This window comes from Rhodococcus sp. LB1 (assembly GCF_001583455.1).
In the GTDB taxonomy this organism is placed as follows: domain Bacteria; phylum Actinomycetota; class Actinomycetes; order Mycobacteriales; family Mycobacteriaceae; genus Rhodococcus_F; species Rhodococcus_F opacus.
The window spans coordinates 57,276-114,946 of sequence record NZ_LTCZ01000004.1; the positions used below are offsets into that span (position 1 = coordinate 57,276).

At 64.4% G+C, this 57,671-nt stretch carries 53 protein-coding genes and 2 pseudogenes (1 of these 55 only partly in view); 41 read left to right on the forward strand and 14 right to left on the reverse strand.

Annotated elements, in window-relative coordinates:
* Positions 1–268 precede the first annotated feature (268 nt).
* Both AZG88_RS00905 and AZG88_RS00910 read left to right on the forward strand, forming a co-directional pair.
* The gene (locus tag AZG88_RS00905; protein WP_061696793.1) at positions 269–1,798 is read left to right on the forward strand and encodes an MFS transporter; all 1,530 of its coding nucleotides are present in this window, start codon (positions 269–271) and stop codon (positions 1,796–1,798) included.
* A 76-nt stretch (positions 1,799–1,874) separates the two neighbouring features.
* Complete coding sequence (locus AZG88_RS00910; RefSeq protein WP_061045577.1) at positions 1,875–2,858, forward strand: NAD(P)/FAD-dependent oxidoreductase; 984 nt, start codon at positions 1,875–1,877, stop codon at positions 2,856–2,858.
* A gap of 87 nt (positions 2,859–2,945) precedes the next feature.
* Here the strand turns inward: AZG88_RS00910 and AZG88_RS00915 are convergent, their stop codons facing one another.
* Entirely contained in the window at positions 2,946–4,535 is a 1,590-nt protein-coding gene (locus AZG88_RS00915; RefSeq protein WP_231913743.1) for an FAD-dependent oxidoreductase, read from the reverse strand.
* A gap of 48 nt (positions 4,536–4,583) precedes the next feature.
* Entirely contained in the window at positions 4,584–5,159 is a 576-nt protein-coding gene (locus AZG88_RS00920; protein ID WP_231913745.1) for a VOC family protein, read from the reverse strand.
* A gap of 391 nt (positions 5,160–5,550) precedes the next feature.
* Between AZG88_RS00920 and AZG88_RS00925 the strand changes: the two genes are divergently transcribed.
* Complete coding sequence (locus AZG88_RS00925) at positions 5,551–5,943, forward strand: HepT-like ribonuclease domain-containing protein (protein ID WP_063819702.1); 393 nt, start codon at positions 5,551–5,553, stop codon at positions 5,941–5,943.
* 80 nt (positions 5,944–6,023) lie between these two features.
* On the opposite strand, the gene AZG88_RS00930 is transcribed toward AZG88_RS00925, so the two are convergent.
* Positions 6,024–6,824, reverse strand: a complete 801-nt coding sequence (locus tag AZG88_RS00930) for a FadR/GntR family transcriptional regulator (RefSeq protein ID WP_061045574.1) — start codon at positions 6,822–6,824, stop codon at positions 6,024–6,026.
* Between the two features lie 282 nt (positions 6,825–7,106).
* Here AZG88_RS00930 and AZG88_RS00935 point away from each other — a divergent pair, with 282 nt between their 5' ends.
* From AZG88_RS00935 to AZG88_RS00945, 3 genes are read left to right on the forward strand one after another with little or no spacing between them, the layout of a single operon-like run.
* On the forward strand, positions 7,107–8,102 hold the full coding sequence (locus tag AZG88_RS00935) for an NAD(P)H-dependent flavin oxidoreductase (protein WP_061045573.1): 996 nt from the start codon (positions 7,107–7,109) through the stop codon (positions 8,100–8,102).
* A 10-nt stretch (positions 8,103–8,112) separates the two neighbouring features.
* Entirely contained in the window at positions 8,113–8,898 is a 786-nt protein-coding gene (locus tag AZG88_RS00940; RefSeq protein WP_061045572.1) for an enoyl-CoA hydratase-related protein, read from the forward strand.
* 24 nt (positions 8,899–8,922) lie between these two features.
* Positions 8,923–11,256 (forward strand): acyl-CoA dehydrogenase family protein, encoded by a 2,334-nt coding sequence (locus tag AZG88_RS00945; protein ID WP_082764905.1) that lies wholly within the window; start codon positions 8,923–8,925, stop codon positions 11,254–11,256.
* Between the two features lie 123 nt (positions 11,257–11,379).
* On the opposite strand, the gene AZG88_RS00950 is transcribed toward AZG88_RS00945, so the two are convergent.
* Positions 11,380–12,222, reverse strand: coding sequence for an acyl-CoA thioesterase (locus AZG88_RS00950; RefSeq protein WP_179443211.1), 843 nt, complete (start codon positions 12,220–12,222; stop codon positions 11,380–11,382).
* Positions 12,223–12,405: 183 nt separating this feature from the next.
* A complete protein-coding gene (locus AZG88_RS00955; RefSeq protein ID WP_061045569.1) occupies positions 12,406–13,164 on the reverse strand; it encodes an SDR family NAD(P)-dependent oxidoreductase in 759 nt (252 codons plus the stop codon).
* 172 nt (positions 13,165–13,336) lie between these two features.
* Between AZG88_RS00955 and AZG88_RS00960 the strand changes: the two genes are divergently transcribed.
* From AZG88_RS00960 to AZG88_RS00995, 8 genes are all read left to right on the forward strand, one after another.
* Entirely contained in the window at positions 13,337–13,648 is a 312-nt protein-coding gene (locus AZG88_RS00960) for a hypothetical protein (protein WP_373560045.1), read from the forward strand.
* A 35-nt stretch (positions 13,649–13,683) separates the two neighbouring features.
* Positions 13,684–15,189 (forward strand): class I adenylate-forming enzyme family protein, encoded by a 1,506-nt coding sequence (locus tag AZG88_RS00965; RefSeq protein ID WP_061045568.1) that lies wholly within the window; start codon positions 13,684–13,686, stop codon positions 15,187–15,189.
* Between the two features lie 131 nt (positions 15,190–15,320).
* A complete protein-coding gene (locus tag AZG88_RS00970) occupies positions 15,321–16,595 on the forward strand; it encodes an FAS1-like dehydratase domain-containing protein (protein WP_082764904.1) in 1,275 nt (424 codons plus the stop codon).
* A gap of 178 nt (positions 16,596–16,773) precedes the next feature.
* The gene (locus AZG88_RS00975) at positions 16,774–17,556 is read left to right on the forward strand and encodes an enoyl-CoA hydratase/isomerase family protein (protein WP_095867825.1); all 783 of its coding nucleotides are present in this window, start codon (positions 16,774–16,776) and stop codon (positions 17,554–17,556) included.
* A gap of 54 nt (positions 17,557–17,610) precedes the next feature.
* A complete protein-coding gene (locus tag AZG88_RS00980) occupies positions 17,611–18,801 on the forward strand; it encodes an acyl-CoA dehydrogenase family protein (RefSeq protein WP_061045566.1) in 1,191 nt (396 codons plus the stop codon).
* Positions 18,802–19,017: 216 nt separating this feature from the next.
* On the forward strand, positions 19,018–20,532 hold the full coding sequence (locus AZG88_RS00985) for a class I adenylate-forming enzyme family protein (RefSeq protein WP_197436371.1): 1,515 nt from the start codon (positions 19,018–19,020) through the stop codon (positions 20,530–20,532).
* 87 nt (positions 20,533–20,619) lie between these two features.
* Positions 20,620–21,774 carry a thiolase family protein gene (locus AZG88_RS00990; RefSeq protein ID WP_061045565.1) on the forward strand — a complete coding sequence of 385 codons (1,155 nt, stop codon included), beginning with the start codon at positions 20,620–20,622 and terminating at the stop codon, positions 21,772–21,774.
* A gap of 23 nt (positions 21,775–21,797) precedes the next feature.
* Positions 21,798–22,598, forward strand: coding sequence for a crotonase/enoyl-CoA hydratase family protein (locus tag AZG88_RS00995; protein WP_061696795.1), 801 nt, complete (start codon positions 21,798–21,800; stop codon positions 22,596–22,598).
* A 175-nt stretch (positions 22,599–22,773) separates the two neighbouring features.
* Here AZG88_RS00995 and AZG88_RS01000 read toward each other — a convergent pair whose 3' ends face one another.
* On the reverse strand, positions 22,774–23,829 hold the full coding sequence (locus tag AZG88_RS01000) for an acyl-CoA dehydrogenase family protein (protein WP_061045563.1): 1,056 nt from the start codon (positions 23,827–23,829) through the stop codon (positions 22,774–22,776).
* 62 nt (positions 23,830–23,891) lie between these two features.
* Between AZG88_RS01000 and AZG88_RS01005 the strand changes: the two genes are divergently transcribed.
* The gene (locus AZG88_RS01005; protein WP_231913747.1) at positions 23,892–24,743 is read left to right on the forward strand and encodes an enoyl-CoA hydratase/isomerase family protein; all 852 of its coding nucleotides are present in this window, start codon (positions 23,892–23,894) and stop codon (positions 24,741–24,743) included.
* A gap of 131 nt (positions 24,744–24,874) precedes the next feature.
* On the opposite strand, the gene AZG88_RS01010 is transcribed toward AZG88_RS01005, so the two are convergent.
* Positions 24,875–25,639, reverse strand: a complete 765-nt coding sequence (locus AZG88_RS01010) for an SDR family NAD(P)-dependent oxidoreductase (protein ID WP_061045562.1) — start codon at positions 25,637–25,639, stop codon at positions 24,875–24,877.
* A 147-nt stretch (positions 25,640–25,786) separates the two neighbouring features.
* Between AZG88_RS01010 and AZG88_RS01015 the strand changes: the two genes are divergently transcribed.
* From AZG88_RS01015 to AZG88_RS01075, 13 genes are all read left to right on the forward strand, one after another.
* Positions 25,787–26,308, forward strand: a complete 522-nt coding sequence (locus AZG88_RS01015) for a DoxX family protein (protein ID WP_061045612.1) — start codon at positions 25,787–25,789, stop codon at positions 26,306–26,308.
* Positions 26,305–27,084: a tyrosine-protein phosphatase gene (locus AZG88_RS01020; RefSeq protein WP_061045561.1), complete on the forward strand. Its 780-nt coding sequence runs from the start codon at positions 26,305–26,307 to the stop codon at positions 27,082–27,084. Before AZG88_RS01015 ends, AZG88_RS01020 begins: the two co-directional genes overlap by 4 nt.
* The gene (locus tag AZG88_RS01025) at positions 27,081–28,700 is read left to right on the forward strand and encodes an AMP-binding protein (protein ID WP_231913749.1); all 1,620 of its coding nucleotides are present in this window, start codon (positions 27,081–27,083) and stop codon (positions 28,698–28,700) included. The genes AZG88_RS01020 and AZG88_RS01025 overlap by 4 nt, the downstream gene beginning before the upstream one ends.
* 148 nt (positions 28,701–28,848) lie before the next feature.
* Complete coding sequence (locus AZG88_RS01030; RefSeq protein ID WP_061045559.1) at positions 28,849–29,871, forward strand: phosphotransferase family protein; 1,023 nt, start codon at positions 28,849–28,851, stop codon at positions 29,869–29,871.
* 41 nt (positions 29,872–29,912) lie between these two features.
* Positions 29,913–30,569 carry a TetR/AcrR family transcriptional regulator gene (locus AZG88_RS01035; protein ID WP_061045558.1) on the forward strand — a complete coding sequence of 219 codons (657 nt, stop codon included), beginning with the start codon at positions 29,913–29,915 and terminating at the stop codon, positions 30,567–30,569.
* Positions 30,570–30,625: 56 nt separating this feature from the next.
* Positions 30,626–31,930, forward strand: a complete 1,305-nt coding sequence (locus AZG88_RS01040) for an acyl-CoA dehydrogenase family protein (protein ID WP_061045557.1) — start codon at positions 30,626–30,628, stop codon at positions 31,928–31,930.
* Positions 31,927–32,670: an SDR family NAD(P)-dependent oxidoreductase gene (locus AZG88_RS01045; protein WP_061045556.1), complete on the forward strand. Its 744-nt coding sequence runs from the start codon at positions 31,927–31,929 to the stop codon at positions 32,668–32,670. The genes AZG88_RS01040 and AZG88_RS01045 overlap by 4 nt, the downstream gene beginning before the upstream one ends.
* Positions 32,671–32,755: 85 nt before the next feature.
* Entirely contained in the window at positions 32,756–33,736 is a 981-nt protein-coding gene (locus AZG88_RS01050) for an NADPH:quinone oxidoreductase family protein (RefSeq protein ID WP_061045555.1), read from the forward strand.
* A gap of 156 nt (positions 33,737–33,892) precedes the next feature.
* Positions 33,893–34,828, forward strand: a complete 936-nt coding sequence (locus AZG88_RS01055; RefSeq protein ID WP_197436370.1) for an ABC transporter permease — start codon at positions 33,893–33,895, stop codon at positions 34,826–34,828.
* Entirely contained in the window at positions 34,825–35,712 is an 888-nt protein-coding gene (locus tag AZG88_RS01060; protein WP_061696796.1) for an ABC transporter permease, read from the forward strand. The genes AZG88_RS01055 and AZG88_RS01060 overlap by 4 nt, the downstream gene beginning before the upstream one ends.
* Entirely contained in the window at positions 35,709–36,731 is a 1,023-nt protein-coding gene (locus AZG88_RS01065; protein WP_231913750.1) for an ABC transporter ATP-binding protein, read from the forward strand. Before AZG88_RS01060 ends, AZG88_RS01065 begins: the two co-directional genes overlap by 4 nt.
* A complete protein-coding gene (locus AZG88_RS01070) occupies positions 36,724–37,608 on the forward strand; it encodes an ATP-binding cassette domain-containing protein (protein WP_061045552.1) in 885 nt (294 codons plus the stop codon). Before AZG88_RS01065 ends, AZG88_RS01070 begins: the two co-directional genes overlap by 8 nt.
* A gap of 213 nt (positions 37,609–37,821) precedes the next feature.
* Positions 37,822–39,207 carry an ABC transporter substrate-binding protein gene (locus tag AZG88_RS01075; RefSeq protein WP_061045551.1) on the forward strand — a complete coding sequence of 462 codons (1,386 nt, stop codon included), beginning with the start codon at positions 37,822–37,824 and terminating at the stop codon, positions 39,205–39,207.
* A gap of 86 nt (positions 39,208–39,293) precedes the next feature.
* Here AZG88_RS01075 and AZG88_RS01080 read toward each other — a convergent pair whose 3' ends face one another.
* Complete coding sequence (locus AZG88_RS01080) at positions 39,294–39,755, reverse strand: cupin domain-containing protein (protein ID WP_061045550.1); 462 nt, start codon at positions 39,753–39,755, stop codon at positions 39,294–39,296.
* A gap of 146 nt (positions 39,756–39,901) precedes the next feature.
* Between AZG88_RS01080 and AZG88_RS01085 the strand changes: the two genes are divergently transcribed.
* The 6 genes from AZG88_RS01085 to AZG88_RS01110 all read left to right on the forward strand — a co-directional run bounded on the left by AZG88_RS01085 (position 39,902) and on the right by AZG88_RS01110 (position 46,370).
* Positions 39,902–40,324: a carboxymuconolactone decarboxylase family protein gene (locus AZG88_RS01085; RefSeq protein ID WP_061045549.1), complete on the forward strand. Its 423-nt coding sequence runs from the start codon at positions 39,902–39,904 to the stop codon at positions 40,322–40,324.
* 67 nt (positions 40,325–40,391) lie between these two features.
* Positions 40,392–41,885, forward strand: coding sequence for an aldehyde dehydrogenase family protein (locus tag AZG88_RS01090; protein WP_061045548.1), 1,494 nt, complete (start codon positions 40,392–40,394; stop codon positions 41,883–41,885).
* 234 nt (positions 41,886–42,119) lie between these two features.
* Positions 42,120–42,557 (forward strand): FAS1-like dehydratase domain-containing protein, encoded by a 438-nt coding sequence (locus tag AZG88_RS01095; RefSeq protein WP_061045547.1) that lies wholly within the window; start codon positions 42,120–42,122, stop codon positions 42,555–42,557.
* The gene (locus AZG88_RS01100) at positions 42,554–42,955 is read left to right on the forward strand and encodes a MaoC/PaaZ C-terminal domain-containing protein (protein WP_061045546.1); all 402 of its coding nucleotides are present in this window, start codon (positions 42,554–42,556) and stop codon (positions 42,953–42,955) included. The genes AZG88_RS01095 and AZG88_RS01100 overlap by 4 nt, the downstream gene beginning before the upstream one ends.
* 59 nt (positions 42,956–43,014) lie before the next feature.
* Positions 43,015–43,851: an SDR family oxidoreductase gene (locus tag AZG88_RS01105; protein WP_061045545.1), complete on the forward strand. Its 837-nt coding sequence runs from the start codon at positions 43,015–43,017 to the stop codon at positions 43,849–43,851.
* 56 nt (positions 43,852–43,907) lie between these two features.
* On the forward strand, positions 43,908–46,370 hold the full coding sequence (locus tag AZG88_RS01110) for a CaiB/BaiF CoA transferase family protein (protein ID WP_061045544.1): 2,463 nt from the start codon (positions 43,908–43,910) through the stop codon (positions 46,368–46,370).
* Here the strand turns inward: AZG88_RS01110 and AZG88_RS01115 are convergent.
* Positions 46,356–47,000, reverse strand: coding sequence for a TetR/AcrR family transcriptional regulator (locus AZG88_RS01115; protein ID WP_231913751.1), 645 nt, complete (start codon positions 46,998–47,000; stop codon positions 46,356–46,358). The two genes, AZG88_RS01110 and AZG88_RS01115, sit on opposite strands and share 15 nt — an antisense overlap.
* A gap of 241 nt (positions 47,001–47,241) precedes the next feature.
* Here AZG88_RS01115 and AZG88_RS01120 point away from each other — a divergent pair, with 241 nt between their 5' ends.
* From AZG88_RS01120 to AZG88_RS49370, 7 genes and pseudogenes are all read left to right on the forward strand, one after another.
* Positions 47,242–48,366: an amidohydrolase family protein gene (locus tag AZG88_RS01120; RefSeq protein WP_061045542.1), complete on the forward strand. Its 1,125-nt coding sequence runs from the start codon at positions 47,242–47,244 to the stop codon at positions 48,364–48,366.
* Positions 48,367–48,370: 4 nt separating this feature from the next.
* Complete coding sequence (locus AZG88_RS01125; RefSeq protein ID WP_061045541.1) at positions 48,371–49,582, forward strand: thiolase C-terminal domain-containing protein; 1,212 nt, start codon at positions 48,371–48,373, stop codon at positions 49,580–49,582.
* Positions 49,579–50,022, forward strand: coding sequence for a Zn-ribbon domain-containing OB-fold protein (locus AZG88_RS01130; protein ID WP_061045540.1), 444 nt, complete (start codon positions 49,579–49,581; stop codon positions 50,020–50,022). The genes AZG88_RS01125 and AZG88_RS01130 overlap by 4 nt, the downstream gene beginning before the upstream one ends.
* 3 nt (positions 50,023–50,025) lie before the next feature.
* Positions 50,026–50,241, forward strand: coding sequence for a hypothetical protein (locus AZG88_RS01135; protein ID WP_061045539.1), 216 nt, complete (start codon positions 50,026–50,028; stop codon positions 50,239–50,241).
* A gap of 179 nt (positions 50,242–50,420) precedes the next feature.
* Positions 50,421–51,089, forward strand: coding sequence for a PaaI family thioesterase (locus tag AZG88_RS01140; RefSeq protein WP_231913752.1), 669 nt, complete (start codon positions 50,421–50,423; stop codon positions 51,087–51,089).
* A gap of 149 nt (positions 51,090–51,238) precedes the next feature.
* A complete protein-coding gene (locus AZG88_RS01145) occupies positions 51,239–52,474 on the forward strand; it encodes an NAD(P)/FAD-dependent oxidoreductase (RefSeq protein ID WP_231913753.1) in 1,236 nt (411 codons plus the stop codon).
* Between the two features lie 111 nt (positions 52,475–52,585).
* Positions 52,586–52,776, forward strand: a pseudogene (locus AZG88_RS49370) (IS701 family transposase); the annotation flags it as partial.
* A 571-nt stretch (positions 52,777–53,347) separates the two neighbouring features.
* Here the strand turns inward: AZG88_RS49370 and AZG88_RS01150 are convergent.
* From AZG88_RS01150 to AZG88_RS01175, 5 genes and pseudogenes are all read right to left on the reverse strand, one after another.
* Positions 53,348–53,678 (reverse strand): annotated as a pseudogene (locus AZG88_RS01150) (transposase); the annotation flags it as partial.
* A 585-nt stretch (positions 53,679–54,263) separates the two neighbouring features.
* Positions 54,264–54,941 carry an MspA family porin gene (locus AZG88_RS01160; protein WP_061045536.1) on the reverse strand — a complete coding sequence of 226 codons (678 nt, stop codon included), beginning with the start codon at positions 54,939–54,941 and terminating at the stop codon, positions 54,264–54,266.
* Positions 54,942–55,011: 70 nt separating this feature from the next.
* Positions 55,012–55,695, reverse strand: a complete 684-nt coding sequence (locus AZG88_RS01165; protein ID WP_061045535.1) for an MspA family porin — start codon at positions 55,693–55,695, stop codon at positions 55,012–55,014.
* A 281-nt stretch (positions 55,696–55,976) separates the two neighbouring features.
* Complete coding sequence (locus AZG88_RS01170; RefSeq protein WP_061045534.1) at positions 55,977–56,957, reverse strand: ABC transporter ATP-binding protein; 981 nt, start codon at positions 56,955–56,957, stop codon at positions 55,977–55,979.
* On the reverse strand, positions 56,947–57,671 hold the 3' portion of the coding sequence (locus tag AZG88_RS01175; RefSeq protein WP_231913754.1) for an ABC transporter ATP-binding protein. 331 nt of this gene lie beyond the right edge of the window; the window shows 725 of its 1,056 coding nt (coding positions 332–1,056); the start codon falls outside the window, past its right edge; it ends in the stop codon at positions 56,947–56,949. The genes AZG88_RS01170 and AZG88_RS01175 overlap by 11 nt, the downstream gene beginning before the upstream one ends.

Consider the following 57,671-nt stretch of genomic DNA (forward strand, 5'->3'; position numbering starts at 1 on the left):
ATCAAATGGAATAGGCGCTGCGGGTACTTCGTGACGGCGTCTTAAGCTGTGTCGGGCACCGAGCGATTCGCATGTCGGTGTCGGGTTGCCGAACCGAGTCTCGGTAGTGGACTGCCACTGGATCGTTCCCACACCGAGGCTGTCGGGCGCATCCCACGCCGATAGACCTCCCCGCGCACTACCGCTCGACGTCCCCCGTCAGAAAGCGATCTACCGGTGATCCGGCTGACACGCACGTTCACCCCCTACCTCCCACGGAGGAACACCGATGTCACTACCCACACCGACGACTGGCAGAGATCCCGATTCCGCACAGGGCTGGACCGCCACGATGATCGTCGGAATCGTTCTCATGTCGGCAGTGCTCGAAGCGCTCTCGCTGGGCAACAGCATGGTCTCGATCGGTCTGCCCAGCATCCTGAAGGAGTTTCCGACATCGCAAGGCGGTTGGCTGATGACCGTCTACTTCCTCGTCGGTGCAGTTTGCGCGCCACTCCTCGGTAAGGCCGCAGACCTCTACGGCAAGCGGCGGGTGCTGCTGATCACCATGACGGTGGCCGGAGTGGGAGCCCTGATCTGCGCCGTGGCTCCGAGCTTCACGGTCCTGCTGATCGGGCGAATCCTCCAGGGCCCCATTCTCGCAACGCTGTCGTTGATCCCGTCCTTCATCCGCGATATCTACCCGCCCAAGCAGGCCGCGTTCGCAGCGAGTATCACCGTCACCGGAATGGGAGCATTCACGATCGCAGCACCCACGGTCATCGGATGGCTGTTGGAGAACCACGGCTTCCGCGGAATGTTCCTGTTCGACGCGGTATGGACCCTCGGCCTGTGCATCGGGATCTGGGCGATCCTGCCCGAATCGACGAATCGTCGTGAGGCAAAGCCGGACTTCTTCGGTGGCCTCATCCTGACCGGTGCCGTTGTTCCCGTGCTGCTCTACGTCAGCATGGGCCGAACCTGGGGTTGGCTAGAAGCCTCGCCGCTGCTGCTCATCGGCATCGTTCTCGGTGGGTTGTTCGTGTGGCGCACGCGCAACGTCGACGAGCCCATCATCAATCTCGCGCTCTTCCGGCGTAAGCCCCTGGTGTTCGTAGCGTTCGCCGGCGCGGTTGCCTACTCGGTGTCGGCCGCGACCTACCAGTTGGTCCCGCTACTCGCGATGACCTCGCGGGACAACGGCGTCACGTACGGTCTCGGATTGAACCCCCTGGAATTCTCCAGCATCGCCACTCCCAAACAACTGGCGACTGTCTTCGGTGGCGCTGTGATCGGCATACTCCTTGCGCGTGGACGAAACCCTCGCGCATTCCTGACCCTGGGCATCGCTGTCTTCGCGGCATCATTGGTGTCGTTCGCGCTGGCGCACGATACTTTCGCCACCGTGATGATCGGCAGCCTCCTCCTCGGACTTGCCGGTGGTGTATCCACCGCTGCGGTTCCGAACCTGGTGATGCGTGCGACGCCCGCCGGCGACCAGGGGTCGACGGCCGGCACAGTGCAGTTGTGCACCACGGGTGCATCGTCGATTCTCCCCGTCGTCATGTTCGCCGTCCTGGCTCCGTATATGGTGTCTGCACCGGAAGGTGGTGTGTTTTACCAAGATCGGGGCATCACCACGTGGCTGTGGATCTCGGCCGCGATCTGCATCGTTGCGCTTCTCGTCGGTTTCACGGTACTTCGCGAGCGGAGTGGAGAGGCCATCGAGGAGTTCTCGGTCAACACCGCGGAACCTGCCTCGGGCACTGCTGACGGAGTGTCGCCGCGTACTGGCGATCTGGAGCGCAACAAGCTCTGACTTTCCATATCCGGGCCTGCCGGCCGGTCAGGCCGGCAGACCCGGTCATCATTGCCATACCTCAGGAGGACGGCCCATGGCCGAGACCGTTACCACAGACATCCTCATCGTCGGCGCAGGTCCTGTCGGACTGTTCGGCGCGTACACGGCGGGCTTCCGCGGACTGTCCACAGTGCTCGTCGATGCCCTTCCCCAGTGCGGTGGACAGATCACCGCGCTGTACCCAGAGAAGGAGATCCGCGACATCGCTGCCGTCCCGGGGGCACTCGGGCGGGAGGTCGTCGCTGCGCTCAAGGCGCAGGCAGACGCGTTCGAACCGGTCTATCTCCTGGGTCGTGAAGCGGTCGCTCTCACCTACTCCCCGGACGGCCGACCGGTTGTCACGCTGTCCGACGGTACCGTCATCGATGCCGGAGCGGTGATCGTCACCGCGGGTATCGGGACCTTCACTCCGCGGACGCTCCCGGCCGGCGAGGAGTTTCTCGAGCGTGGCCTGAGCTACTTCGTGCCGGACCCGCAGGAACACGCCGGCCGTGACGTACTCGTCGTCGGAGGCGGGGACAGTGCAGTGGACTGGGCACTTGCACTGCGGAAGATCGCCCGCTCGGTGACGCTGGTCCATCGCCGCAGCGCGTTCCGGGCCCATGCGGCGAGCGTCCGGGAACTGAACGACAGTGGTGTCGAGATCATCACCGATGCGCAGGTGGAGTCGCTCCACGGGAACGGCACCGTGCAGCGGGCCCACGTTCGCATCGACGGTCAGAACGACCCTCGGGTTCTGCCCGTCGATGCGGTGGTCGCCGCGCTCGGCTTCATCAGCAATCTCGGACCGCTGACGGAATGGGGCATGGATCTGGATCGTCGCACAATCGTCGTCGACAGTCGTATGCAGACGACGGCGGCACGTGTCTATGCCGCCGGCGACATCACCTCCTACACCGGGAAGGTCCGGCTCATGTCGGTCGGGTTCGGTGAGGTGGCCACCGCAGTCAACAATGCGGCCGTTGCCTTGGATCCCGCACTCTCGCTCTTCCCCGGGCACTCGACAGACGCAGCCTGAGCCCGACTCGGGCGGGAACGATCGGAAACCGGAGGGCCCCCGAGGATTACAACCTCGGGGGCCCTCAGTTCTCGGGTAGGTCGGCGATCAGCCGTTCGAGTCAGCCATGTCCAGTGCGGCCAGGTAGGAGAAGACCATGGACGATCCGACAGGACCGCCCGCGCCGGGGTAGATCCGCCCGGTCATCGGAGCCATGGTGTTACCCGACGCGTAGAGGCCGGTGATGACGGAGCCGTCCTCCCGCAGAACCCGGGAATTCTCGTCGGTCTTCAGCCCACCCTTCGTCCCGAGGTCCGACAACACGATCTGCGCGGCGTAGAACGGCGGCTTGCCGATCAAACCCAGGCACGGATTCGGTCCGTCGTCATGGCTGCCGCACGTATTGACGATGTTTCGGTCCCACGGTGCGTCGCCTCGACCGAATGCTTCGTCCTTCCCGCTCAGTGCGTACTCATTGAACTGCGCGACGCTCTTCGTCAACGTTTCGGCTGGGACACCGATCAGTTCCGCAAGTTCCTCGAGGGTGTCGGCCTTCTGGAGGACTCCGGCCGCCAAGAACTTGTCGATGTCGAACCAGTCCGTGGACTGCGGCGCCACCGGCGGTGAGGAGAATGCGCGCTCGTTGTCGAACTGGCGTTGATCGAACACCCAGTGGACCGGGATGTGCGACACATCCGAATTTCGCTGTGCACGAAGAATTTCGTGGCCGGCCCTGTCGTACGGGAGTCGTTCGTTCATGAAGCGCTCACCGGCGTCGTTGACCCAGATTCCACTCCACACAGAGGTGTAGAACACCGGACGTTCGTTGGGAACCACGAGCCCGGGAGCGAACCATGCTTCTTCGAGGAGATCTGTTGCGGCACCGATCTCCATTCCGGCGACGAGGGCATCGCCGGTGTTACCGGGCGCTCCCTGGGACCATTCGCCCGTCACCTCCGGTTGGTACTTCTGGCGGAACTCGCCGTTGCGCTCGTAGCCGCCGGCCGCGAGGATGACACCGCGCCGGGCGCGCAGCGTGATCGATTCTCCGTCGGAGGTTGCCTCGACGCCGACGACCCGACCATCTTCGACGACGAGCCGCTTCAACGGCGTGTTCGTCCGGATCGCCCCGTTTCCGGTTTCCGTGAACGCGAGAAGCAGGCGAGCGATCAGTGCCTGCCCACCGGTCATCACGTCCCCGGGGTGGGCGCCGGAGCGTTCGGCCCACTGCGGCCGACGCACCAACGGCTCGAGATCTCCCAGGGCCGAACGGTCGAGGGGTTCCGGGAAGATCGTGCGGCCCCCGGCCAGGCTTCCCGGCGCCTTCTCGAAATAGTCGGGTACGCCCAGCCAGTAGAACTGTCCCAGCCACGAATTGCTCTCGAGTTCGTCGATCATGGGTGCACCGGCCCGCAGGAAAGCTTCCCGCAGAGCTGACGGTGCGTCCTCACCGACGATGGCATCGAGATAGGGGCGCGCCTGGTCCGGTCCTGAATCCAGCCCGGCGCGACGCTCGGCAGCGTTGCCCGGCAGCCACAATCCCGATCCCGAGTAGGCGGTGGTGCCACCGATGAACTCGGTCTTCTCGATGACGAGTGTCCGGAGCCCACGTGAAGCTGCGGCAAGCGCACCAACCAATCCAGCACCCGAACCGACGACGATGACGTCGTAGACGTCGTCAGCCTCATTCTTCTGCAATTTCATTCCTTTCCTGCGTCGCGGGAAGCCCCGAGACCGACCTGACGATCAGTTGACAGAGTTGGAAGCCATTTCCAGTTTCGCGAACATGTTCGCGCTCGCCTCGTCGAGTTCCATTACCTCGATGAAGTGTCCGAGTTCCGCAGTCAGGTCGAGGTATCCGAACCGGATACCACCACTGACTCCGTACTGCGCCCACGTTCGACCACTTCTCGCCACCATTGCGGATGCCTCGTCGAAGTCGTCGACACGAAACCCTGCATGGTGGAAGGTCGCCGGAGTGTCGGCGCGGAGCTTGCCTCGGTAGAGGTCCACCGCACCGCCCACCGGCCGGATGATCTCGATGTTGGTCGCGCCGGCATTGACCAGAGCAACATCGATCACCCATTCTTCGGCGACTGCACCGTCGACGACGACGAACGATCCCTCGAGTGCGCGCGGATCCGTGGCCGGAGGACTACCATGTGCCGCCCCGTCGAGTGTCCGCCCCAATGACGATCGATAGCTCTTGACGCACTCGACGGTCCCCAGGCTTGTCTCCAGGAACGCTGCCGCAACATCGATATCCTCGGTCACGTATCCCAGCTGCATGCAGTTGCGCATCAGATCGCTCAACGACTTCACAATGAATCCTCGCCCTCGGCATTAATGTTCGCGATGGACTCGTCCGAGAGCGCGCTCGGAACGCCAAGTCCACACCGTGTCCACTGTCGTCCTGTCGGGTCACCCCGGTCCACCGCTCATGCCATCTGGCGGAATAGGATTCGAATCATCGATATTTTCGGATGGAGATCGGCATGCGTGGCGAGGTATCCGAGCTCCGAATGTTGACTGGTGTGCGTGATGGCTCCACCATGGGGGGGTGAACACCTTGAATGTCGCATCGAGCAGGACTCCGGATGCGGGAGTGGCTACTGTCCCCTCCGGCGTTGCGCTCTCCGACGCTGCCGAGCGGTCGTCGCGAGATGCGTACTCTCGATCGGATTCCGAGCGTATCGATCACATCTTGATCACCATGCGGCGAGCCCTCCGGCAGGTGGAAGCCATCGGCTCCGTCGATGTGGAGCTCCTGGAGCGGAACTCGACCGCCGGCCTGGTGATCGAACGCGTTCTCGCGAACTTGACGGACATGGCATTCGACATCAACTGCCACGTTTCCCGGGCGAGCTCAGGGCGTACGCCGCAGACCTTCTCCGAGTCGTGCGAAGGTGCCATCAGGTCCGGGCTGATCGACAGGGAGCTCGCTTCGGAGCTCATGCCTGCCGACGGACCCCATCACGTCGTGATGCAGTTGTGTCTCGACACCGAGCCCGAACAGGTCGAGGCGGTCGTCGCCAGGGCGCTGTCCGCCTTCCAGGAGTTCGAGCAGCGAGCCACCGAGTGGGCCGGCCGAGGTGACGTCGTCTGACGTCACGTCGGCTGGGTCGGGCACCTGCTGCGCGTGAAGGGCACGGCGGCTGGTGTGTGGTCGGGGGCCCGGCGCGGGTGTCAGTCGAGGATGTCTCGGACCTGCGTCGTTTCATTGCCGGCCAGCGTCATGGTCCGCGCCACCTTCATGTGCTTGTTCCAGTGGGCGAAGGCACCGTCTCCGTCGCGGTCGCGGAGTAGCTTGATCAGCCGTCGCAGGGAACGTACGAACAGCCTGTAGCGCTCGTGGGCGGCCTCGGCATCGACGATGGCGCGTTCACGGGCCACGTTGGTGGTGTGTCTCTCGAAGATTTCGTGGAGCATGCCGGCGATCAGGGCAAGCGTTGCGTTGCCGGACAGTTGAACCATCCGGAGGTGAAACCTTGCAGCGGCGGGGCCGAAGTCGCCCGCCGCAAAGGCGGCGGGGACCTCCTCGTCGAGCAGCCTCTCCAGTTCGTCGAAGTCGTCTTCGGTGCCGGATTCCGCCAGGATGCGAGCAGCGGCCGGTTCGATGGCCTCTCGGGCGACGAAGACGTCGGCAACGGTGGCGCCGGACAGTTCCAGTAGGAGCGACGCGGGCCGTGCGACCACCTCTGGACCGGGTACACACACGCGGGCGCCGGAGCGTGACCCGCGGCGGACCTCGACGAGGCGTTCGGCCTCGAGTACTCGAACCGCCTCACGCAGCGTCGGTCGGCTCACCGCGAAATGCTCCATCAATTCGGCCTCGTGCGGGAGGTGATCGCCGTCCTTCAGTTCGCCGTCGACGATCATTCGGCGGAGCTTGAGAGCAACCAACTCGGCAGTCTTCGGAGTGCGAATGGCACGCGTCGAGAGTGCGCGCTGCTCGAAGACTGGCGAAACGGTGGCGTCATCGGTCATGGGTGCGTACACCTTCGCTTTCAAGGGTGACTATGAGTACTCAGTAAAGCACCCAGTGTACCGGTCGTGCTGTATGCCGTGCTGACCTGCAAGGTTTCCTCGGACCTGGCCGGGGGGTTCCCGCTTTCGTAGCGATAAACGGGTCCCTGTCATCGGATGATGTCCGATCACGATCTTGCAGCCGCTCACATAGTCAACTATGTTAGCTTTGTATTAGTCGACGGTGTGGTGGATCACCGTGGTACCTGCCGCCGGATCTCCGGCACGCGCCTAGGAGCAGCAATGTTGAAGACACGGTTCACCGAGGAATTCGGGGTCGAGCACCCGATCGTGCAGGGCGGCATGATGTGGGTCGGACGCGCGGAACTCGCCGCAGCAGTGTCGAACGCCGGTGGTCTCGGTGTCATCACCGCACTGACTCAACCGACCCCGGATGCTCTCGCGCAGGAGATCGAGCGCTGTAAGGCGATGACAGACAAGCCGTTCGGGGTGAACCTGACTCTGACGCTGTCCATCAACCCGCCGCCGTACGCGGAGTTCCGCCAGGTGATCATCGAGTCCGGCGTCAAGATCGTCGAGACCGCGGGTTCGGATCCGACCGTGCATGTCGAGCACCTGAAGGAACACGGCATCAAAGTCATTCACAAGTGCACGAGCGTCCGCCACGCGCTCAAGGCGGAGCGGATCGGTGTGGACGCCGTGAGTATCGACGGTTTCGAGTGCGCCGGACACCCCGGCGAGGACGATGTGCCAGGACTCGTCCTCATCCCGGCGGCGGCGGACGCGCTGACAATCCCGTTCATCGCCTCCGGTGGGTTCGCCGACGGCCGCGGTCTCGCCGCTGCTCTCGCGCTCGGTGCCGACGGCATCAACATGGGCACCAGGTTCATGTGCACGCAGGAGAGCCCCATTCACGAGAACATCAAGAATCAGATCGTCGGGGCTTCCGAGCTCGACACTCAACTGATCTTCCGTCAGCTCCGCAACACGATGCGTGCCTCCCGCAACTCGGTCAGCGAAGAGGTTGTCGACATCCTGAACAAGGGTGGACGCTTCAAGGAAGTCAAGGATCTCGTCGCGGGTACCCGAGGCCGCAAGGTCTACGAGGAGGGTGACCCGGAGTTCGGTATCTGGACGGTCGGTGTCGTCCAGGGCCTGATCAGGGACATCCCGGCCGCGGGTGAGGTGGTTCGGCGTACCGCCGCCGACGCAGAGACGCGTCTTCTCGGCCTCTCGCGTGACGTGGTTCTCGTTCCCGCGGCCTCCGCCGCGGTCTGAGGGGGTCACGATGAGCGAAGTGGTTGTCGAAGCCACTACCGAAGATCCGCACAAGCCGCCGCTGCTCGTCGAACGTGACGGGTTCGTCACGGTTCTCACGCTTAACCGGCCCGATCGGCGCAACGCCATCAATCGGGCGATGCGCAAGGCGATCAAGAAGGAACTGTGGCGGGCGGATACCGATGACGAGGTCCGCGTCGTCGTCATCACCGGCGCCGGAACATCTTTCTCCGCGGGAGTCGACCTCCCCGAGGCGCTCTCGGGTCCGTCGCCACGAACCGAGGGGCCGACGCCCACCCAGGTGCTGCGTGGCATCTCGAAGCCGGTGATCGCCGCGGTAAACGGCCCCTGCTACACCGGTGGCTACGAGTTCGCGGTGAACTGCTCGTTCATCGTCGCCTCGGACCGCGCCGAATTCGCTGACACCCATGCACAGATCGGGCTGCTCAACGGTTGGGGTGGAAGTGCGATGCTGCCGCGTATGGTCGGGCTGCCGGCTGCGATCCAGTTCGTCCTCAGCGGCGAGCCGATCGACGGTGCGGCCGCCGCCCGAATCGGCCTCGCAAACGAAGTGGTCGCGCACGAATCGCTCATGGTGCGCACGCTCGAGATCGCGCACCGCATCGCCGACGGGCACCCCGCGGCGATCCAGCGAATGCTGCGACTGCTCAAGGAAGGCGCGGGTGTTTCCCTCTCGCACGCATTGAGTCTCGAGGCGGAGGCCGCGGTGACGTTCCGATCGAACGGCAGAGACGTGAGTACGCGCTTCGACAGTCGGCGCGGTCAGAAAAGCTGACACAAAGAAACTTTCATTCCCGGTATGCAGTTCCGTACCGAACGAACAAGGGGAGGTGGCGCGGTGGAAGAGACGTCCACGGCGGTGCTCGACGCTCACACCGGTGACTGGCGGTCCCGGCTGTCCGTTCTGCTCGACGAGTATCGCAAACGCCCACGACCGGCCACGTCACGCGATCGCTTCGACGCGTCGACAGCGTGGCAGTCCGAGCTTGTCGACGCCGGCTTGGCGGCCCCGGGCTGGCCCGTCGAGGTCGGTGGAATGGAACTCTCGCTCGACGATCAGCTCGACTACTACCGCATGGTCTCCGCTGCCGGCGCACCGAAACACCCGTGTGCGATGTCCTTCATCGTGGCTCCTACGATCATCGTCCACGGCTCGCAGGAGCAGAAGAATCGGTTCCTCGAGCCGCTGCTGCGCGCCGACGAGTTCTGGTGCCAGGGATTCTCCGAGCCAGGGGCCGGTAGTGATCTGGCGTCACTGTCGACCCGGGCCGTTCGTGACGGCGATGTCTACCGTGTGACGGGCCAGAAGATCTGGACGACGAAGGCTGATAGGGCCGACTGGATCTTTGCACTGGTGCGGACCGGTCCTGCCGGTCGCGGGACGTCGGGTATCACGTACCTGCTGATCCCGATGGACTCGCCGGGCATCGAGATTCGCCCGCTTCGCGATTCGGCCGGCGGCCACCACTTTGCCGAGGTCTTCTTCGACGATGTCGAGGTCCCGGTCGCCAATCGGCTCGGCGAGGAGGGGCAGGGCTGGTCCATCATGCGAACCTCCCTCGGTCACGAACGTGCCACCGCGTTCCTCGCCGACGAGTTCCGCTACCGCGGCACCGTCGACAAGGTTGTTCGACTGGCCGTCGATCGGGGATACGCAGCCGATCCCGTGATCCGCCAGGAAATTGCCCGGATGGAGACGTCCGTACGGAGCATCGCGGCGAACAGCGCGCGAGCACTCGAGGCCGTCCTCCGGGGTGAGGACCCAGGGGGTGTCGCTTCCGTCAACCGATTGGTCAAGTCGGAGTTCGAACAGCATCTGCACAGGCTCGCCCTGCGGCTGACGGGCAGTGCCGCTGTACTGGGTGCGCAGTCCGAGGGCGCCGCCGAGAAAGGCCGCTGGACTTATGGCTACCTGATGTCGCGGGCCACCACCATCGGCGCGGGCACCGCTGAGATCCAGCGGAACACGATCGCGGAGGGGGTATTGGGGCTGCCGTCGCACCGTGGAGAGGGCCGGCGCGCCCCGGCCGTCACACCGGGTCGGCCACTCGCGGCGCCGGAGGGGGACGAAGCAGCGCTTCGGGAGGTTCTCGGCTCGGCGATCTCCTCGTACGTCGAGACCGAAAACCTCCTCGCCCGGGAGACCTCGCCGGGTGACTACGACATCGGGCTCTGGGACGAGTTGGTCAAGTTCGGACTGCCGGGTTTGGCCGCTCCGGAGCGACTCGGCGGCGGCGGCGCACCCTTGCGGCTGCTCTGCGCGGCCGTCGAGGAGGCCGGATACCGCCTTGCTCCGGTGCCGCTGGTGCCGACCGCAATCGCATTGGAAGTTCTCCTTGCGGCTGGTGCAGACAGGGCGGCCGAAGCCGTGATCAAGGGAGCCACCGCCGCGTTCGTCGCACCCGTCGACGACGGCGGCTGGGTCTGCGACACAGACTTGCCGGTGTGCGGCACGGGCCGGTTGACGGGTGTCGTCGAGCGAGTGGCTGGTGCCCCAGTCGCCGACATCTTGGTCGTGCTCGCCACCGATGTCGCCACCGGTGAACTTCTGCTGGCGACCGTGGAGCCGGGTGCGGCCTCGATCACCGTCCAGAACTCGATCGACATCACCGCGACGGTCGGTACCGTCGGCTTGGACGCGACACCGGCAACGGTGGTGGCCGCGGGAGCGCTCGTCGCAGATGCACTCGCTGCGGCTCATCGGGTGGCGCAGTTGCTTGTCGCGGCCGACTCGGTCGGCGTTGCCAACCGCGCGCTTGCCCTCGCCGTCGAATGGGCCGGGCAGCGTGAACAATTCGGGCAGGCCATCGGGTCGTTCCAGGCGATCTCGCACAAGTGTGCCAACCTACTGGTCGGTGCGGAGGGCGCACGGGGGCAGGTCCTCGCAGCAGCGGATCGGGACGGCGTGGACTCGGATGCGGTCCTGTCCGCGGAACTCGCATCGGCCGAGGCACTGAGCGCTGCGGTGTGGTCGAGCGAAGAGTGCATCCAGATTCACGGCGGCATCGGCTTCACCTGGGAGCACACCGCACATCTGTTGTTGCGCAGGGCGATCGCGAACGAAGCCTGGCTCAGTCGACCCGAGGTGATGCGCGACCGGGCGGTCACGAAGTTGCTCGACCGCGTCAGATGACCGGAGGGCAGGTGTGACGACGGTGTCGCCGATGACAGCGTGAACGACCCTGGACGGGGTCTGGCTGCGCCGCTCGCCGAGCGTCTGAGGCGTGGTCTGCGCGATCTGGCGGCCGATGTTTCATCAGCGGAACCGCAGCAGTCCTTCCTGCATCGTGCTCGCCAGCAGCATGCCGTCCCGGTTGTAGAGACGTCCCCTGCTTATCCCACGGCCGCCACCCATCCAGTACCCGTGCTGCTCGTACAGATGCCATTCGTCCGCGCGAAACGGTGTGTGCAGCCAGACGGTGTGATCCAGGCTTGCCAGCTTCAGCCCGGGGGTGTCTATGTGCCGGGCATGCGGAGGTAGGGCTGCCGAAAGTAGGAACAGGTCCGAGCAGTACGCGAATCCCGCCGCCTGAACCAGAGGCTCGTCGTCGAGAACTCCCGGGGTCCGGACCCAGGCGCGCTGCCGGGGTGGTAGCTGCTCTCCGCGCCGGTTCGCCACGCGTGGATACTCGCCAGGGAATCGGAACTCGACTCCGACGTTGACGAGCAGTCGGCGCAGCCACTCCGCATCGCCCAGATCGGAGGCGCTCAGGCTGTGCTCGAAGCGGGGGAGATCCTCCGGGGTCGGGCTAGGTGTCGTGGTCGTGTCCTGATGGGTGAGGCCCTGCTCGTCACGATGGAACGACGCGGTCGCCAACAGGATGGTTCGATCGTTCTGAACCGCTCGTACGAGACGAGTGGTGAAGCTGCCGCCGTCCCGGACGCGTTCGACTCGGTAGTCGACCGGGAGGTCTGAGCGACCCGGATGAATGAAGTGTCCGTGGAGCGAATGGGGGTGATGGTCGCCGTCGACGGTCCGACCGGCCGCCACGAGTGCCTGGCCTAATGTCTGGCCCCCGTAGATGCGGCGGGCGGGGGTATGCGATTCACCGCGGAACAGGTCCCTGTCGAGCTGCGCGAGCGTGAGAATCTCGCCCACAGGAGGGCGCCTGAGTGATGTAAGGGACTCGGCCCCGTGTGGAAGCGGCATGGCAATTCCTCATACTTTTTCACAGATTCGGCGCCATGGCCGAATCTGAGGCCGGGGCGGGCCGGGCGACGCCGTGGCCGATTGTCGATGCGAGCCGAATCGGCCACGGCAAAAGACGCTTTGGCGGGTTGATCAGCGGGGTGCGAATCGCTGCCCGGCGTCCAGGCGCAGGGCCTGCCCGTTGAGCATCGGGTTGTCGACGATGGCGAGTGCGAGCTTCGCGAACTCCTCGGGTCGGCCCATGCGCTTGGGGAAGGCCGCATCCTCGACGAGCGGAGCGACCTGCTCGGCAGTGAACTTGGCCGTGGCGCCGGTCGCGAACAGGCTCGGGGCGATGGCAAGGACGCGGATGCCCTGCGGGCCGAGGTCGCGGGCCATGACCAGTGCCATCGCGGCAATGCCCGCCTTCGCGGCGCTGTATGCGACCTGGCCGATCTGGCCCTCGTAGGCTGCGATCGAGGAGGTGTTGACGATCACGCCGCGCTCGTCGTCCTCGGGCTCGTTGTGCGACATGTGGAAGGCCTGGAGCCGATTCAGATTGAACGTCGAGACAAGGTTGAGGTCGATGACCTTCTGGAAGCTCTCGAGGTCGTGGGGGCCGTTCCGTCCGAGGGTCTTCTTCACGGTCCCGCCGCCGGCGGTGTTCACCGCGATGTGCAGGGCGCCGAGATCGGCGACGGCGGCGGCCAGCGTCTGTTCCGCGCCCTCGTGATCGGTGATGTCGATCGGGTGGAAGATCGCGCCGATCTCGGTCGCGACGTCCTTTCCGGCGCTGCCTTCACGGTCGAGGATCGCGACCTGGGCGCCTCCTGCTGCGAGGGCCTCCGCGGTCGCCCGCCCCATGCCCGACGCGCCACCGACGACGACGGCCTTCTTGCCGATGATGTTCATTTCAACGATGTCCTTACGGTGAGGAGGTTCCACGGAATCGATCTAAGGGCACTTATAGTACTATCTAAACTATGTGACGCGCGCTACCCTACTGAAGTAGTCGGCGCTACACCCAGGGCATCGACACGACCGTCTCCACGGTCGTACAGCTCACCCCGTGAATGGAGGAATCGTGATTCTCAAGGTCGGTCAGTCGTTGGCCAGCGCAGTCGACACCACCACCCTGGTCGTGCTCCGTCCCGCCGAGGGGGACGTGACGCTGACGTGTGGTGGCGTCCCGATGTCGGAGGGAAAGACCCCGACCGGGGACGGAACGTCGATCGATGCTGCGCACATCGGTGGTGCGGTGATGGGAAAGCGCTACGTCGACGAGGCGTCGGGGCTCGAGGTGCTCTGCACCAAGGCCGGACAGGGTCAGCTCGCGTTGGGCGGCGGCAGCGTACTCGCCATCAAGGGGGCCACGCCGCTGCCCTCCTCGGACTGAGGTTGCGGGCCCCCGAACGACGAGTGGAGTGACGGATGAATATTTCCATGTTGCTGGACATGGCGGTCGACGGTTTCGGCGACCGGGTCGTGATCGGCAGCCGTGATGCGGGCATCACGGCATCACGACTGAGAGAACTTGCGATTGCGGGTGCGGACGCCATCCGCGACTCCGGCGCCGATGCAATCGTCTATCTGGCGGTGAATGGTCCCGCTTTTCCGGTGGCGATGTTCGCGGCCGCCCGCGCCGGTGTGCCGTTGGTCCCCGTGAACTATCGCCTGGGGCGTGAGCAGCTCGACGCGCTCTTGGCCAATCATCCCCGGGCTTTGGGGATTGCAGACCCGAATCAGGCGGAGGTGCTCGAGCGCGCGGGTCTGAACGTGCGCACTCCTGCGCGGTGGCTGCAGCAACTGTCCGCATCCGACGTGACCGAGGCCGGCGAGGACGAGGTTCTCGACGCGGAGGGTGCTGCGGTGGTCATCTACACGTCGGGCACGACCTCGGCGCCCAAGGGAGTTCTCCTGCGGCACGAGAATCTCTCGTCGTATGTGATCGGCTCCGTCGAGTTCGCGAACGCCGATGATGCGGACGCCGCTCTGGTAAGCGTGCCGCCGTATCACATTGCAGCGGTCGCGAACGTGATCACTAATCTCTACGCCGGCCGCCGCACGATGGTTCTCGAGCAGTTTACACCCGAGCAGTGGTTGGACACGGTCCGGCAGGAGGGCGTCACGAACGCTCTGGTCGTACCGACGATGCTCGCGCGAATCGTCGACTCCGATTCGGACAAGACGGTTCCGGCGTTGCGTGGCCTCGCCTATGGGGGAGCGCCCATGCCCACACGAGTCATCGAGCGGGCGCTGGAACTGTGGCCCGAGGTCGGATTCGTCAACGCCTACGGTCTGACCGAGACCAGTTCGACCATTGCGGTTCTCGGTCCGGAAGAGCACCGGGCCGCGATCGGATCGGGTGACGCGCCCGTGCGTGCGCGTCTCGGTTCGGTCGGACTTCCCGTCCCGGGCGTGCAGATCGAGATTCGTGACGAGAACGACGCGGTTCTCGGCCCGGGTGAGGTGGGCCGAATCTGTGTCGCCGGCGATCAGGTCTCGGCCGAGTACGCCGGTGTCGGGCGCATGGTCGACGAGCGCGGCTTCTTCGATACTCGTGACAAGGGCTTCGTCGATGACGACGGCTACCTCTTCGTCGGCGGGCGGGTGGACGACACGATCATTCGTGGTGCGGAGAACATTGCGCCCGCGGAGATCGAGGACGTGATGCTTCGCCACCCCGCGGTGCTGGACGTTGCTGTCGTCGGACTGCCCGACGAGGAGTGGGGCCAGCGGATCGAGGCGGCGGTCGTGCTGCGTCCCGGCGAGAGCGTCGACGGGGAGGAGTTGCGGTCCTTCGTTCGGAACACGTTGCGTAGCAGTAAGACTCCCGAGCGAATCGCGTACTGGGATGATCTGCCCCGCACGGAGACCGGCAAGCTCGTGCGGCGCCATGTCGTCGATCGCCTCACTGAACGGGCTGCGACGGCCTGACCCGGCCAAACCTCGGCTTTACATATATAACTAAGTTCACTTACTGTGGTAGCGGGGTATCGGTCTCACCGGCCCCGCGGCCGGTTCACTGGCGCTGACGCGGTTCGCGCCCATCGATCACGGAGGTACCCATGACCACGGCGGAGAAGGCCGAAGCCGAGATCTACGAGTTTCTCGACACCGACATCCAGCGAGCCAGGGATCTCGTCGGCATCTATCACGCGGTCACCCAGCGTGAGCAGTTCAGCCGGGCCACCCCGGACGTCATTCGCAACTTCGCGCGCTCTTACGGTGACGACAACCCGCTGTTCGTCGACGAGGAGTACGGCCGCGACACTCGCTGGGGTGGTCAGATTGCGCCGCCGATGATCAACATCGCCCTCCGGCAGGAGTTGCTTGCAGACTCGGTCCCACGCGATCAGCGCAGGCCGGCCTTCCGCGGCATCCACGTATTCGTCTCCGGCAGCACCACCGACTGGTACCGCCCGGTGTACGACGGTGACACGATCTACTCCTTCCACGGTTTCGAGAAAGTCGAACTGAAGGAGTCCGAGTTCGCGGGCCGATCGTTGCTCGTCACTCGCATACACGTCCAGTTCAACCAGCGTGCCGAGGTCGTGCAGGCGCAACGTGTGCTCACGATTCACACCGAACGGCACGAGTCGAAGAAGCGGAAGAAGTACGACGCGATCGAGGCGGCGACGTACACACCCGAGGACATCGCGGCGATCGACGAGCTCTACGCGGCGGAGAAGCCGCGCGGAGCGGAGACTCGCTACTGGGAAGACATCCAGGTCGGCGATTCTCTCGGCGACATGGTCAAGGGGCCGTTGACCGCGACGGACATGATGGTGTTCCATTCCGGCGGTTACGGATTCGCTCCGTACACGCCGTCCGCGGGGCGCCTGGCCCACAAGAACCGCAAGCGTATCGGTCCGTTCTACATTCCCAACGAGCAGGGCATTCCGGACGTCGCGCAGCGGATCCACTGGGACAGTGAGTACGCGCGTTCGATCGGCCTTCCTGCAGCGTACGACTACGGCATGATGCGTGACTGCTGGTTGTCGCACTACCTCACCGACTGGATCGGCGACGCGGGCTGGATCGAGTCGATGTCCAGCCAGATGCGAAAGTTCAACTACCTCGGCGACACTCACTACTTCACCGGTCATGTTGTCGGCAAGCGAACCGAGGGTGACCGGCACCTCGTCGACCTCGAGTTCCGCGGTACCAGTCAGCGTGGTGAGGTGACCTGCCCGGCTACCGCGACGGTGTCGTTGCCGAGTCGTGCATCCGATCTCGCGATTCTTCCCACGGCTCCCCGGGAATGGGAGCGGATCGCCGCGCAGATGCTCAAGCGGCACGGCGAGTTGCGTGCGGAGAAGCGCCGTTCCGATCAGACGTGACCGGTCGATCTATCGGACCCTCGAACTCAGGTCTGCTTGGGGCGTGCGTGCGAACCGCCCCAGGCAGACCTGCTCCAGCGCCGGGCAATCCGGCGATGGCGATCCGCAGTCCGATCGATCGACGAACCTGCCCATAACATAGTAGGTATGGGTGTGCCCGTACTCTCCAGGAGGAACTGTGGACCTGAGCAGCTTGACCACGGTGATCGCAGAGCTTGAAGACCACGTTCTGACCATCACGCTGAATCGTCCGGACCGGTTGAACTCGTTCACCAACGAGATGCGGAGTGAATTCCGGGCTCTGTGGGACTACGCGGCCGAAACCGACGACGTGCACGTCATCGTGCTGCGGGCCAGCGGCGAGCGCGCCTTCAGTACCGGCATGGACGTCAAGGAGGGTACGTACGTCTCCGAGAACGTGTTCAGCCGCCGCGATCCCGGGGCGGAACTGTCACCCAAGCAGAACGGCTGTTGGAAGCCCCTGGTCTGTGCGGTGCACGGGATGGTGGCCGGCGGTGCACTGTACTGGATCAACGAGGCGGATATCATCGTGGCGAGCGAAGATGCTCAATTCTTCGACCCGCATGTCTCCTACGGATTGGTTGCCGCTCTCGAGCCGATCGGGCTCGCGCACCGCATCCCGATCGGAGAAGTGTTGCGGATGGTCCTCCTCGGCCTCGACGAACGGATGTCCGCCCAACGTGCATACGAGATCGGACTGGTCAGCGAGATCGTGACCCGGGATCGGCTGTGGGGCCGGGCGCAGGACCTTGCCGCACGCATCGCGTCCAAGCCTGCGGCCGCGATCCAGGGTAGCGTCCGTGCAATCTGGGAGTCGAAGGATTCGACGCGCTCGCAGGCGCTGGCGACGGGGATGTCCTACACGTCGCTGGGCAATCCGATCGGTAAGGCGCAAATCGTCCGATCCGAGGTTCCCACTCGGAAGTACGAGGTCCGATGACCACCTGCGCTGCCTCGTCGATCCGCCGCGGTGCGATGGGTAAGGGGATCTGAGATGGACTACGGGATGACCGCCGAACTCGAAGAGTTTCGCGGTGAGGTCAGGGCGTTCGTGGCCGCGAATGCTCCCGATATCGCGCCCAAGGCGGGAGTGCGGAGCGCCGAGAACCCCGAGGAGCTCGCGCTCCTGAAGGAGTGGACAGGCAAACTCTTCGCCGCCGGATACGTGGGCGGGTCCTGGCCGGAGCGGTTCGGCGGCCGGGGCGGCGCACACTCCGCCGAGCGGGACGTCGTCGTCGGCGAGGAACTCGCGCGCGCACGAACGCCCGCCGCCGTCCAGGGTGCGGCCAACCTCGTTGCGAATGCTCTGATCGACTTCGGAACCGAGGAGCAGCAGGCGAGGTATCTGCCGGGCATCCGCTCAGGAGAGTTGATCTTCTGTCAGCTCTTCAGCGAGCCGAGTTCGGGCAGCGACCTGGCGTCGCTGCGGACGAAGGCGGCACGGACCCCGGACGGCGGATTCCGCGTCAGCGGTCAGAAGGTCTGGACCACGAACGGGCAATGGTCCGACTTCGGCTATCTGCTTGCGCGGACGGATCCGGACGCACCCAAGCATCGCGGCATCAGCGCCTTCATCGTCGACATGCGATTGCCTGGTGTGGACGTGCGTCCGCTGCGGGAGATGACGGGGACGTCGGACTTCAACGAGGTCTTTCTGGACAACGTCGAACTCCGTCCGGATGCCCTGATCGGCGAGCTGAATCAAGGCTGGTCGATCGCGAACTCCAGCCTCGGGCACGAGCGGAGTGGGGTTGCGACCAATGCGGTCCGTCTGCGTCAGAACGTCGCTGCCCTCGTCGACCTCGCCGCGAAGGTCACGGTCAACGGGCGGCCGGCAATCGAGGACGGCGCAGTCCAGGAACGGCTCGGCGGCCTGTCCGCCTCGGTTGAGGCACTTTCCGCTTTGGTGTACGCCAACATCAGTCGCTGGTCCCGAAAGTCGGAGCGGGTATCCGACGGTCCGATGGCGAAGCTGCTCTTCAGTGAACTGGGAGTCGAGATCGCGCGTCTGGGGATCGAACTCTGCGGTGAGGCAGGTATTCTCGTGGAGGGCGACGCCGGAGCCGTCGATCACGGGCGTTGGCAGGACGAGTTCCTGTACGCCCGCGCCTACACCATCGCCGGAGGCAGTTCCGAGATCATGCGGAACATCATCGCCGAACGCGGACTTCGCATGCCACGCTGAGGTATTCGCTGCACCCGATCGTCATGGGGGACCCGTGAACACGGGTCCCCCATTTCCGCGTTCCGTCAGACAAGTTATAGATTGACCTAGTTAACTATGTGATCTATCTTGATGTGAACGCGTCCATTCGGCGCGATCGGAATTGCCGGGGCGGCGCCATGAAGGGCGGGCCGGGGGAGCTCAGGTCTTCCTCGTCGGCGGAACTGGAGGCGATCAGTGGCGGGTATCAGAGACGGATTGGGTGCCCTGTGGTCGGCGCCGGATGCCGCGAACATGATCCAACACGAGGGTCGATGGTTCACCTGGGGTGAGGTTCGAGTTCTCGTCGAGCGCATCGACGAAGCGTTGGGCAGCGTGGGTTGCGGTGAGGGGTCGCGTATCGGGGTGGTGCTCGGCAACCGCGTGGAGTCGATCGCGGCGCTGGTTGCAATCCTCGGGAAGGGGCGCACGATTGTCACGCTCAACCCGATGCAGCCCACCTCTCGGGTGACGACGGATTTGGTCAATTCGATGCCGCAGGTGGTTCTGGCGCCCGCGGCACTGTGGTCGGAATCGGAATTCGTCTCGGCGGCAGGGCAATCGGGAATCGTCGGCTTCGCGGTCGACGGATCGGTGGTCGAGCAGCGTTGCGGGGGCCCCGACGTGACGATCGAGGCTCCTCAGGACGAGCAGAACCCGGTCGCCGTGGAAATGTTCACCTCCGGCACGACCGGCCCACCGAAGCGGGTGCCACTGACGTGGCGCCAGCTCGACGCAGCGATGTCCGCGGTGCACAGTCACACCGGAGCGGCCGGTCCGGATCGGGAACCGCTCACCGGGCGGGTGTCCCTGGTGACCCTGGCGATCGTGCACATCGGCGGACTCTGGGCCGTGCTGCAGGCACTCACGGAGGCACGCCCCTTCGTGCTGCTGCCACGCTTCACGGTGGAGGGCTGGGTGGGTGCCGTGTCCGAGCACAAGCCGAGGATCGCGAGTCTGCCGCCGGCGGCGATGCGCTCGCTACTCAGTGCGGACCCACCGGCCGAGGAACTGGCGAGTTTGCGTGCCGTCACCGCAGGCACCGCGTTCGTCAGCCCGGACCTGGCGGACGAGTTCATCGGAAAGTACGGGATTCCCGTGCTGATCGTGTACGGCGCCACCGAGTTCTCCGGCGCCGTTGCGGGTTGGACCAAGCCGCTGCACATCGAATGGTGGACGCGGAAGCGCGGAAGCGTCGGACGCCCGTTCCCGGGAGTCGACCTGCGGACCGTCGACGACAACGGCGAGGTGCTGCCGGTCGGCGAAACGGGTCGATTGGAGGTACGGGCCGGCCAGACCGGTGCCGGTGCAGGTGGCTGGCTGCGAACGAGCGACCTCGCGCACCTGGACGAGGACGGATTCCTCTACATCGACGGCCGGGCAGACGACGCGATCATTCGGGGCGGCTTCAAGATTCACCCGGAGGTTGTCTCGGATGTGTTGCGAGCGCACGCGTCCGTTCTCGACGCGTGCGTCTTCGGCCGGGCCGACGACCGCCTCGGGCAGGTTCCGATTGCCGTGGTCGAGTTCGCGGAAGGGGCACAGGAAGTGTCCGAGGACGATCTCAAGACCTTCGCCCGTGGCAGGTTGACCGGCTATGAGGTTCCGGTCGCCATCCATGCGGTCGACGAACTTCCACGTGGGGTATCACTCAAGATCGACCGTCGCCGCCTGCTCGACATAGTCGCGGAGATCGAAGCCGCACGGGTCTGACCATCCAGGCGGGCGATCAGCTATGCCGCACCACTGGAAAACACTCACTCGTCCCGAGCCGATGCCAGGGACATCAAGGAGCACAGCATGACCGCAGTCATCGTGGAAGCAGTTCGTACCCCCGTCGGCAAGCGCAATGGTGGCTTGTCCACCGTTCACCCGGCCGACCTGTCCGCCGTCGTTCTCAACGCACTGGTCGAGCGCGTCGGGATCGATCCCGCCGTTGTGGAGGATGTCATCTGGGGGTGTGTTCAGCAGGTCGGCGACCAGGCCAACGACATCGCCCGCAACGCGGTGCTCGCGGCAGGTTGGCCGGAGACAGTTCCTGGCGTGACCGTCGACCGGCAGTGTGGTTCCTCGCAGCAGGCACTCAATTTCGCGGTCGCGAGTGTGGCAGCCGGACACTACGATGTCGTCATCGCCGGCGGAGTCGAGTCCATGTCCCGCGTTCCGATGGGTTCGGCCGGTACCTTCGACGGATCGCCGTACAGCCCCGCATTCATGGAGCGGTACAACGGAATCAAGCCCAACCAGGGTGTCGGTGCGGAGGCGATTGCCGAGAAGTGGGGACTGACCCGTTCGGACCTCGACAAGTTCGCGGTCCGGTCGCACGAGCGCGCCGCCGCCGCGCAGGACGCGGGGTTGTTCGACACCCAGATCATTCCGGTCACCACTCCGGAAGGCACTGTGATCTCCCGGGACGAGGGCATTCGTCGCGGTACAACCGAGGAGTCGCTGGCCAAGCTCAAGGCCGTGTTCAAGGAAGACGGTGTAATCCACGCGGGTAACGCTTCTCAGATCTCTGACGGCGCTTCGGCGTTGCTGATCATGAGCGAGGATGCCGCAGCGCGGTACGGGTTGACTCCGATCGCGAGGATTCACACCGTTTCCGTCGTCGGTGACGACCCGGTCCTCATGCTGACCGCTCCGATCCCGGCGACCGAGAAGGTTCTCGCCAAGTCCGGTCTTGCGCTCGACGACATCGGTGTGTTCGAGGTCAACGAGGCGTTTGCGAGCGTCCCGCTCGCGTGGCTGAAGGACATCGGTGCCGACCCGGCGAAGGTCAACCCGAACGGTGGAGCGATCGCTCTCGGGCATCCGCTCGGCGGATCGGGTGGCCGAATCCTCACCGACATGATCCACCACATGCGCGTCAACAACCTGCGCTACGGCCTCCAGACGATGTGTGAGGGCGGTGGGCAGGCGAACGCCACCATCCTGGAACTGCTCGACGCCAACTGAAACCTGCTATCGAACAAGGAGATATGGTGACTGGATCCAACGAACCCGTGGTGCTCGTCGAGCGCGTGGACAACGTCATGGTGATTACGATCAACCGCCCGGATGCGCGCAATGCGGTGAACTCGGCCGTCAGCGCCGGTGTCGGTGGCGCCTTGGACGAGGCCGCCGCGGATGCCGAGGTTCGTGCGATCGTTATCACCGGCGCGGGCGACAAGTCCTTCTGTGCGGGTGCCGATCTCAAGGCACTTTCTCGTGGGGAATCGGTGTATGCGCCGGACCATCGTGAGTGGGGCTTTGCCGGCTTCGCGAAGAAGTACACCGACAAGCCGACGATCGCCGCGGTCAACGGCACCGCGCTCGGTGGTGGTACCGAGTTGGCCTTGGCCGCGGACCTCGTCGTCGCATCGGAGAACGCGACGTTCGGTCTTCCCGAGGTCAAGCGTGGTCTCCTAGCGGGCGCGGGTGGAGTCTTCCGGCTTCCGGTGCAGATTCCGCAGCGTCTGGCGATGGAGATGATCTTCACGGGCGATCCGATCACCGCTGCGCGGGCCCTCGAAATCGGCCTGATCAACCAGGTCGTGTCGGCTGGCAAGGTCGTGGAGGCCGCGGTCGATCTTGCGCAGCGGATTGCCGTCAACGCGCCGCTGTCCGTCCAGGCCAGCAAGCGCATCGCGTACAGCGTGATCAATGGCGTGCAGGTCGAGGAGACCGCCCGATGGGCGCTGTCGGACGCAGAGTGGAACCAGCTCGCAACCAGTGAGGATTCCAAGGAAGGCCCCCGCGCGTTCGCGGAGAAGCGCGAGCCGGTCTGGAAGGCCCGCTGATTCGAGGCCCGCAGGCCAGAGGTGTCGGCCCGGTCGGCAGTGTGACACTGCGGACCGGGCCGTTGCCGTGTTTCCGCTGGTGGCGTCACTTCGCCCTCCAGGGTCGGGCAATACGCAGAGACGCGGGGTCCGGCCGCAGCCGGACCCCGCGTTTGTGCGTGCGGAGGCTTTGCGCTCAGGCGCTGATCAGACGGCGCCGGTGGTACCTCACCGATCCATCGAGGAGTTCGTCTACCTTGATCCGGCGGATCAGGAGGTGAACGTCGTGTTCCCAGGTGAACCCGATACCGCCGTGAACCTGAAGCGCGGTCTGCGCGGTCGTGCTGGTGCCCTCGCCCGCGTAGGCCGCCGCCGCCGATACCGCGCGCGTGCGGACCTCGAGGTCGGTGCCGTCCAGCGCCACCGCGGCGGCCCACAACGCCGCGCGGGATGCCTCGACGGAGAGCGCCATGTCGGCGCAGTGATGCTTGACTGCCTGAAAACTGCCGATCGGCCGGTCGAACTGCGTCCGCTGACCGGCGTACTCCACTGTGAGGTCGAGCAGCCGGGACGCGGCTCCAACGGCGTCCGTCGAGCGGTACGTGGCGAGTTCGTCCCGGATGAATGCCAAGGTGCCTGCCGGCACGGCCGACCACTCGCCCGTGTCGAGCGTGAGATCGAGATCGGCGACCGCCCACGATCGGGTGAGGTCGAGGGTTTCGAGGGTGCGGATGGTGACGGCGTCGACGGAGACGACAGCGGCCACTTCCGTGCCGTCCGTGGTCGATGCGAGGATGAGAACCCGCTGGGCGTCGACGAGTCCGGTGACAGGGGCAGTCGTACCGTGCAGCCGGAGGGAGGTTCCCTCGATGCCGGCGTGCAGTGCCGGCGCCTCGAGCGAGCCGACCGCGGGCACGGTCAGGGATTCACCCGACGCGGCGTCTTCGAGGGTGGGGTGGCCGATCTGTTCGAGCAGGCGGCAGGCGATCGTCAACTCCGCCAATGGAACCGAACTTCCGGAGCGTCCGTGTTCTTCACACAGCACGAGTAGATCGACGTGGGTGCCGCCCAGATCGGACGTGAGCAGGCCGATGATGCCGGATTCGGCGATGTGGCGAAGCGCGCCCTGGGGGATCCTCGCGGGACCGTCGTCGATCGTCGGTCGGCGGACGAGTAGGGGATCGTTCTTGGCGAGCCAGGCGCGCTCGGTCTCGGCAAGGGCAACCTGCTCGTCGCTCAGAGCGAAGTCCATGACACTCCTCAAGGAATCGTGCTTGTTGACGTAGTTAACCATGTGCACTAGCTTTTCGGCTAGTGCGCCGTGTCGGAGTCGCGGCGCCGATCGTGGATGTGTGGAAGATGGGAGCAACGTCGGTGGAGTTTCTGCGTGTCGAGCGTAGCGGCGGTGTCGTGACTGTTGTCATGTCCCGCCCGGAGAAGAAGAACGCCGTGAACTTGGCCATGTGGCACGAACTGGCCGAGACCTTCACCTCGATCGAGCGGGCGCACGCCGACCGCGTCATGGTGCTCACCGGCGACGGCGGCGACTTCTGTTCCGGGGCCGATCTCGCGAGCCTGACGGGTGGGGACACGCTGGACTTCATGTCCGACGCCAGTGAAGCGGCTCGCACGCTGCATGCGATGACGATCCCCACCATCGCGAAGGTGGACGGCGTTGCCGTCGGAGCGGGATGGAATCTGGCCCTGGGGTGTGACCTGGTGGTGGCAACCGAACGGGCCCGCTTCTCGCAGATCTTCGTTCGTCGTGCGCTTTCGGTCGACATGGGCGGCTCCTGGCTGCTCCCCAGGCTGGTCGGTCTACAGAAGGCGAAGGAGATCGCCTACTTCGGCGACATGTACTCCGCGCAGGAGGCGGCGGATCTCGGCCTGGTGACGCGGGTTTGTGCACCGTCCGAGATCGACATCACGGTCGATTCGATGGCCGAGCGCCTCGCCGCGGGCCCGGCTCGGGCGTTGTCGCTGACGAAGCAGCTCCTGAACACAGCGGTCGACGGCGGAAGCATGGAGCAGGCGCTGCGGCTCGAGTCGCAGGCCCAGGTCAACAATATCGGTGGCGAGGACGCTGCCGAGGCCAAGGCTGCCTTCCTCGAGAAGCGCTCGCCGGTGTTCGGTGCGCGCGCGGCGCTGTCGGGCGCTGCCGGCTGACGCTCGTGCGTCCGGCGTGGTGGAGACGGCTCGCGCGAGGTGGGGTACGAGAAGACGGAAAATGGGGACGGTGGGCGCGAGTCGCTCCCACCGTCCCCATATTCGTGCACACGTCGGGGACGGGGCGGTGTCTACACCGGCGCCATCCGAATCGCGCCGTCGATACGGATCGTCTCGCCGTTGATCATCGCGTTGTCCACGATGGCAAGCGCAAGTTTCGCGTACTCGGCCGGGTCGCCCAGTCGGGTGGGATGGGGAACCTGGGACGCGAGTGAATCGCGCACCTTCTCGGACAGACCGCCGAGGATGGGCGTTTCGAACGTCCCGGGGGCGATCGTGACGACGCGAACGAGCTTGCGTGCGAGGTCGCGTGCCGCGACGATCGTCATTCCCGCGACGCCGGCCTTCGCGGAGGAGTATGCGGCCTGACCTATCTGGCCTTCGAAGGCGGCGACGGACGAGGTCATGATGATGACACCGCGCTCGCCGTCGACCGGTTCATTCCTGACCATCCTGGCAGCGGCCACGCTGGCCACGGTAAAGGTGCCGACGAGGTTGGTGTCGATGACCTGCTTGTACAGGTCCAGGTCGCCGGGTGTGCCGTCCTTGTTGACCAGGCGCACCTTGCCGCCGCGACCGGCGCAGTGAACGACGGCTCGCAACGGCGCCGTCTGTTCGGCCGCCGCGAGTGCCGCGTCGACGGCCTCGGGATCGCGGACATCGGCGGGCATGAACGTTGCGAGATCGCCGAGCTCATTGGCGACAGCCGCGCCGTTCGAAGACGGGAGGTCGACGATGACCGTCGGTACGCCGCGAGCGATGAAGGCCTCTGCGGTCGCCCTGCCGAGGCCGGAGGCGCCGCCGGTGACCGCGGCCGACGCGTGGGTGAGGTCCATGGATTGTGCCTTTCGCTGATGTGTGAGCGAGGACCTGGTCGAAAGAACCAGCGCCCAGAGAGTCCGTTTGCTAACGTAGTTATAGAGGTTATATTTGTCTACTGTGGGTGGCGCTGGAACTCACCCCGCGTGACGGACGGAGTGGAAATGGATGCAGTGGACTCGGGTTTGTTGATCCTGCGAGTCTGTCTCGGGCTGACGATGGTCGCACACGGATACGGGAAACTCTTTCGCGGAGGGCGAATTCCGGGAACCGCAGGGTGGTTCGAGAGCATCGGAATGCGTCCCGGCTCGGTCAATGCGTGGCTCGCCGCAGTCACGGAGGTTGCCGCAGGAATCGCGCTCGCTCTGGGCCTGTTCACTCCCGCCGCCGCCGCCGCGTTCGTTTCGCTGATGTTCGTTGCCGCGTGGACGGTGCATCGAGGGAAGGGCTTCTTCATCGTCTCGGACGGGTGGGAGTACAACCTCGTCCTGGCGGTGGGTGCGGTGGTCGTCGCGATCACCGGACCCGGCGCTGCGAGTCTCGATCATCTGATGTTCGGGCACGATCTCGTCACCGGCTGGGCGGGTGGTCTGGTCGCGGCCGTCGGCGGATTGGCTGCCGCGGGGGCGCTCCTCGCTGTTGCGTACCGCCCTGCGCCCGAGAACGTTCCGGCGGACGTTGCGTGAGCACGCATGTGGCGGAAATCGGCGCTCCCGAGGGTGGGGGGTCGCAGTCGGGTTCAGCGGTGGCTGCCGTCCCACCCGCATCGGGTCTGGTCAATCTGCGCGACATCGGTGGATTGACCTTCGTCGGCGGTGGGGCGACCGCGACCGGTGTCCTATATCGAGGAGACGCCCCGTATCCGGGTGACTCCGCGGTGCCAGACCTCGAATCGTGGCCGCCTGCGAGCGTTGTCGACCTGCGGGGTGTGCGGGAACGCGCCCGCTTTGCCTACCAGTGGGCTCCGGATTCCGTCGTGCACCACGTGCCGATGCTTGACGCTGCAGCGCCCGAAGCAGCGCCCACCGACCTGGCAGCGGTCTTCGTACGCATGCTGAACTGCGGCGAGATCTGGGCGGGTCACCTACTTCGGGCCGTTTCCCGCTCGCGCGGCGCGACGCTCGTGCACTGCACGGCAGGAAAGGACCGAACCGGTGTTGCTGTCGCGGTTCTGCTGCTCGCCGCGGGGGTCGAACCGACGGCAGTCGTCGCGGATTTCGTTCGTAGCGAGGACGCATTGGACAGTCTGCATCGGAGGTGGATCGATGCCGGTGTGAGGAAGCGCGATTCGCCCCCACTTCCGGAGAAGTACATGCACGCGCCGGCTGAGGCGATCGGGCCGGTCATCGAGCAACTGAGTGCAACTCCCGGCGGGCCGGCCCAATGGATGCTCGACAACGGAGCGGACCCGGCCGACCTCGACAACTGGCGTGCGCGGCTGCGAGGAGGCGGGGAGAAGTGACTCGCCCACCGACTCGATCGGGCAGGTCCGCTGTGGCGTGCGAACTCGTCGAGCGGTGGTATCGCGAAGGCTACTACAGCCACCGCACCTGGGTGGATGTCCTGTTCGAGGACTCCGTCGGCTCTGACGCGCCGATCGTGTACGCGGCGGCGGACGGGACCCGAACGGTGACATCGATCGGTGAGATCCGCCAGTCCGCGAAACGGGTGGCGGCGGCGCTGCTCGCGCTCGGTGTGGGCCGCGGGGACACCGTGGCGGTGCAGCTACCCAATCGTGTCGAGGCGTCGGTGGCCTATGCGGCCGTGCTGCTGGCAGGCGCGATTCTCGTCCCGATCGTGCACATATACGGGCCGAACGAGGTTCGGTTCATCCTCGAGCAGTCGGAAGCCAAGGTTCTGATCCAGCCGGATCGCTGGCGGAAGACCGACTACCGCGATCGGATCGACAACTATGTGGAGCTGTCGTCGCTCCGGCACGTGGTGATCGTAGGCGACGGCGCTCCCGCAGGCACGCTCTCCTGGGACGGCCTGTCGACGTCGGAGGAGTACGTCCGGCCGGCTGTGCATGCGGACGACATTGCTCTGCTCATCTACACCTCGGGCACCACCGCTGCTCCGAAGGGTGTCCAGCACAGCCACAATTCGTTGCTCGCCGAGGTGCGGTCCGCCCCCGGTGCATCCGGCGGACGCGCTGATTCCGTGCAGCTCGTCTCGTTCCCGCCCGGACACATCGCGGGCGTCAGTAGTGTGTTGCGCCCCCTGGTGCACGGCCGCAGTGCCGTGTACATGGAGAGTTGGGATCCCGCCCTCGCCGCAGAGCTGATCTCGCAGTATCGGGTCACCGCAACCTCGGGCACGCCTTTCCATCTCACCGGCCTCATGGACGTGGACCACGTCGCGGACAAGCTCGCCACCCTGTCGGACTTCCTGATCGGGGCGGCGACGGTTCCCGAAGGTCTGGTCCGGCGCGCGGCGCAGGCGGGAATATCGACGTTCCGCTGCTACGGCTCGACCGAACATCCCACCGCCACGTCCGGTCGGGCGGGGGAAACGGAGGCCGAGCGGCTGGGGACCGACGGTGCTCCGATGGCGGGTGTTCGGGTCCGAATTCTCGACGACCGCGGTGCCGACGTCCCGGTCGGGGTCGACGGTGAGGTAATCGTTCAGGGGCCTGATCAGTTCGCCGGATACCGGGACGCCGCGCTGGACGTGAATACGTTCACCGACGACGGCTGGATGCGCACCGGCGATCTCGGACATCTGGACGCGGCCGGCCGACTCACGATCACCGACCGGATCAAGGACGTGGTGATCAGGGCGGGTGAGACGATCTCCTCCGGCCAGGTCGAGGATGTACTTGCCGCCCATCCCGCAGTCGTCGAAGGGGCTGTCGTCGCGGCCCCGGACGCGCGCTACGGGGAGGTGGTCGCGGCCGTCGTCGTAGTCGAACCGGGTGCCCGGCTCGGCCTCGACGAGCTTCGAGTGCACTTCGAGAAATCGGGACTGGCCCGGCAGAAGGCACCGGAGCGACTGGTCGTCGTCGACGAACTGCCTCGTACCGCCCTCGGGAAGGTGCGCAAGGCGGACCTGCGCGCTGCGCACTTTCGAGCCGGGTAGTTCGCGATATCGCCGGGTTTCGTTGAGCTGTGGCAGGTTCCGAGCGATCCGTTCAGTGGAACGAAGTGTTGACGCCGCGACAGGTACTCAGAATCATGTTCCCAGAATCACAATCTCACTTTTGCTCGTCTTCAAGCGAAGGATCCACATGACGAAGGAAACCGAGCACTCGGACCTCATTGCCGACATCGGCCTTCGAGCTGCCGTGGCCGGACGTCAATGGCGGCCGGGTCTCCAGGTCGACAACGTGCGCCCCCTCACCGGCGGGACCTCGAGCCTGACCTTCATCGCCGACGTCTCCGATGGCGGCAACGCGGAGTCGGTCGTCCTCAAGGTCGCCCCTCCGGGGCTCGAACCGGTCCGCAACAGGGACGTGATCCGCCAGGGTCGCGTCATGAGGGCGCTGCAGAGCATTCCGGGTGTCGCCGCACCGGCGGTCCACTTCGAGGATGCCGCCCGCCCCCCGTTCGTGGCGATGGAGATGGTCCCCGGGGAATGTGTGGAGCCGCTCCTGGTCGCGGACCGTCCGCGCGACGAGGCGACCCGCGCACAGACCCGCGCGCGTTACCTCGACGCCGCGCGGATGCTGGGGCACCTCCATTCGGTGAGCCCTGCCGACATCGGACTCGGGGACGAGCCCGTCCTCTCGCTGGGTGACGAAATCGACCGGTGGACACGCGCTTTCGAGACCATCCCGGACGATCTCCGGGGGGACTACCCCACCTGTGCGAAGGCGCTGCACGCCACGATGCCCGCGTCGGCGGCTCCGGTGGTCAACCATGGCGACTACCGCCTGGGCAACACCCTGTGCGACGGGAACCGCGTCACGGCGATCATCGACTGGGAGATCTGGTCCGTCGGTGACCCGCGCATCGACCTGACGTGGCTCACCTACTTCACCGACGAGGTTCGGCACCCGGCTGCCGCCTTCGACGAGCCCTGTGGCACACCCACGGTCGCGGAGGTCACCGCGACCTACGAGGAGACGCTGGGTCGCACCGTCGAGGACATCGAGTGGTTCCACGCGCTGACCCGGTACAAGGAAGCGGCTGCCACCGCACTGCTGATCAAGCGTGCGCGCAGGCGGGGAACCTTGAGCCCCGCATTCCAGCGGATGGAACCGGCGCTGCCCGGCTTGCTGACCGAAGCGCTCGAGTTCATCGGATACTGACCCGGTCGCTGCTGCCCTGACTGCTGGAACGAGTTGATCCGATGACCGAGGCCCTGCCCGGACAGAACGATGCTCCACCGGTGATCCCGGGCGGTCGTCAGCTGCGCCGCGTGCCGACGCCACGCAGGCAGGCCTCGTACGACGACGAGGTCAAAGTTCTGATCCGAGCGGCACAGTCGGTGATGCTGCGAAACGGGTGTACCGAACAACCCAAGATCGCGGAGATCGTCGGTGCAGCAGGAATGTCCAACCAGGCGTTCTACCGGCACTTCCGCGGTCGCGACGACGTCATCGTCGCGACCTACGAGCAGGGGTTGCTGAAGATCCACGCCTACCTCGAGTATCGGGTGCTCAAGCAGTCCGGGCTCGAGGCGCGGCTGGCCGCGTGGATCGACGGGGTCCTCGCGCAGATCGAGGATCTCCAGCTGTCCGAGCTCAGCCGGGTGATCATCTGGAACATGGGGCAGATCGCGAGAACGAAGAGTGAGATCGAACCGGTCGGCCACACCCGGATCCGGGAACTGCTCGGCCGGGTTCTCGACGAGAGCGGGGTCGCCGACGCCGAGCGCACGGCCATGTTCGTCCACACGCTGGTGATGGGGCTGACGACAACCTATCTCGAATCGGGGGAGCAGCCGACCGAGGAGGTCCGGGCGCACCTGCTGCGCTTCTGCTTCGGTGCGATCACCGCACACTGAGCTTCGTAGGACACCGCGTCGCATCGCGATGCGCGAAACCGTAAAGGAAACATACGATGTGGGAATTCCAGACTGACGCCGAGTTTCAGGAGAAGCTCGACTGGGCGGACAAGTTCGTTCGAGAAGAGTGTGAACCCCTCGACCTCTTGTTCCCTCATCTCGGCCAGCCTTACAACACCGAGAACAAGGCTGCTCGAGCGATTCTCGCGCCGCTCCGCGAGCGGGTGAAGGAGCAGGGCCTGTGGGCCTGCCACCTGGGTCCGGAGCTCGGCGGGCAGGGATACGGGCAGATCAAGCTCGCCCTGCTGAACGAGGTACTGGGCCGATCCATGTGGGCGCCCACGGTCTTCGGCACAGCCGCACCGGACACGGGCAATGCCGAGATCCTCGCCATGTTCGGCACCGCGGAGCAGAAGGCGAAGTACCTGCAGCCGCTCCTCGACGGTGACATCGTGTCGTCCTTCTCGATGACAGAGCCCCAGGCGGGTTCGGACCCGAAGGAATTCGTCTGCGCGGCACGCAAGGACGGCGACGAGTGGGTCATCAGCGGCGAGAAGTGGTTCTCGTCGAACGCGCGGTACGCCTCCTTCCTCATCGTGATGGCGGTGACGGACCTCGAGGCATCCCCGTATCGCCGCATGTCGATGTTCGTTGTGCCTGCCGAGACACCGGGCATCGAGATCGTTCGCAACGTCTCCGTGATGGGCGATCGCGAGGAGCTCGACGAGGGTACCCACGCGTACATCCGGTACAACGACGTCCGTGTCCCGGCGGATGCGATCCTCGGTGGTCCCGGGCAGGGCTTCGAGGTGGCGCAGGCCAGGCTCGGCGGTGGCCGGGTCCATCACGCGATGCGGACCGTCGGCAAATGCCAGCGCGCGCTGGACATGATGGGCGAGCGTGCCCTCTCCCGCCGCACACAGGGTGAGGTCCTCGCCAAGAAGCAGCTGGTGCAGCAGTTCATCGCCGACTCGGCAATCGAGCTCGAACAGTACCGCCTGCTGGTCCTCAAAACCGCGTGGATCATCGACACCCAGCCGCACGGGGCAGCGCGCACCTACATCGCCATGTGCAAGGTCGCGATGGCGAAGGTGTACCACGACATCATTCACCGCGCGATCCAGCTGCACGGCTCGCTCGGCAGCACCATCGAGACGCCGCTGCACATCTGGTGGACCGGCGTCATCTCGATGGGCCTCGCGGACGGCCCGACCGAGGTGCACAAGGTCGCCGTCGCCCGCGGTGTGCTCGCGAACTACGAGCCCACCGAGAACCTGTTCCCGACCGAGCACATCCCGACGCGACTGGCCGCGGCGAAGGTCAAGCACGCTGCAGTCCTCGAGGAGCACGGAATCGCGTGACCGATCACTTCTCACTTGCCGGCAAGGTGGCTCTCGTCACCGGTGGCAGTCGGGGGCTGGGCCGCGAAATGGTGCTGGCATTCGCCGAGGCTGGTGCCGACGTCGTCGTCACCAGCCGGAAGGCGGAAGCCTGCGCGGAGGTCGCTCGCCAGGTCGAGGCGCTCGGCCGCAAGGCCCTTCCGGTCGGCTGCCACGTCGGCAGGTGGGACGAGATCGACGCGTTGGTGGAACGGGCGTACGAGGTGTTCGGCCGGGTCGACGTCCTGGTCAACAACGCGGGCATGTCACCGGTCGCTCCGTCGTCGGCCGAGACGAGTGAAGAACTGTTCGACAAGGTGATCGGCGTCAACTTCAAGGGTCCGTTCCGCCTGACGTCGCTGGTCGGCGAGCGTATGGCCGCCGGTGACGGCGGCTCGATCATCAACATCTCGTCCTCGGGTGCGATATTCCCCCAGCCACGCTTCGGCCCCTACTCGGGGGCGAAGGCCGCACTCAACGCGGTGACGGGGGCGTTCGCTCGCGAGTTCGGGCCCAGGGTTCGCGTCAACACCATCTCCGCGGGTCCGTTCCTGACCGACATCTCCAAGGCGTGGGCGCCGGAGAAGCGCGAGAGCACGCAGAGCGCGATCGGTCGGCCGGGACGGCCCGACGAGATCGTCACGACCGCGCTGTACCTGGCGAGCCCGGCTTCGAGCTACACGACGGCGTCGCTGATCCGCGTCGACGGTGGTCTGTACTGACCACAGGCACCGGTACGCGGTGGGACGAGCTGACTCCCGACTTCTCCTCACGGCATGCCCCATTCACCAGCAGGAAGGTTCCAACATGCGTGCAGCGCGGTGTGAAGTACACGGAAAGCCGGACACGATCGTGATCCGTGAGGTGCCCGACCCGGTCGCGGGCCCCGGTGAGGTGGTAGTGGGCGTCGAGGCGGCTTCGGTGAACTACCCGGATGTCCTCATTGCGGCCGATCGCTATCAGGTGACGGTGCCGACACCGTTCACCGCCGGTAGTGAATTCGCCGGGCGGGTGCTGTCGGTGGGCCCGGAGGTCGACGACCTGGCGCCCGGAGCCGCGGTGATGGGCACCGCATTCGCAGGTGCCTTCGCGGAGCGGATCACGGTCGCGCGGACCGCGCTGTCCCCGGTCCCTGCGGGCCTGGACATGGTCCATGCGGCGGCGTTCAACGTCACCTACCGAACCGCCTACCACGCGGTGACGACCTTCGGCGGGCTCGAGCCCGGAGCTTGGGTGGTGATCCTCGGTGCGGCAGGCGGTGTCGGGAGCGCGGCCATCGACATCGCGACTCGTCTGGGCGGCAAAGTGATTGCCGCGGTGTCGACTCCGGAGCGCGCCGAGGCGTGTCGTTCGTTGGGGGCGGTGGAAACGATCGCCTACGACGGGGAGGACCTGAAACAGCGCATCAAGGAGATCACCGGAACCGGTGCCGACGTGGTGATCGACCCGGTGGGCGGTTCCTACTCGGAGCAGGCGCTCCGGGCGATCGCGTGGGGAGGACGGTTCGTCTGCGTCGGGTTCGCGCAGGGCGACATTCCGCGGATTCCGTTGAACCTGGTGCTTCTCAAGGGCGCGATCGTGCGTGGCTTCGAGATCCGGACTCTGGCATCTCACCTTCCGGACGCGGTGGACAAGGGGCGCAGGGAGATTGAGCGACTGGTCGCGCAGGGAATGACGCCGTTCGTCTCCGAGGTCTACTCACTCGACGAGGCACCGCTCGCACTGACCCGTGTGGCCGAGCGACGAACCACCGGAAAGATTGTCATCGACATGAGCGCGACCACCTAGATAACCAAGTTAGATTGACAATCTAAGTGATGTACCTCACTATTGGGTGGACTGCGGGGATCGGCCTCGGTTGGCGTTCCCCATGTGCATTCGAATTCGTGTGTTGTATCCACACTTCACGCATGGCCGGACGAAGGGTCTTTCATGTTGAGGTTCATGGCATCACGACTACTGACGGTCCTTCCGATGCTTCTGATCCTGACGATCATCGTATTTTTGCTCGTCGAAATCGCACCGGGAGACCCGGCCGCGATCATCGCCGGTGCGGAGGCCTCACCGGAGGCCGTCGAGGCAGTCCGGGTACGTCTCGGGCTCGACCAACCGGTGTGGCAGCAGTATCTGACGTACGTGTGGAACGCGCTGCACGGCGACCTCGGAGTGTCGTTCTCCACCAACGAGCCCGTCACGGACATCATCGCCCGCCGGCTTCCGAGGACACTCTCCATCGGCCTGTTCGCGATGCTCATGGTGGTGATCCTGAGCATCCCGCTCGGAATCCTCGCCGCCGTCAAACGCGACAGCGCGTTCGACCGGATCCTCACCGGCACGTCGGTGTTCATTCTCGCCGTTCCTCCCTTCGTCCTTGCTGCGATCCTGGTGAAGTGGTTTGCTCTGGACGGTCTGCAGCTATTCCCTCCCACCGGATATGCGCCGCTGAGTGACGGTCTGAGCGAGTGGCTGATGTATGCAACGCTCCCTGCCGTCGCCATTGCGAGCATCAGCCTCGCCGAACTCGTCCGACAGGCCCGCGGCGCAATGATCGACGCGCTCGAGCAGGACTACATTCGGACCGCCCGTGCGAAGGGCCTGAGCAAGATGATGCTCGTGGGCAAGCACGCCGCGAAGAACGCCGCGGTTCCCTACATCACCGTGCTCGGCCTGAACGTCGGACGCGTCGTCGGTGCTGCCGTGATCGTCGAGGCGATCTTCAATATCCAGGGTTTCGGTCAGCTCGGTGTCACCGCCGTCATCAACCGTGACATCCCCACGATGCAGGGTGTCGTCCTGGTGAGCGGTGTGATCGTTCTGCTCGTGACCTTGCTGGTCGACATCTCGTACGGCTACCTGAACCCGAGGATTCGAAGCAGATGATCAAAGTGACGAAGGCGAAGCGCACCAAGAAGATATTCGGGTACACGCCCGGCCGGACGTTCAGGCGTCTCCTGCAGGATCGAGTCGGGATGACCTGCCTCGTCGGCCTGATGTTCCTGGTGTTCATCGGCATTCTTGCCCAGTTCTGGACGCCGAAGGATCCGACGGCGCAGGACCTGCTGCGCAGGCTCGAGAGTCCGAGCGGCGAGTACTGGCTCGGCACCGACGCGGTCGGCCGCGACATTCTCAGCCGGCTCATGGTTGCCACCGGAGTCGACCTGGCCGCCGCCACTCTGGCGGTCAGTATCGGTCTCGTCGTCGGTGCCGGCTTCGGGCTGCTCGCCGGCTACCTGGGTGGCGCCCTCGACTCCGTGACCAGTCGCGTCTTCGACGTGCTGATGTCGCTGCCGCCGTTGCTGTTTGCGGTGGCCATCGTCGGTGCACTCGGACCGAGCCTGACCAACGCGATGATCGCGGTCGGTGTGCTGCTCGCACCCCGGTTCTACCGGCTGGTGCGGGTCAGTACGAGGGAAGTCATCAGTGAGGACTTCGTGGAAGCCGCTCGCTCCGGTGGTGCCGGTCCTGCCCGCATCATGACGCGCCACGTGGCACCGAACATATTCTCGCCCATGCTTGTTCAGATCTCTTTCGGAGTTTCCGTTGCGATCGTCGCGGAATCCGGTCTCAGCTTCCTCGGTCTCGGTGTTCAACCGCCGACCGCGAGTTGGGGCTCGATGGTCAAGGAGGGATTCGACAACCTCGCGATCAACAGTTGGACCATCGTTCCGTCCAGCGTGATGATCGTCGTCTCGATCCTGCTGCTGTCGCTGTTCGGTGACAGCTTGCGCGACGCGGTTGGCAGCCAGGGCGGGAGCAAGGCATGACGGTCACTACGGACGACGCGGTGATGCAGGATACGGTCCTCCGGGTCGACGGGTTGTGCGTCGACTTCGAGACGCCCGATCACGGCTGGACGCGGATCGTCGACGACGTCACCTTCAGTGTGCGCAGAGGCGAAACTGTGGGACTGGTCGGAGAATCAGGATCTGGCAAGACCGTCACGTCGCTTGCGATCATGCGCCTGCTGGCCCGCAACGCACGCACATCCGGCTCCACCGTTGTCAACGACCGCGACCTGAACACACTGTCGGGAGAACAGATCGACGAGGTTCGCGGCGCCGAGGTCGCGATGATCTTCCAGGAGCCCCGCCGCAGTCTCAACCCTGTGTTCCGGGTCGGTGACCAGGTCGCCGAAGCGGTGCGGCGGCACCGCAAGTGCTCGAGAAAGGACGCATGGGCGCGTGCCGTCGAACTGTTCGACCGCGTCGGGATCCCTGAACCGGCGAAGCGAGTTCACGCCTACCCGCACGAGTTCAGCGGAGGCATGTGCCAGCGTGTCATGCTGGCGATGGCACTGTCGTGCGACCCGGACGTACTGATTGCCGATGAGCCGACCACCGCGCTGGACGTCACCGTGCAGCGGCAGGTGCTCGGCCTGATTCACGAACTTCAACGGGAACTCGGTCTCGGTGTCCTGCTCATCACCCATGACCTCAGTGTTGTCGCGGAAGTGTGCGACCGGGCGGCAGTGATGTACGCGGGTCGAATCGTCGAGGATGCGCCCATCCTCGAACTGTTCGACAATCCACGGCACCCGTACACCGCCGGGCTCCTGCACGCCATGCCCGACCCGGTACGGCATGCCGAGAAGATGGGCGTCATACCCGGACGAGTTCCACCCCCGCACGAGTTCGTGGATTCCTGCCGGTTCGCTCCTCGCTGCCCATTTGTGAAGGACGCGTGCACCGATGGACACATCCCGCTCTCGGCTACGGGACCCGATCATCTCGCGCGTTGCGTCCGCACCGGCGAGATCTCGCTGGAGGACGCATTCTATGACTGACACCACCATGGCCGGTGCGCGCAACGGTGTCCGATCCGGCACCCACAACACAGCACACGACACAGCACTGGCCGTCGAGGGACTGACGAAGTCGTACCCGGCGAAACGCAATCTGCTCGGAAGGATTGCCGAATCCGTCGACGCGGTGCGGGGAGTGAGTTTCGAAGTGCGACGCGGTGAGACGCTCGCACTCGTCGGCGAGTCCGGTGCAGGCAAGTCGACCGTCGGTCGTTTGGCGCTGCGACTGATCGATCCCACGTCGGGGTCGATCGAGGTGCTCGGTGACGACATCACTGCGATGGGTGCGTCCGAACTCCGCAAGATCAGAGCCCGGGCGACGATGATCTTCCAGGATCCGTTCAAGTCGCTCAATCCCCGTGCTCAGATCCGGTATTCGATTGCCGAACCCATGCTCGCCCAGGGTGGCTACAGTGCAGCCGATCGTGCCAAGCGTGTCGCGTCCCTGCTGGACCGGGTTGGTCTGACCTCGCACCACCTCGACCGCTATCCCTACGAGATGTCCGGCGGCCAACTGCAACGCGTTGCCATTGCCCGCGCTCTCGTGACCGATCCCGAGATCGTGGTGTGCGACGAACCCGTCGCCGCGTTGGATATGTCGATCCGATCGCATGTCGTCAACCTGCTGCGCGAACTGCAACGGGAGCGAAATCTCGCATACCTGTTCATCTCTCACGACATGTCGCTCGTGCGCGTCATCGCCGATCGCATCGCAGTGATGAAGCGCGGTGAACTCGTCGAGTGCGAGGATGCTGCTGCACTGTTTGCGAACCCCACACAGGAGTACACCCGCACGCTGCTGTCGGCGATTCCGGCGTCGCACCCGAGCAGGCGGACATTTCGCCCTGCTCCGTCGTGAGGTCGTATGGCGCTGCGACCCCAAGTGTTCCCGGAAGAAAGGCTGACTATGTTTCTACGTCGCACGATCCGTGTGGCTGCCGCACTCCTCGCAGTGGGGTTGCTCGCGTCCTGCGGTTCCACCGACTCCGCTTCCGGTGGTTCGGGTAGCCCGGACACGGAGGCAACTCTGAGGACCGGATGGACCACCGGGACTCAAACCCTCGATCCACACATGGCGATCAGTGAGATCGCAACTTTCAGATTCGGCCTCAACATGATCTACGACAGGCTGTTCACCGTGAAGGCGGACGGCACAGCTGAAGGCATGCTGGTCGAGAACTACTCGTACTCCGAGGACGGCTTGGCGCTCGTTCTCGACCTGAGGGAGGATGCGACCTTCCGCGACGGCTCGTCCGTTGACGGGGACGTCGTGAAGGTCAACCTGGACCGGGCGCGCACGCTCGACAGTCCCTCGGTGAAGTCGCGGATGAAACCGGTTGTCGACGTCGCAGTTACCGGCCCTTATCAGGTCACGCTCACCCTGGCGAACCCTACCGATGTCGTGCCGTACATTCTGGCCGAGATGGCCGGCTTCATCATGCATCCCGATCTGATCGCCCACGGCAACCCGGCCGTCGAGACCAACGGCTCGGGCGCATACTCGGTTGAAAGCTTTGCTCCCGGGGAGAAGCTCGTCATCGTTCGCGATCGCACGGACTACTGGGACAGAGGCGCTGCGAAGATCGCGCGCATCGAGTACGAGGCCATTCCCGACACCCAGGCGTTCACCAATGCCATGGCCGGCGGCCAGATCGATCTGGGCCTGTTCGTGCCCGGTACCGTGGCAGCTCTCGAAGGCCGCAAAGGGTTGGTCACCGTGAACATCCCGAGCGGCACCGGTGTGGAACTCTTCCTGAACCGGAACACGGCGCCACTCGATGACGTGAGGGTGCGGAAGGCGATCAACTACGCATACAACCGTGAGGAAATCGTCGCGGCGCTCTTCCCCGGGTCCGACGCCCGCTATCAGTACTCGCGCGCCGGCCTGCCGGGCTACGACGCGTCGCTCGAAGGCATCTACAGTTACGACCCCGAGCGGGCAAAGAAACTGCTCGCCGAGGCCGGTCACCCCGACGGGATCGACCTGGGCCGGGTCATCATCGTCAACACGATCACTCCGGGTGTGGCCGACGTTCTGCAGGAGCAGTTCGCGCAGGCAGGCATCAAGATGACGCCGATCGTGAAAGACGGACTCGAGGGCCCGCAGTCCTTCAGTCGCGGTGAGGAATCGGCCATGGTGCAGGTCTCTACGATGGGGACCGGCTTCACCGCTGGTTCCAACTACCGTTGGGGGCCACGCACCAACCCGGCGGGTGTGACTCCCGAGTACGAGAAGATGCTCACCGATGCCACCGATCCGCGTCGTAGTGGGCAAGAACGCGAGGCCTCCTCGGTGGAGCTCAACAGGTACCTCGTCGAGGAAGCATGGGGCGCACCGCTGACGTGGTCGACCGCTCCCTGGGTGATGAGCGACAAGGTTGGCAACTTCAGTGCCGAGATGGATTACGCCAGGACAATCGGGCCGTACGACCCGCGGTACCTGACGGTCTCCGGGTAACACAGTCGGACCCCCGGTCGTGGATTCACGGCCGGGGGTCCTTTCACTGGCAGCTCAGTGGCGGTTCGCAGCGAACGGGCTACGAGTCAGCGATCGGCCCAGCCTTCGTCGTGCCAGTACGTTTCGAGCTTGTCGAGCGGTTCGGACCACGACTCGAGGTAGGTCACGCCCTCGGGGCCTGCGGTCATGACATGAGGAGTACCTGCCGTGATGGTCCAGAACTCGCCCGGACCGACGGTTCGACTGGCTGCGTCGCCGGCCTCGTCCCACGTGATGGTGAACTGGCCGCCGAACACGATGATCAGCCCGTCGAGGTTGCTGTGACGACGAGGCGTCGAGAAGTTGCCCTCGCATCGAAGCCCGTTCAAGTGGAAGGACGTGTCCACCTTGGTCGAGATCCACATGTTGCCCTTGAAGGTCTTCCCCGCGTCGACAGGGGCATCGGCGAGGAGACCGCCGTCGTTCCAGAAGTTCCTGGGGGAGATCTGATCGACCGAACCGTCGACCCAACCTTCGTCGGACAGCAGACCGAAGTGCTCAATTGCCATGTCCGAAGTGTGTCGAACGCAGTTGGACGTGTCATCCGTGGGTTCCGTTGGATGGAATGAACGGCAACTCGAGGAGTGGGTGACGCCGTTCCATTTAGTGGAATATCGACGACGGTGGGATTGCGCTCTGCGCCTACTGTTTCGGTGTGACGCTCGGTGTCGACCGGGTCGCGCAGGCATCGACGGACGGAAGAACAGTGGACGATCCGGTAAGGAACCTCGGCGAGGCCGGCGACCGACGCACGACATACGAGAAGATCATGGTTACCACCAAGAGCGGTGTGTCGCCCTCCGTGCTCATGGAAGCGGGTGAGGATTTCCTCTTCGATCAGGTGTGGACGCGCCCCGGATTGTCGATCCGCGAACGTCGTCTGATCACGCTCTCGTGCATTGCGGCGGTGGGGGCTGCGAAACCGATGGCGGCGCATGTTGCCGCGGCTCTGGAAAGCGGTGATCTCACGCGCGAGGAGCTGGAGGAAGCTGCGTTGCAGTGCGCAGCATATGTCGGGTGGCCTGCGGCCTCCCTGCTGGATCAGGCGATCCGTCAGCACGCGCCATCCTCGTCGTGAATTCCCCGAATCCCCGTCCAGAGGGCATGAAAGCACGGCGCCGAAAGGAAGCGAAGGAGTCGCTGGTATGACGACCACAACAGAGATCGAAGACGTACTCACTCCGTCCGAGAGCCACGTCCGCAAGATGTACATCGGCGGCACCTGGGTCGAGGCGATGTCCGGGGAAACAATTGATTCCGTCAATCCGGCAACAGGTGAAGTTCTCGCATCGGTGCCTCGAGGCCGAGCGGAGGACGTGGACCGCGCCGTAGCTGCCGCACGCCGTGCGTTCGACGGTCCCTGGAGTCGGTTCAAACCTGTTCAGCGTCAACGTCTGTTGCTGGACCTGGCCGATCTGTTCGACAGACACTGGGACGAACTCAGCTTGACCGACACCCTCGACATGGGCAAGCCGCTGATCCGGACTCGTGCCGAGAAGGCTCGCGTCACCGGCATGCTGCGGTACTACGCCGGTATGGCAATGAATTTGGATGGCCGCACGATCAAGAACTCGCAAACGGGTGATCTGCTGAGCTACACCAGCAAGGAACCCGTCGGTGTCGTCGGCGCCATCATCCCGTGGAACGCACCGGTCGCTGCGTCGATCTGGAAGATCGGACCCGCGTTGGCCACCGGGTGCACCATCGTGCTCAAGCCTTCGGAAGAAGCGCCGTTGAGCCCGCTGCTGATTGCCGAGCTGATGGACCGCGCTGGGGTTCCCGAGGGCGTCGTCAACGTCGTCACGGGCAACGGAGTCGAAGCCGGTGCCGCCCTCGCCGAGCACCCCGGGGTCGACAAGATCGCGTTCACCGGATCGACGCAAACCGGTCAGAGTATCGTGCGGGCGTCCGCGAACAACATCAAGCGGGTGTCGCTCGAGCTCGGAGGCAAGTCACCACTGATCGTATGCGCGGACGCGGACCTCGACATCACCGTGCCAACCGTGGCCATGGCAGCATTCGCCAACTCTGGTCAGATCTGCATCGCCGGCTCACGACTGCTTGTCGATCGTTCCATTCACGACGAGTTGGTCGAGCGCCTCTCGGTCTTCGCGAGTGAGCTGCGGGTCGGACCGGGCATCGACCTCGAGACCGAGATCGGGCCGCTGGTGAGCAAGCGCCAGCTCGACAAGGTCGTCGGCTTCCTCGACGCGGGGGTGCAGCAGGGCGCCACCGTCCGAGCCGGCGGAAGCCGACTCGAGTCCGGAGCGCTCGCCGCCGGAAACTTCGTCGCTCCCACTGTTTTCGGTGACGCCGACGACTCCATGTCGATCGTGCAGGAGGAGATCTTCGGTCCTGTCATCTCCGCGCTGCCGTTCGACACCCTCGACGAGGCTGTCGAACGTGCGAACGCGACGCCGTACGGGCTGGCCGGCGGCGTCTTCACCCAGAATGTCGGCACTGCGCACCGACTTGCTGCTCGGGTTCGAGCGGGTTCGGTGTGGGTCAACACCTACCACCTCCTCGACCCGGCCGTTCCTTTCGGTGGCTCCAAGATGAGTGGATACGGCAGAGAGGGTGGCACCGAGCACATGGACGAGTACCTTGCGACGAAGACGGTGTGGGTCAACCTCGACTGACGTATCAGTAGACGACATAGATAACTAATTGCACTAAGTGTTGGGATATGTCATAGTGCGAGATGCGTAGCACTGCAGCACTGGAGAATTCAGAATCCAGGATCTGTCGAGGTCGAACGAGGCCGTCAGGGCGGAATTGCAGAGATTGGCGAGGGCCGGCGTGCAGCGCGTCCACCTGGTGACGCCGCGCAGGCAGGCCGCCGGCGCACTGCAGAACTAATCGCGGAGTGAGAGATGCACATGGTGAAGTTTCCCATCGAGTGGGGCAAGGTCAGGGAGTACGCCACCGCGACCGGTGCGGGTAGGCCGGCCTACCTGGACAACCCGGCGAGTGTGATACCGCCGACCTTTCTGGCAACCGTTGTGTACTGGAAAGCGATCGGCAATACCGTGCGCTCCGCAGAGGTCGCGGAAGCGTGTGCGACGGCGGGTGTCCCGTTCGACATAACAAGCCTGTTGTCGCTGGAGCAGGAGTATGTCTTCCACGGGCCGCCTCCGAGGGCGGGGGACACCCTGTTGACGTCCGAGCGGCTACACGACGTTCGGATCAAGCACGGCCGTAACGGACCCATGGTGATCGTTCGCTTCGTCGTTTCGTTCTGCGGCGACGACGACAAGGTTCGAGCTGAGTGCTGGTACACGTCAGCGTACGTGCAGAAGGGGAAGTCATGACGGAGTTGACTCTGGGACAGCAGCTTCCGGATCGAGTGTTCGGTCCGGTCACGATGACCGACATCGTGCGCTATCAAGGTGCCAGCGGTGACATGAACCCGATGCACCACGACGACGATCTTGCCCGATCGGCGGGGTTTCCGGCCGCGTTCAGTGTGGGGATGTTGGGTGCGGGCTGGCTGGCGGGCTATTGCACGGAGCACTTCGGGGAGGACACGGTCCGGCGATTCCGGACGCGTTTCACCAGCGTCGTGTACCGCGGTGACGAGTTGGTCGCCTCCGCCGCCGTGGCGCGACTCTTCGAACGCGACGGCGAGGAACTCGTCGAGTTGGCGATCGCATTGCGGAAGAGCGACGGTTCGGTGGTCGTCGAAGGGGCGGCCGAGTTCGTCGTGTGAAGCTCGAAACTCGGTCGGTAGAACGCTGATCGAGTTCAGTGAAGGTGAATGGAGGAACCATGGGGACTGGAGTCAGCGAGCGTCCCGATCTGCCCATCGCGTTGGTGATCGGCGGCGGCGGAATGGGTATGTCGACTGCGCGTCGCCTGGGCCAGTCGCACCGAATCGTCCTGGCGAGCCTGTCGGCGGACAAGAATCCGATTCGGGAGGCGGTGCTTCGCGAGGACGGCATCGACGTGACGGCGACGCAGTGTGACATCACCGATCCCGAATCTGTCTCAGAACTCGGAAAATTCGTAGCGCAGCAGGGACGACTGCGTACCCTCGCACACGTGGCGGCACTGTCGCCGTCCGTCGGGGATTGGCACACGCTGCTGACGGTGAACCTCATCGGCGCAACGCACATCGAACGCATGTGTCTGGAGCTGGCGACGCAGAGCACCGCTGCGATCTTCGTGTCCTCACTTGCCGCTCATCGATCCGATCCGCCGACCGACGAGATCATCTCGGTCCTGGACGATCCGCTGGCTCCGGACTTCTTCGACCGACTGGAAGCCCTGGTACCGGAGAAGCAGCCCGTTCAGGCGTACCGGCTGTCGAAGTTCGCGATCAACCGCATGTGCAGGCGCCGCGCGACCGCATGGGGCGCCAAGCGTGCACGCATCGTGTCGATGTCACCGGGTCTGATCGCCACTCCCATGGGCGCCAGGGAATTCTCCGGCCAAAGTGGCAAACTCAAGCTCGATCTGCTCCGGAACACGCCACTCGAGCGTGAGGGCACGATGGTCGAAACCGCCGACGCGATCGAGTTCCTCGCGTCCGACCGCGCATCCTTCATCACCGGCACGGATCTGCTGGTGGACGGCGGAACCCTGTCGGCGGTCCGGGCCGGCTGAACGAGCCTCGGTGGCCGTCGCTTCTGTCCAATCACGAAACAGCACAAAGGTGAATCATGACCGACTCAACTGACAGCACCAGACCTGCACCCCTTGCCGGCCTGGTCGTGGTCGATCTCTCCACGACGTTGGCCGGAGCCCAGGCCACCCAGTTTCTGGCGGACTCCGGTGCAGACGTCATTCTGGTGGAGGCGCCCGAGGGAAGCCCGATGCGGCAGGAGCCCGGTTGGCCGGGCCTGCTCCGGTCTCGGCGCAGCATCAGTCTCGACCTGGACGCCGGCGCGGATCTCGATGTGCTGGACGGTCTGTTGAGCCGGGCCGACGTCCTCGTCACCACGATGCGGCCCGCGGAGTTGGAGCGCCGCGGATTCACCGCGGAGGCGTTGGCCGCGCGGTACCCGCGCTTGGTCGCGGCGACGATCACGGGGTGGGGAACCCAGGGACCCTGGTCCAACTACAAGAGCTATGAAGCACTGGTCATGGCCAAGTGCGGAATCTTCCACTCCAAGCGGCAACTCGCGCCGGGGCCCGATCCCACATACGTTTCGGTGCCGTACGCGTCGTTCGGTGCAGCGCATTCCGCCGTGCAGGGAATCCTGGCGGCCCTGATCGAGCGTGAACAGAGCGGCCTGGGTCAGGTGGTCGAATCCAATTTGGTGACGGGTGTCGGTGCCTACGATCCGTACAACTGGTTTTACGAGATGATTCTTCACCGCTACCCGGACGCTTTCGAATCCCAGGTTGCGGCATTCGACGATCAGGGTCGCCCCCAATCCCGTTTGATGTTTGCACTACTCGTGGCCACGACGAAGGACGGGACGTGGTTGCAGTTCTCACAGAGCGCACCGCGGCTGCTGCAAGCGTGGGTGGAAGAGCTGGGTATGGCGGAGGAGCTGACCGATCCCAAATGGGCGGGTTTCCCGGTGCTTCCCGATGCGGATCTGCGCTTCGAGTGGTGGAACAAGATGATTTCGAAGGTCGGGGAACGGACTCTGGCCGAGTGGGAGAGTACGTTCGAGCGTAACCCCAATGTGGCAGCCGAACAGTTCCGGAGCCCCGACGAGGCGCTCGATCATCCACAGCTTGTGCACGAGAGACGAGTTGTCACCGTCGACGATCCCAACCTGGGGCCTGTGCGTCAGCCCTCAACTCTTGTGCATGCGGGCGGAAACCCGCTGACCGACGTGCGGCCCGCTCCCGGGATCGGTGAGCATTCCGATGAGTTGCGAGCGTTCGCGAGCTCTGCCCGTCCCGAGACGACTCCGGTCGATGGGAACGCGGACGGTGTCAAGAAGTACCCGCTCGAGGGGGTGACGGTGCTCGAGCTCGGAGCGATGTATGCCGGTCCCTACGGTGCAACCTTGCTCACGGACCTCGGTGCACGAGTGATCAAGATCGAACCCCTCGGCGGAGATCTGATCCGAGGAATCATGGCCTTTCCCGAGGCCGGCGGCGCGAAGGTGCTGCAAGGCAAAGAGAGTATCGCCATTGATCTCGGTACCGAAGAGGGCCGAGATGTGCTGCATCGCCTTGTGAAACAGTGCGATGCGGTACTCCAGTGCTTCCGCGCCGGCGCGTCCAGGAGGATCGGCTTCGACGAGGCGTCCTTGCGGAAGATCAATCCAGATCTGGTGTACCTCAACGCGGTCGGCTACGGCGTCGACGGGCCCTACGCTTCCCGGCCGGCTTACGCGCCATCGATGGGTGCGGCGTCAGGTGTGTCGGTCACCGATTCGCCGTTGGTCAGGCAGGGTCCGGAGGATCGTGAGGAGCTCCTGACCGGTGCACGCAGTCTCTACGCCGGGGGAACGGTTCCGGCGGTGCAAGCCGATGGTGTCGCCGCTCTGGGCACGGGATCCGCCTTGCTGCTGGGCATCTACGCGAAGCGGCGCGGGATCGTGCTGGCCGACCTCGTCACGACGATGTTGGCGAGTTGCACGCAGATCCTGATCTCGCGGAACACCAGCTATGCGGGCCGCCAGGCGGTAACGCGTGTGGACGACGAGTTCCGTGGTCTCGGCCCGCTCTACCGCATGTACCGGGCCGCTGACGGCTGGGTCTTCCTGGCAGCACCTGAACCCGACGAGTGGGCCCCGCTCGTCCGCGCACTCGCCGAGTACGACGGGATCAAAGACGAGCGGTTCGCAGATCCCGAGTCCCGGAGGGTGAACGGCGCAGCGTTGGTAGCCGCCCTGAGCAGTATTTTCGGCACGCGGAAGAAGGACCAGTGGGAGTCACTTCTGACGGCGCAGGATGTGGGCTGTGTGGCAGTCGCGCAGGAAACGGCGGAGTGGTGCATGCAGACGGACGACTTCCACAATGCCGGATACACGGCCACCGCTGTCAGCCCTGTGTTCGACGAGCATCGGCGGCTCGCACCGCTCAACAGCTTCTCTCGGTCCGACGTCAAGGCCGACGCGGGGTGCACTCTCGGCGAGCACACCGATGCCCTGCTGAACGAGATCGGCTATGGCGCCGCGCAGATCGCGGCGCTCAGGGACAAGTCAGTCGCGGTGTGATTCCATCGAACGGTGGTGGGTGCGTGGGACGGTCGCGTCGGTCTCCAGGAGACTGGAAGTTGTCGCTGAGACCGGGGCGGTCAGCATCCCCACCCACCCGTCCACGTAGTTGCTCAGCCGCGCCTCGCTGATGTGATGTTGTCGACGTGCGTGATCGCCGAGCATGTGCAGCACGCTGTTGTAGAGCTGGACTTCGCGGCCGCGTCGAACTCGATCAGGCATGTCGGCAACCACTTCGAGCGGTATCTGATTGAGGACGTCGACAGTTGTATCCTCGAGCTGCCTGGGCCAGTACTCACCATGCGAGCGAGGGTTCTCGTTCAGTTTGGCGAGGAAGGGCACAAACATCTCGCCGGACTCGATGCTTTCTACCAGTGGGCGGACTATGAGCCACACCGCGGTCCGGGGGTCACTGATGTTGTTCGCGGCACGAGCCTCCTCCAGCAATTCGGTTCGCCGCGCGTCGATGGTCTTGTACCGAAAGGCGATCAGTGCTCGAACGAGCCCGGCTTTCGATCCGAAGTGGTAGGCGATGACCGAAGAGTTCGACTGACCAGCTTGAATCTGGATCTCCCGCAAAGTAACTCCCTCCACGCCGTGCGACGCGAACAACCGCTCGGCCGATGTCATCAGCAGTTCTCGAGTTGCTTCACCTGTCGTGTGCCTGCGCCTGGTGCTGGTGGAAACGTTCTCGGGTGGCATGGACTGGCCTCTCCGCTGGTCGGTTGTGCAGGGTTCGTCGACGTGATTCTCCCTCGCTGCAAAGATAATAGACAAGTCTTAGAAAGTATGGACACTTCGCTAACTTAGTGAGATACTTGGTTGACCCCAACGCCGCGTGCAAGCGGCCTGAAGTTCGGAGGATTGCGCAATGCAGAAGATCTGGACCAACTCCGGCGATTCGCACTTTCTCGAACCGGCTGATCTGTGGACGGCCCGGTTGCCGAAGGCGCTCGCGGACTTGACGCCGATTTCCGAGAAGGATCCGGACGGTGAGTACGAGACTGTTCATGTGGACGGTCAGACGTTCCGTCGGAAGCTGCCGACTTCGGCGGCCGTCGACTTCCTGGCCGAGAGCCGGAAGGCGGTCGGAATCCGGGATGCGAAGGCTCGCCTCACCGACCTGGATCACGAAGGCGTGTGGGCCGAGGTCATCTTCCCGTCGCTCGGGATGTGGTCCTCGACGTTCCGGACGCCCGAGCTGCTCAAGGCGTGCATGCGGGCAAGCAATGAGTGGGCGTTGGAAGATCTTGTGTCCGTCTCAGATCGCTACGTGGTGACTGCACAGGTTTCGACACTGATCGTCGAAGACGCGGTTTCCGAACTCGAATGGGCGGCCGAGAACGGCTTCCATGCGGTCTTCCTGCCAACCACGCCGCACCCGAGTGCACCGGATTGGCACCGTTCTGAATGGGAACCGTTCTGGGACGCTGCGGAACGCGCTCGAATGGTTCTCGCTTTCCACATCGGCACGGATCCGGTGGACGTCACGTCCGGCGGTGCCGGTGTGGTGTACCGCGGACCAGGCGGTGCCGTGATGAACTACGCCGAGACGACCTTCTCCGGCCAGCGGGCCGCGATGAAACTGGTCGCATCCGGTGCCCTGGATCGGCATCCCGACCTGCGAGTGCTGATCTCCGAGGGCGGTGCGACCTGGATTCCGTTCCTGGGCGATCGCATGCTCGAGGGGTACCGCCAGCACAGCATGGTGGTGCGTCCGAAGCTGAAGCGCGATCCGAAGGAAACCTTGATGGCGCAGGTCTACGCATCGTTCCAGCATGACGAGACAGCGGTCGCGGCTCACGATGCCATGGGCTACAAGAATGTGATGTTCGGCTCCGACTACCCCCACATGGAGGGCACGTTCGGGCATACCCAGGACACCCTCAAGCAGTTGTTCGACGGCGTCTCCGACGAGACTCGCCTGAGGATTACCCAGGGTGCGTTCTTCGAGCTGTTCCCGCACGTTCCGGCTGCTCCAGCCAGCGGGGTGTGAGTCGATGCTGAAGGATTCGGGAAGCCGTGACGTCGCGATCGTCGGTGTCGGAGCGACGCCCTACTACCGCAGGGGTGAATCGGCAGGCAAGAGCATCACTCAGCTTGCCGGCGAAGCCATCCTGGCAGCCTGTGACGATGCCGGAATCTCGGTCAAGGAGATCGACGGCTTCGCGTACTACTCGGGAGCCGGCGCCGGATACGGCGACAAGATGGAGACGGTCGACTTCATGGAGACCTTGGGAATCCCCGAGGTCCGATTCACCGCAACACTGACGGGTGGCGGCGGCGGCTCGGCCGGAGCTATCGGCCTCGCCCGTGCTGCGATCGTGGCCGGCGACGCGTCGGTCGTGGTGACGGTCATGGCGCTGCAACAGCAGCAGCAACGGCTCGGAACCGTGATCTCGGCCAAACCGCCCACCCCGCTTGGTTCTTTTGTACAGCCCTCCGGACTGGCGGGACCCGGACACCTGATGTCGGTGCTCGCACGCCGTCACATGTACGAGTTCGGTACTACCCGTGAAGCGTTCGCCGAGGTTGCGATCTCGACGCGCAACAACGCACTGAACAGGCCGAAGGCCATTCAGAAGACGCCGCTCACCCGCGAGGAGTATTTCAACGGGCGAATGATCGCGGAACCGCTCTGCGTGTACGACTTCTGTCTGGAGACCGAGGGTGCAATCGCGATCGTCACGACGTCGGCAGAACGCGCGCGTGACATGAAGCAGAAGCCGGTCCCGATCGTGTCGGCCGCTCACGGCGGATCACGGGACTGGGGTCGCGGATTCACGTGGTACGGCATGCCTGCGGACACCTTCACTTCCTCCGGCCACAGGTCAGTGGCAGACCGTCTGTACAAGCAGGCCGGGCTCACCGCGCAGGACATCGACGTTGCTCTGATCTACGACCATTTCACTCCGATGGTCGTGATGCAGCTCGAGGATTACGGCTTCTGTGAGAAGGGCGAGGGTGGCCCCTTCGTGGAGAGTGGTGCAATCCGCTACTCCCGTGAGAAGAAGAAGGGGGCGGTGGCCGTCAATCCCCATGGTGGACAACTGTCCGAGGCGTACATCATCGGAATGACCCATATTCTGGAGGGAGTCGAGCAAATGCGCGGGACTGCGATCAATCAGGTTGACGATGCCGAGTACGCGCTGGTCACCGGGGGGCCCGCGGCTCTTCCGATCAGCGGCCTCATCCTGGGGCGTGACCGATGACCGAATCACGCCTCGCCTCGGTGCTTCCGACCGAAAGGGTCAGAATCGCCACCGATGCCTCGACCGAGCCGTTCTGGCAGGCTGCGAAGCAGCGTCGGTTGGTGGCGCCCAAGTGCAGTGACTGCGGGACCTTTCGACTGCCTCCGACGCCGTTTTGCCCGGAGTGCCAGTCGACGTCGATGGACTGGGTGGATCTGTGCGGCCGAGCGACTGTCTACAGTTTCGCAGTCGTGCACAAGTTTCCCGGCCAACCGAACCTGACCCTGGTGCCGGCTGTCGTCGAGCTGCCCGATGCCCCGGGAACGCGGCTTGTCACGAACATCGTCGACATCGCACCCGAGAAGGTGCAGATCGGCATGAGTCTGACGGTCGACTTCCATCCCATTTCAGATGGTTGGCAGTTGCCCGTGTTCCGGGTTGATTCCGAAAGCGAGGTCTGACATATGGACGCCGACTACGACAGCGCACTCGAGGAAAAGCCACTCGAGTTCATGGCGAGCATCGCGAACACTGGTGGATCCTGCGATGGTCAGGGAATCATTCCCGACGGGGATCACTACACGTGCTGGTGCTCGTGCGGTGAGTGGAACGTCGAGGCGCCTGACCAGCATGAAGGTCTGCGTCTCGCGCGGCTTCACACGGGCAGCATTGCGGAGTGACGGCGACCGGCGTGGTCTGTTCGTCTTCGTCCTGAACTCGATTCGACCGGAGGGCAACGTCGTCACAATGCCGCTCGCCCGTGTGCTGGGACGCTGTTCCCCGCACACGGGCGAGCGGCCTGGGTTGGGAAAGGGAGTACGTGGTGGCACTTCAGGATTACACGCGAGATGTCGCTGAGATGAGCACAGCGATTCGTGATGACAGCGCGGGGCTCGGAATCGACATGCCCGAGCCGGAAAGTGTGCCGGTGCCCGACTCGTGGGCAGCGCTGGTGGCGCCCGGCGATGTGAACAACACCGCGTACGGCGAAATGGTCGGGCGATTGCGCGACTTCTTGGACTACGTCACTGCCGCTCGGCCGGACGCCGACACCGTGGCCGCACTGCGCGACGATCTGGAGCGGTGGGGCCAGCGGCTCGCGCCGATGGCCGTTCGGGAGCGGGATCAGGTGTTCGGTCACCTCCGGGATCTGCAGGGGCGGGGCCAGACGATGTCGCCGACCTTTGTCGTCAGGGAGGCCGACCGCGACAATGTTCGGGGCACGGTCCGATTCGGCCGCTATTTTCTCGGCGGCAACGGGGCGGTACACGGCGGTGCGATCCCGCTGTTCTTCGATGAGGTCCTGGGTCGTTTGGCAAACTCGGCGGGCCGACGACACTCCCGGACCGCATATCTGCACACCGACTACCGGTCGGTTACCCCGGTCGGTACCGAACTCACCGTGCACGGATGGTTCGTCAGTGAGGAAGGGCGCAAGCGAGTTCTGCGTGCCCAACTGCGCCACGGAGACGTGGTGTGCGCAGAGGCGGAAGGGCTGTTCGTCAGACTCAATCCCGGCCAGCCGTAGGACGTTCAACGCTCGTCGGCCAGTGCCCGCGGATTCGTAGCGAGCGTGGGTGTTGTAACAGCCTTCGCTGCCTCGGCTTTAATTGTTTGTAACGCTTGGTCTAATTTATCTGGTGATACACGCTATAGAGAGTTGATTGGGAGTCACGCATGAGGAATGGCGACAGTACACCGGGCGTCGGCACTCGTATGACGTCTCCGGATTCGGTGTTGGTGGTGGGCGGGTCAGCGGCAGGCCTCTCTACCGCGGAAGCGCTGCGGCGCAAGAATTACACCGGCAGAATCACTGTCCTGGGGGACGAGGCGCATGCGCCCTATGATCGTCCGCCCCTGTCCAAGCAGGTCCTCTCCGGGGCTTGGGAACCCGGCCGCGCAGCGTTGCGCACGGAAGAAGCCTTGAGTTCCCTGGGTGTTGACTTCATCCTTGGCGATTCGGCGGTCGGACTGGACACGGCCACCCTAACGGTGCGAACGGCAGCGGACCGAGATTTGCAGGCGGATGCGATCGTCATCGCCACGGGAGTGCGACCCCGAGCCTTGCCGGGGACGGAGGGGCTGGGCGGGGTACATGTGCTGCGCTCGCTCGAAGATACAATCGCCTTGCGCTCCGACCTGTTGACGGCTACTCGGCTGGTTGTCGTCGGCGAGGGCGTTCTCGGGTCCGAAATTGCCGCAACAGCGCGGGCACTGGGCATCGACGTGGTAATGACCGGGCCGCAGCCGGCGCCGATGGCGCTCCAGGTCGGTCCGATGGTGTCGGAACTGCTTACGGAATTGCACCAGGACCATGGGGTCCGACTACGCCTGGGCGTCAGCGTCGTCGGACTGACGGAAGCCAACGGACGTGTCACCGGCGTCCGACTGGGGACGGACGAGGTTCTACCAGCCGATGTGGTTGTGGTGGCGATCGGTGCGATCCCGACGACGGACTGGCTGACCGACAGCGGTTTGCGGCTGGACAACGGCGTGGTGTGCGACTCTCGCTGCCGCGCGGCAGACGGCATCTACGCCGTCGGTGACGTAGCCCGATGGCATCATGAGCGGCTCGGTGGACTTGTCCGCCTGGAGAACCGAACCAATGCCACTGAACAGGGCTTCGCAGTAGCCGGTTCCATCGTCGGGGAAGACGAACCCTACGTGCCCGTGCCGTACTTCTGGTCTGATCAGTTCGACGTGAAGATTCAGGTACACGGCTCACTCCCCGTAGATGCCGAGGTGGACATCGTCGACGGCGATCTGTCGGCTCGCCGGTTTGTCGCACGGTATCGCAAGGAGGGAATTGTCACCGGTATCCTCGGCTGGAACATGCCGAAGCAATCTCGCCTGCGCCGACAAGAAGTGGTCGAGGGCCTGGCTGCCGCCGTCCGCGTCGCGTCGATGATCTGATGTTCGATCGTGTTCAGTGAATCCCTATATGCAGCAACGATGTTGTCGCATAAAGGGAGTTTCGGCCTCGGGACTGGTTATACCGCTGGCACTGTGCTCGACAGGTGAACGATACTTGTCGGGTGGTCGCTTGATGTTGTCGCCTCTGAGTTGGAAGCGTTGTATGCGTGGATCTCCGGTCGGTTCGTCCGGTCGGAGCCGCGGACCCGGGTTCGGGATATGTTGCGGGATTGGTGGCGGGTCCGGAACGCAAGAACGGGTGGACCCTGGCCGAACGGGCCGGCGAGTTGAGCCCGGACGGATGTCGTCGACGATCAACACTGCGGTCACCGAGCCGTTCGAGCACTAGTCCCGGACCCATCGACGTCCAAGTCCGCCCGCCACAGCAACGTTGCGATTTCCTGAACAAGCGCACCCGCTCGAGCCTGGGTGCAACACCAGTACTCCGGCACCGCTTCCACGCCGCGGGGATCGGTGACGATGTGGAGTTCGGACCAAACTCGTGCTGGCACCGGGTCGTGTGGCGGGTCGAGGAAGGCTTCCAGCAGGCAACAACGAGGCCGGGCTCGATCAGTACCAGGTGCGCACCTACCGCGCCTGGGACGCCCACGCCACCCCGTTCGATACTCGCCCTCGCCTGGCGGTCCGGGCACGAAAATCGAAGCGGTAAAGGGGGAATCGGAAACTCCGACAAGGCATGATCGGGTACTGGATGCCCGAGATCCGACGCCTACTCGTGCACCTCATCCTCCGACACGCCCACCCCGACGACCCCGTCTGGTGCTGGTCACGCTGGCCACGATGCCGACAGTGTGAACGGGAGACCGATCGTGCCACTACCGAACCTTCGGACACGTCCCATGAGAGGTTGTCTCATGTGGGGAGTTTCTTGAAGCAAGTGAGTGCCGCGGGGAGGTGGAGGAATCCGGCGAAGTGCTCGGCGCGGCGTTCGTAGCGGATGGTCAGGCGTCGGTAGCCGGTGAGCCAGGCGATGGTGCGTTCGATCTTCCACCGGTACCGGCCCAGCCGGTCGTTGCTCTCGATTCCGCGGCGGGCGATGCGTGGGACAATTCCCTCTTCGCGCAGCCACCGGCGGTGCTTGTCGTAGTCGTAACCCTTGTCGGCGCGTGGCTTTCCTGGTTCTGCGGTGGCGCGGCCCACGTGGGGACTTCACCGCCGGGATCGCGGTGAACACCGGAATCAACGGTTCGACGATCTCCCACAAAGCATCCGGCACCAATCGCAGTGGCAACCAATCTAACACGCGTCACATAAAGTCCCTCACGCCACTTCATCCACATGAGACACGCTCTGAACAGCTCTCGCCGCGTGTGACATGGGTGACAACGGGGACTGGGGAGCGACCGACCCTGTGGGCGTGCTGGAGTACGGGGCCCGATGCCTCTCTCCGGTCTGCAGTTCGGCGCGGGTCTGTCATGAACTTGGACGTCATGTGGATGTCGATGGTGTACGGAACGCTGCTGCGACAGTCGGAGGACGGCACACTCGAACCTTGGATGGCTGAGAGCGCCGAGGTACTGGATCCGCGCAGAGTGAGGACCACACTCCGTCGCGGAGTGATGTTCGCGAACGGGTCACTGGACTGGGCCTGGATTGATCTGTGTAGGAAGAACGCTTCCACGACTCGCGACGTACTTCCCAGGCGCTGACATCCCGGGGTTCAGATGGCGAACCCAGTTGGACGACACATAGCTCCTGATGAGGGGACAAACTATGTGTCGACCGGCTGGGTCCGCCATCCGTGGAATGCAAAGCTCGATCGGCAGACTTATCCGATACTGAAGGGCTGGCCCCAGAGGGTGATGCTGCTGGTCACGTTGTCGGTGTTGACGGCAACCTTGACGTAGCTGCGGGCCTGCGCGTAGCCGGCGCAACCGCTCACCCCGAGAGCGGAGTCGGTCCACCTGACGGATCCGGACTTGCCCTTGAACGAATTGGCGCCCGAGTGTACCTCAGCGCCATAAGCATCCTTCTTCTCGAGGTCGAGAAGGGTGACGTTCTTCGCCTGGCCGGGGCCGAGAGTGATTCCGGCACCGGTGGTTCCAGTGACCGGAATGGAGACGGTCCCGTCGTCGGCGACGGAAGGCGTCGAGCCCGCTTTTCCATTGGCGCTGGCGCCGAAGTCGACCTGGCAAGCCAGGATGTACCCCGGGGTGATGGTGGCACCCTTAGCTCCGGCACCGTCCAAGGTGACGGCGGCCTTGCCGTTTACCCAGACGTTGCGGTGCAATGGAGTCGACCCCAATGACGCCGAAATGTTCGCGCTCTCGTCCGTCAAGTTCACCGTCACCACGGTGCCGTCCGTCAGCGTCTTTGCTATCGAACCACCCGGCAGCGGGATGAACGTGTCGGCACTCGCGGCACCGACGGAGAAGAAGCCCATGGTCGCGACAGCAGCGGTTCCGACCGCGGCCAGACGCACACCGTTCTTAAGGTTGATGATCATTGTTCCCCTCTAAGGGTATATCTCGCGCACACGAGAAAGTGGGTGGGAAGATCTGCGTAAGAGACCGGAATCAGCCGATGCTGAACGGCGCACCGTACAGGCTGGTCTTCGAGTAGTCGTTGCCCACGATCTCTACGACGGTGTACGACCGAGCCTGCGCGAAACCGCCGCACTTCTGAACCTGCAGCTCCGCATCCTGGTACTCCAGCGTGTACACGCCGTCCTTCTTGATGTCCTTCGCCGCGAGCGGCACGTATTTGACCTCACCAGAGTTCAACGGAACCGTCAAGCCCGCACTCGTCGACAACGAATCCAAACCCAGACTGAACGACGGATTCGCAGACAGGCCGGTGATGTCCACCTGGCAACCCACGATGTACCCAGTCGACACCCGTGAAACACCATGCGTTGTCGACGCATTCGTACCGTTATAGCTTCCCTCGGTTTTGGCCGTACTGTTGGCGGCCGGAACGTCGGTCACCTCCTCGATGCCCTTGACATCAGCAGTCGCAATTCCCGACACCCACGCCACACGTCCTGCGCCATTGGCGGCCAACGACGTCGAGGACAGAGCGCTCTCCGCAGTGCGCGTCAACGTCACATTCGGCCCAACCTTCGAACCGTCAGGCAGCGGGATAAAGGTATCCGCACCCGCCGCACCAGTAGACATCAAACCGAGTGCAACAGTCGCAGCAGCACCCAGGCCTGCGATACGGGCGCCACGGCGCAGGCCGGACTTGGGGGTCTTCATCATTCGTTCCCTCAGAACTTTCTCAAAGTCGTGATATCACACGAAGTTTCGGTGGTGTACTGATTCCGTTACCAACCGCGATGGCTAGCTTAAACTACGCCTGCGGGTGGCGATAGTCTAGACGGGACGTCGCCGCGTATCGGGTCGAAGTGGCTGCAGGTCAACTGTTTTGACGTGTGAATAACAACCGTCAGCGTTACTGCAACCAGGACTGCGGCTTCCATGCAGCTTCCTGGCTGGACGTGATGTGAAGGGATCATGCCGTATTGGGTGGCGTTGCCGTGCTAACTCGATGGGAAGTGGCAGGCCGCGTACTGGCCCGGACGGATCTCGCTCATCACGGGTTCCTCCTTTGCGCACTTTGCTTGTGCAGAGGGGCAACGTGACCTGAATCGGCAACCGGCCGGCGGGCGCAGGGGAGACGGGATGTCGCCTTGGAGGGCGGGACCTGCAAACCCCTTGTCGGGATCGGTCAACGGCACGGAATCGAGCAATGCTCGGGTATAGGGGTGTGCCGGCTTTTCGTAGACCTCGACGGCGTCGCCGAATTCACACACCTTACCGAGGTACATCACCAGTACGTTGTCGCTGACCGTTCGCACCACGCCCAGATCGTGGGCGATGAAGATGATCGTGAGATCGAACTCCTTCTTGAGATCCTCGAGGAGGTTCAGAATCTGAGCTTGCACCGATACGTCCAGGGCTGAGACCGGCTCGTCGCAAATCAGTAGGCGAGGATTGAGCGCGAGGGCCCGGCCGATGGCCAAGCGCTGGGCCTGCCCACCACTGAGTTGACGTGGCAGCATCGAGGAGAAGCGCTCGCTGGACAAGCCCACCTGCTCGAGCACCGTCTGCGATGCCTCGGACTGCTCCTCGGCGGAGGCACCCGCTATCGCGAGGCCCTCGGTGACGATGTCCTTGACAGCTCGACGTGGATTGAGTGATGCAACAGGATCCTGGAAGATCATCTGCATCTCTCGGCGTAGATCGCGCATACGCTTCTCGGGGAGCTCTTCGATCCATCTGTCGTCGTAGCGGATTCGTCCACCCGCTATGGGATCGAGGCGAAGTACGGCCCGGCCTGTCGTGGATTTGCCACACCCGGATTCACCGACGATGCCGAGTGTCTCGCCCTTCTTGACGTCGAAGCTGATACCTGCGACAGCTTTGAACGATCCGCCTTTCGTTCTGTATTCGACTGCAAGGTCCTGAACACTGAGAAGAGTGTCTTCTCCGCGCAGATGCGCGGTTCCGCTACCGGCCACCGGGTTTACCTCCGACTGCTGAAAGAGATTGTGTTGATGCTGGATTCATGCAGGCGAACTGATGGTCCCTACCGCCAGAGGTCATTGTCGGGCCCAGCTCCGTACATTCCGTGTCCGCCGCCTCGCAGCGGGGGGCGAACCGACAACCTGCTGGTGGCTCGGTGGGGGACGGCAGTGAACCTGCAATCAAGTTCAACGGTGCATGGCGTTCGTGCTCGATCGTCGGCGTTGCACCGAGCAGTGCATGGGTGTACCGATGTCGGGGCGCGTTGAACACCTCCCTCGTCGATCCGACCTCGGCCAGTTTGCCTGCATACATGACCGCCACGCGGTCGGTGCGTCCTGCAACCACAGCAAGGTCGTGGCTGATGAGCATCAGCGACATCCCACGCTCGGTTTGCACCTTCCTCAAGAGATCCAGGATCTGCCGTTGGATCGTCACGTCGAGTGCGGTCGTCGGCTCGTCAGCGATGAGCAGGTCAGGCTCACATGCAAGTGCAATCGCAATCATCACGCGCTGGCGCATGCCGCCGGAGAGTTCGTGCGGATAGTTGCGCAGTCGTTGCTCGGGATCGGGAACTCCCACTTCTTGGAGGAGGGTGAGCGCGCGACCGTGCGCTTCGGAACGCGAAATACCGAGATGTCGCCGAATTCCCTCGGTGAGTTGGCGTTCGATACGGACCACGGGATTGAGGGACCGACCGGGGTCCTGAA

Coding starts and splice junctions, on each gene's coding strand:
- AZG88_RS00955 (WP_061045569.1), bottom strand. CDS start 13,164: ATGAACATCATCGGCAAGAAGGCCGTCGTCGTCGGTGGCGCGTCGGGC.
- AZG88_RS01120 (WP_061045542.1), top strand. CDS start 47,242: ATGCAGAAGATCTGGACCAACTCCGGCGATTCGCACTTTCTCGAACCG.
- AZG88_RS01070 (WP_061045552.1), top strand. CDS start 36,724: ATGACTGACACCACCATGGCCGGTGCGCGCAACGGTGTCCGATCCGGC.
- AZG88_RS01060 (WP_061696796.1), top strand. CDS start 34,825: ATGATCAAAGTGACGAAGGCGAAGCGCACCAAGAAGATATTCGGGTAC.
- AZG88_RS00940 (WP_061045572.1), top strand. CDS start 8,113: ATGAGCGAAGTGGTTGTCGAAGCCACTACCGAAGATCCGCACAAGCCG.
- AZG88_RS01040 (WP_061045557.1), top strand. CDS start 30,626: ATGTGGGAATTCCAGACTGACGCCGAGTTTCAGGAGAAGCTCGACTGG.
- AZG88_RS00965 (WP_061045568.1), top strand. CDS start 13,684: ATGAATATTTCCATGTTGCTGGACATGGCGGTCGACGGTTTCGGCGAC.
- AZG88_RS01125 (WP_061045541.1), top strand. CDS start 48,371: ATGCTGAAGGATTCGGGAAGCCGTGACGTCGCGATCGTCGGTGTCGGA.
- AZG88_RS01165 (WP_061045535.1), bottom strand. CDS start 55,695: ATGATGAAGACCCCCAAGTCCGGCCTGCGCCGTGGCGCCCGTATCGCA.
- AZG88_RS01135 (WP_061045539.1), top strand. CDS start 50,026: ATGGACGCCGACTACGACAGCGCACTCGAGGAAAAGCCACTCGAGTTC.
- AZG88_RS01010 (WP_061045562.1), bottom strand. CDS start 25,639: ATGGACCTCACCCACGCGTCGGCCGCGGTCACCGGCGGCGCCTCCGGC.
- AZG88_RS00930 (WP_061045574.1), bottom strand. CDS start 6,824: ATGACCGATGACGCCACCGTTTCGCCAGTCTTCGAGCAGCGCGCACTC.
- AZG88_RS00980 (WP_061045566.1), top strand. CDS start 17,611: ATGGACTACGGGATGACCGCCGAACTCGAAGAGTTTCGCGGTGAGGTC.
- AZG88_RS01030 (WP_061045559.1), top strand. CDS start 28,849: ATGACGAAGGAAACCGAGCACTCGGACCTCATTGCCGACATCGGCCTT.
- AZG88_RS00945 (WP_082764905.1), top strand. CDS start 8,923: ATGCAGTTCCGTACCGAACGAACAAGGGGAGGTGGCGCGGTGGAAGAG.
- AZG88_RS01105 (WP_061045545.1), top strand. CDS start 43,015: ATGGGGACTGGAGTCAGCGAGCGTCCCGATCTGCCCATCGCGTTGGTG.
- AZG88_RS01115 (WP_231913751.1), bottom strand. CDS start 47,000: ATGACATCGGCCGAGCGGTTGTTCGCGTCGCACGGCGTGGAGGGAGTT.
- AZG88_RS01015 (WP_061045612.1), top strand. CDS start 25,787: ATGGATGCAGTGGACTCGGGTTTGTTGATCCTGCGAGTCTGTCTCGGG.
- AZG88_RS00905 (WP_061696793.1), top strand. CDS start 269: ATGTCACTACCCACACCGACGACTGGCAGAGATCCCGATTCCGCACAG.
- AZG88_RS01065 (WP_231913750.1), top strand. CDS start 35,709: ATGACGGTCACTACGGACGACGCGGTGATGCAGGATACGGTCCTCCGG.
- AZG88_RS01055 (WP_197436370.1), top strand. CDS start 33,893: ATGGCATCACGACTACTGACGGTCCTTCCGATGCTTCTGATCCTGACG.
- AZG88_RS01160 (WP_061045536.1), bottom strand. CDS start 54,941: ATGATCATCAACCTTAAGAACGGTGTGCGTCTGGCCGCGGTCGGAACC.
- AZG88_RS00925 (WP_063819702.1), top strand. CDS start 5,551: ATGCGGCGAGCCCTCCGGCAGGTGGAAGCCATCGGCTCCGTCGATGTG.
- AZG88_RS01050 (WP_061045555.1), top strand. CDS start 32,756: ATGCGTGCAGCGCGGTGTGAAGTACACGGAAAGCCGGACACGATCGTG.
- AZG88_RS00910 (WP_061045577.1), top strand. CDS start 1,875: ATGGCCGAGACCGTTACCACAGACATCCTCATCGTCGGCGCAGGTCCT.
- AZG88_RS01140 (WP_231913752.1), top strand. CDS start 50,421: ATGAGCACAGCGATTCGTGATGACAGCGCGGGGCTCGGAATCGACATG.
- AZG88_RS01110 (WP_061045544.1), top strand. CDS start 43,908: ATGACCGACTCAACTGACAGCACCAGACCTGCACCCCTTGCCGGCCTG.
- AZG88_RS01145 (WP_231913753.1), top strand. CDS start 51,239: ATGAGGAATGGCGACAGTACACCGGGCGTCGGCACTCGTATGACGTCT.
- AZG88_RS00970 (WP_082764904.1), top strand. CDS start 15,321: ATGACCACGGCGGAGAAGGCCGAAGCCGAGATCTACGAGTTTCTCGAC.
- AZG88_RS00935 (WP_061045573.1), top strand. CDS start 7,107: ATGTTGAAGACACGGTTCACCGAGGAATTCGGGGTCGAGCACCCGATC.
- AZG88_RS01130 (WP_061045540.1), top strand. CDS start 49,579: ATGACCGAATCACGCCTCGCCTCGGTGCTTCCGACCGAAAGGGTCAGA.
- AZG88_RS01095 (WP_061045547.1), top strand. CDS start 42,120: ATGCACATGGTGAAGTTTCCCATCGAGTGGGGCAAGGTCAGGGAGTAC.
- AZG88_RS01100 (WP_061045546.1), top strand. CDS start 42,554: ATGACGGAGTTGACTCTGGGACAGCAGCTTCCGGATCGAGTGTTCGGT.
- AZG88_RS00990 (WP_061045565.1), top strand. CDS start 20,620: ATGACCGCAGTCATCGTGGAAGCAGTTCGTACCCCCGTCGGCAAGCGC.
- AZG88_RS01080 (WP_061045550.1), bottom strand. CDS start 39,755: ATGGCAATTGAGCACTTCGGTCTGCTGTCCGACGAAGGTTGGGTCGAC.
- AZG88_RS01090 (WP_061045548.1), top strand. CDS start 40,392: ATGACGACCACAACAGAGATCGAAGACGTACTCACTCCGTCCGAGAGC.
- AZG88_RS01000 (WP_061045563.1), bottom strand. CDS start 23,829: ATGGACTTCGCTCTGAGCGACGAGCAGGTTGCCCTTGCCGAGACCGAG.
- AZG88_RS00995 (WP_061696795.1), top strand. CDS start 21,798: ATGGTGACTGGATCCAACGAACCCGTGGTGCTCGTCGAGCGCGTGGAC.
- AZG88_RS01035 (WP_061045558.1), top strand. CDS start 29,913: ATGACCGAGGCCCTGCCCGGACAGAACGATGCTCCACCGGTGATCCCG.
- AZG88_RS01075 (WP_061045551.1), top strand. CDS start 37,822: ATGGCGATCAGTGAGATCGCAACTTTCAGATTCGGCCTCAACATGATC.